Below are 57,671 nucleotides of genomic sequence, written 5' to 3' on the forward strand. Positions count from 1 at the left end.
CGGCAGTGAGACTGTGGGGGATAAGCTCCATGGTCGAGAGGGAAACAGCCCAGAGCATCGACTAAGGCCCCTAAGCGTACGCTAAGTGGGAAAGGATGTGGAGTCGCAGAGACAACCAGGAGGTTGGCTTAGAAGCAGCCACCCTTGAAAGAGTGCGTAATAGCTCACTGGTCAAGTGATTCCGCGCCGACAATGTAGCGGGGCTCAAGCGTACCGCCGAAGTCGTGTCATTCCAGCATGAGGGCCAACGCCCGCTGGGATGGGTAGGGGAGCGTCGTGTGCCGGGTGAAGCAGCCGCGGAAGCGAGTTGTGGACGGTTCACGAGTGAGAATGCAGGCATGAGTAGCGATACACACGTGAGAAACGTGTGCGCCGATTGACTAAGGGTTCCTGGGTCAAGCTGATCTGCCCAGGGTAAGTCGGGACCTAAGGCGAGGCCGACAGGCGTAGTCGATGGACAACCGGTTGATATTCCGGTACCCGCTTTGAAACGCCCAATACTGAATCAGGCGATGCTAAGTCCGTGAAGCCGGCCCGATCTCTTCGGAGTTGAGGGTAGTGGTGGAGCCGACGAACCAGACTTGTAGTAGGTAAGCGATGGGGTGACGCAGGAAGGTAGTCCAGCCCGGGCGGTGGTTGTCCCGGGGTAAGGGTGTAGGACGCACGGTAGGCAAATCCGTCGTGCATATAAGTCTGAGACCTGATGCCGAGCCGATTGTGGTGAAGTGGATGATCCTATGCTGTCGAGAAAAGCCTCTAGCGAGTTTCATGGCGGCCCGTACCCTAAACCGACTCAGGTAGTCAGGTAGAGAATACCGAGGCGTTCGGGTGAACTATGGTTAAGGAACTCGGCAAAATGCCCCCGTAACTTCGGGAGAAGGGGGGCCATTCCTGGTGATCCGATTTACTCGGTGAGCTGGGGGTGGCCGCAGAGACCAGCGAGAAGCGACTGTTTACTAAAAACACAGGTCCGTGCGAAGCCGTAAGGCGATGTATACGGACTGACGCCTGCCCGGTGCTGGAACGTTAAGGGGACCGGTTAGCTGACTTTCGGGTCGGCGAAGCTGAGAACTTAAGCGCCAGTAAACGGCGGTGGTAACTATAACCATCCTAAGGTAGCGAAATTCCTTGTCGGGTAAGTTCCGACCTGCACGAATGGCGTAACGACTTCTCGACTGTCTCAACCATAGGCCCGGTGAAATTGCACTACGAGTAAAGATGCTCGTTTCGCGCAGCAGGACGGAAAGACCCCGGGACCTTTACTACAGTTTGATATTGGTGTTCGGTTCGGCTTGTGTAGGATAGGTGGGAGACTTTGAAGCGGCCACGCCAGTGGTTGTGGAGTCGTCGTTGAAATACCACTCTGGTCGTGCTGGATGTCTAACCTGGGTCCGTGATCCGGATCAGGGACAGTGTCTGATGGGTAGTTTAACTGGGGCGGTTGCCTCCTAAAGAGTAACGGAGGCGCCCAAAGGTTCCCTCAGCCTGGTTGGCAATCAGGTGTTGAGTGTAAGTGCACAAGGGAGCTTGACTGTGAGACCGACGGGTCGAGCAGGGACGAAAGTCGGGACTAGTGATCCGGCAGTGGCTTGTGGAAGCGCTGTCGCTCAACGGATAAAAGGTACCCCGGGGATAACAGGCTGATCTTCCCCAAGAGTCCATATCGACGGGATGGTTTGGCACCTCGATGTCGGCTCGTCGCATCCTGGGGCTGGAGTCGGTCCCAAGGGTTGGGCTGTTCGCCCATTAAAGCGGTACGCGAGCTGGGTTTAGAACGTCGTGAGACAGTTCGGTCCCTATCCGCTGTGCGCGTAGGAATATTGAGAAGGGCTGTCCCTAGTACGAGAGGACCGGGACGGACGAACCTCTGGTGTGCCAGTTGTCCTGCCAAGGGCATGGCTGGTTGGCTACGTTCGGAAAGGATAACCGCTGAAAGCATCTAAGCGGGAAGCCTGCTTCAAGATGAGTATTCCCACCACCTTGAGTGGTTAAGGCTCCCAGTAGACGACTGGGTTGATAGGCCAGATGTGGAAGCCCGGTAACGGGTGGAGCTGACTGGTACTAATAGGCCGAGGGCTTGTCCTCAGTTGCTCGCGTCCACTGTGTTGTTCCCAGGCCACGAACAGTCGTGCTGGTTGAACAGTTTCACTAATCAATTGAAAAGTGTGCTTGTTCGCTAAGTGCCGATCTCCATCTTGATGGAGTGGCCGATAGTGTTTCGGTGGTCATTGCGTTAGGGAAACGCCCGGTTACATTCCGAACCCGGAAGCTAAGCCTTTCAGCGCCGATGGTACTGCAGGGGGGACCCTGTGGGAGAGTAGGACGCCGCCGAACAATCTTTCAGGGCCCTTGGCCCCAGCGTTCATGCTGGGGCCAAGGGCCCTTTTGTTTTTCCGAAGCGCGCCGGATCGTCGGCTGCGCGAGAATGTCTGTGGTACCCGATGACAGGAGTCACCCCCATGTCCACCAACTCTTCCGACGACCGTCCGGAGCGCGATCCGCGTCGCCGGGACGGGGGTGACAGGGGCGGCTACCGAGGTGGTCGCGACGACCGGGGCGGTGCGCCTCGACGTGACAGCGACCGCGGTGCATTCCGTAGGGACGACCGCGATCGAGGCCCGCGTCGTGACGACAACCGGGGTGGTGCCGGCGGCGGGTTCCGCCGTGACGACCGTGGTGGGCGTCCGGCTGGTGGGTTCGACCGTCGTGACGACCGGCCGCGTGGCCCCCGCCGCGACGACGACCGCCCCGGCGGCTTCCGCCGCGACGACAGCCGTGGTGGCGGAACCGGTGGCGGGTTCCGGCGTGATGAGCGTGAGCGCGGCCCCCGTCGTGACGACGACCGGTCGGGTTCCTTCCGGCGTGACGATCGTGCGCCGCGTCGTGAGGACGACCGTGGTGGGTACCGCGGTGGACAGCGTGATGACCGTGGCGGACGTCCGGGCGACGACAACCGCCGCGACGACAACCGGGGCGGTGCCGGCGGCGGGTTCCGCCGTGACGACCGTGGTGGGCGTCCGGCTGGTGGGTTCGACCGTCGTGACGACCGGCCGCGTGGCCCCCGCCGCGACGACGACCGCCCCGGCGGCTTCCGCCGCGACGACAGCCGTGGTCGCGGAACCGGTGGCGGCTTCCGCCGCGACGACAGCCGTGGTGGCGGCTTCCGGCGTGACGATCGTGCGCCGCGTCGTGAGGACGACCGTGGTGGGTACCGCGGTGGACAGCGTGATGACCGTGGCGGACGTCCGGGCGGCTACGACCGTCGCGACGACAACCGCCGCGACGACAGCCGGGGCGGTGCCGGCGGCGGGTTCCGCCGTGACGACCGTGGCGGGCGCCCGGCTGGTGGGTTCGACCGTCGTGACGACCGGCCGCGTGGCCCCCGCCGCGACGACGACCGCCCCGGCGGCTTCCGCCGCGACGACAGCCGTGGTGGCGGTGCCGGTGGCGGCTTCCGCCGCGACGACAGCCGTGGTGGCGGAACCGGTGGCGGCTTCCGCCGCGACGAGCGTGAGCGCGGCCCCCGTCGAGACGACGACCGGTCGGGTTCCTTCCGCCGGGACGATCGTGCCCCCCGTCGTGAGGACGACCGTGGTGGGTACCGCGGTGGACAGCGTGATGACCGCGGCGGACGCCCGGGCGGCTACGACAACCGGGGCGGTGCCGGCGGCGGGTTCCGCCGTGACGACCGTGGCGGCCGTCCGGCCGGTGGGTTCGACCGTCGTGACGACCGGCCGCGTGGCCCCCGCCGCGACGACGACCGCCCCGGCGGCTTCCGCCGCGACGACCGCGACCGTGGCCCTCGGCGTGACAACGACCGTGGTGGCTACCGAGGCCGCGACGACCGGGGTGGCTACCAGGGACGGGACGACCGCGATCGTGAGCCCGTCAAGCGCCTTCCCATCCCCGACGACGTCACCGGCGACGAGATCGACAAGGACGTCCGGCAGGAGCTTCTGAGCCTGCCGAAGACCCTTGCCGAGGACGTCGCACGGAACCTCGTCATGGTCGCCCGTCTCATCGACGAGGACCCCGAGCAGGCTTACGCCTACTCGCGGATCGCCCTGCGGCTCGCATCGCGTGTCGCCGCGGTCCGTGAGGCCGCGGGCTTCGCCGCGTACGCCAGCCAGAGGTACGCCGAAGCGCTGGCGGAGTTCCGTGCGTCGCGCCGGATGACCGGTTCGGCGGAACTGTGGCCCGTGATGGCCGACTGCGAGCGGGGACTCGGCCGGCCCGAGCGGGCGATGGCCATGGCGGGCGAACCCGAGGTACAGAAGCTGGACAAGGCCGGGCAGGTCGAGATGCGCCTGGTCGCCGCCGGCGCCCGCAGGGACATGGGGCAGATCGACGCCGCCATCGTCACCCTGCAGAGCCCCGAGCTGGCGTCCAACGCCGTCCACCCGTGGACGCCCCGGCTTCGGTACGCCTACGCCGATGTCCTGCTGGAAGCGGGCCGTGAGGACGAGGCCCGCGAATGGTTCGGCAAGGCGCTGGAGGCCGACAAGGACGGTTCGACGGACGCCTCCGACCGGCTCGCGGAGCTCGACGGGGTCGAGTTCGTCGACGCGCTCGACGAGGACGACGACCACGTCGACGCACCGGCCGCCACCGACGGTGAGCACGTCGACCGCGAGGGCACCGGCCCCGAGGACGTCGAGGGCGAGGAGACCGGCCCCGAGGACGTCGACCGCGAGGACACCGACGCAGGTCGCGACGCGGTCGAGCAGGACGGCGACGCCGACGGGTCCACGAAGGCCTGAGGCCTGAGCCGAGGCAGTGGTGAAGGGCGGCACCCCCAGGGGGTGCCGCCCTTCCCGCGTTCAGGGCCCACACCGGCAGCGACCGGTCTGCGGGCGGATCCTCAGCCGATGTCGAGGCTGCGCAGTACCAGTCCCGTGGCGGGCTTGGGACCGAACGACGTCGATTTGCGAGGCATGGTGACGCCCTGTCTGGCCAGATCCCGGACGACGTCCTCACGGACCGGATGCATCAGCACCGCCGTGGCCCCGTGGCGCTCGGCCTGTTCGACCGCGGCCGCGCTGTCGTGGATGTACGAGATGTGGTCCGGGGAGTCGGGGATGCCCCAGACATCGTCGAGCAGGGCGGAGTGCAGCACGGTGGCGTCGAGGGCGCGCCACGCGGCCGGCCGGTCCCCGCGGACGGTGCGCGCCAGCAGCCGTGCCTCGGGCCGGTCGACCAGATGGAAACGGCCGTCGCCCGCGAGGAGGAAGGCGTTGCCCTCGGCGGCGGCCTCCGCAAGCGCCTCCAGAGCCAGGGACAACGGCCCTTCCACGGTGCTGACGCGGAAGAGGCCGTCGAGGGCGTCGAGCGCGTCGGCGACCGGCAGGCGGTGGAGCAACCGGTGGATGGCGCGCACCCGCAAAGGGTGGCGGGCCGTGTCGACGAGCAGGACCAGCCCGAAGTCCCAGGGCCCGGGGCCTTGCTGTTCGCGCTGGAGCCGGAGGTAGGTGGCCCAGCGGTGGTGGCCGTCGGCGATGAGTGCCTGGCGGCGGGCCAGATCGGCATCCATCTCGGCGTGCTCGGCGGGATCGGTGACAGCCCAGAGCCGGTGCCGGACCCCGTCCTCCGTCGTCGTGGTGAACAACGCCGGACGCTCCACGACGCGCTCGATCACGGCCGTCGCCCCGCTCGGCCCGCCGTCACCCTCATAACTGAACAGCAGCGGTTCGAGGTGGGCCGCCGCCGTGCGCATCAGATCGGCACGGTCCTCCACCACATCGGCCATCACGTCCTCGTGCGGCAGCACCACGCCCTCCGAGGCGGGGGAGAGCGCCAGCGCCCCGATCACGCCACGCTGCAGGACGTCACCGGCCCGCTGTTCGTAGACGTACAGCGTGGGGAGCGGGTCCGCGGCGAGCACCCCCTCCGCGATCCACTGCCGAAGGGTGTGGGCGGCCTGCCGGTGCCGTTCGGCGGCGGAGCCCCCCTGCGGGAGGATGAGGCGCACGATGTTGTGCGGATCCGAGGACTCCAGGTGATGGAGCCCGTCGGGCCGCACGACGACGTCGTACGGGGGCGAGGTGACCGAGGCCAGGCTGCCGACCTGTTCCGGGACGTACCGCAGTCCGCGGAAGGGGGTCAGCCGCAGTCCCTGGCCGCCGACGGGGGCTCCGGATGTGTTCATCCGGGCATCGTATGTGCGCTCGGTGGATGCGCGATGATCGGGGGAGAGGCACGGAACGAGGAGCAGAGGCATATGAGTCAGCAGTACAGGTCCCGGCCGCTCGGGAGCGACGAGGCGCTGAGCGGGCGCTACGACACGGCCCTGCTCGACCTCGACGGTGTGGTGTACGCGGGCGGGCACGCGATCGGGCACGCGGTCGAGTCGCTGCGCTCCGCGCGTGAGGGAGGGATGCACCTGGCCTACGTCACGAACAACGCGCTGCGCACCCCGGATGCGGTGGCCGGGCACCTGACGGAGCTCGGCGTGCCGGCCGAGGCCTCCGACGTGATCACCTCGGCGCAGGCCGTCGCACGGCTGATGGCGGATCAGCTGCCCGCCGGGGCGAAGGTGCTCGTCGTCGGCGGGGAAGGGCTGCGGGTGGCGCTGCGTGAACGCGGGCTGGTGCCCGTGGAGTCGGCGGACGACGATCCGGCGGCCGTGGCACAGGGCTTCGGCGGCCCCGATCTGCCCTGGGGCCGATTCGCGGAAGCCGCGTACGCGATCACTCGCGGAGCGGTCTGGTTCGCCTCGAACACCGATCTGACGATCCCGGGTGCCCGGGGCATCGCCCCGGGCAACGGCGCCGCCGTGGAGGTCGTGCGGATCGCGACCGGTGCGGAGCCCCAGGTCGCCGGCAAGCCGCTGCCCCCGATGCACCGCGAGACGGTGCTGCGGACCGGGGCCGAGCGTCCCCTGGTCGTGGGTGATCGGCTGGACACGGACATCGAGGGTGCCTTCAACGGTGGTGTGGACTCGCTGCTCGTGCTGACCGGGGTCACCGACGCGGCGCAGCTGATCGCCGCCGGACCCCGGCACCGTCCCACCTACGTGGACCGGGACCTGCGCGGGCTGCTGACCACCCAGCCCGAGGTGTCCGGACAGGACGGTGCCTTCCGCTGCGGCGGCTGGACCGCCGTCGTGCGCGGTGAGGCGCTCACCCTGGAGGGCGGCGGCGAACCGCTGGACGGGCTGCGCGCGCTGTGCGGTGCGGCGTGGACGCACGCCGGTGAGGGAGCCTGCGAGCTGGACGCGGAGAAGGCCGTCGCCGCGCTCGGCCTCTGAGGGCCGCTCCGGAGGCCGTAGGCTGTGCCGCACCGGGGAGTTGAGCCCATTGCAGGATAGGCTAGCCTAACCACGTGTTGGTCGACAGTCCCCCCGAATCGAGTTCCGGTCCCGCGTCCGAGCCGAAGGCACCCGCACGCGCGGGACGGCACACGGTACGTGCCGCAGGTCTTCTGGCCGCCGTGGGCGTCCTCGCGCTGGTCTGCCTCGCGAGTGTCGCGGTCGGCGCCAAGGCGCTCCCGCTCTCCGACGTCTGGCACGGTCTGTTCCACTACTCGGGGACGAGCGGCGACGTTCTCGTACGGGACGTGCGGGTCCCGCGCACCGTGCTGGGCATGCTCGCCGGCTCCGCGCTGGGCATGTCCGGGGCGGTGATGCAGGCACTGACCCGCAACCCGCTGGCCGAGCCAGGTCTGCTGGGCGTCAACGCGGGCGCGTCCGCGGCCGTCGTCTCCGCGATCAGCTTCTTCGACGTGACCTCGCTGACCGGTTACGTCTGGTTCGCGTTCGCGGGCGCCGCGGTTGTCTCGGTGGCGGTGTACCTGCTCGGCGGGAGCCGCTCCGCGAACCCCGTACGGCTGGCGCTGGCCGGTACGGCGGTCACCGCCGCGCTCTTCGGTTACGTCAACGCCGTGCAGCTGCTGGACTCGGCGGCCCTGGACCGCCTCCGGTTCTGGACTGTCGGGTCCCTCGCCTCGGCGAATTCCGGGACCGTCGGCAAGGTGTGGCCGTTCATCGCGCTGGGTGTGCTGCTGGCCATGCTCATCGCCAGGCCCCTCAACGCGCTGGAGATGGGCGACGACACGGCCAAGGCGCTCGGCGCCCGCCTGACCCGCACCCGTGCGCTGGCCATGGTGGCCGTCACCCTGCTGTGCGGGGCGGCGACGGCGGCCTGCGGTCCGATCGTCTTCATCGGGCTGATGATCCCGCACCTGGTCCGCACCATCACCGGCCCCGACATGCGCTGGATCCTGCCGTACTCGGCCGTCCTCGCGCCCGTGCTGCTGCTCGGCGCCGACATCGTGGGCAGGATCGCCGCCCGTCCCTCCGAACTCCAGGTCGGCATCGTCACCGCCCTGATCGGCGGACCCGTCTTCATCCATCTCGTACGACGCAAGAGGATGGCCCAGCTGTGAAGGCTGCACAGGACACCACCAGGACCGTCCGTGCGGTGCGGACCGCGGGCGGGCTCTCCTTCCGGGTGGACGCGCGGGCGTTCGCCGTGGTCACGCTGCTCGTCGCGGTGGCGGTCCTCGCCGCCGTGATCCTGATCGGCAGTGGCGACTACACCATGTCGCCCGGCCAGGTCGTCTCCACCCTGATGGGTGACGGAACGTTCCAGCAGGAGTTCATCGTCACGGAACTGCGGCTGCCCAGGGTCCTGGTCGGACTGCTCGTCGGCGCCGCCCTCGGAGTCGGCGGAGCCGTCTTCCAGAGCGTCTCGCGCAACCCGCTCGGCAGCCCCGACGTCCTCGGCTTCGGACAGGGATCCGCGGTCGGCGCCCTCACCGTGATCGTGCTCTTCCACGGCGGTCCCGACGAGGTCGCCGCCGGAGCCGTCGCCGGCGGTCTGCTGACCGGCGCCGCCGTTCACCTGCTGGCCTGGAAGCGCGGAGTGCACGGCTACCGGCTCGTCCTCGTCGGGATCGGCGCGGCTGCGATGCTCACCGCCGCCATCCACTACCTGATCACCAAGGCCGACCTCGTCGACGCGACGCGCGCCGTCGTCTGGATGACCGGCACCCTCGACGGCAGGGACTGGGCACAGGTCTGGCCGCTGCTCGCGGTCTGCTGCGTACTGTTCCCGCTGGTCCTGGGACACGGCAGGGCGCTGCGCATGATCGAGATGGGCGACGACGCCGCCCACGCCCTCGGCGTCCGGGTGGAGCGCACCCGGCTCGTCCTGCTCGGATGCGCCGTGCTGCTCGTCGCCGTGGCCACCGCGGCCGCCGGTCCCATCGTCTTCGTCTCGCTCAGCGCCCCGCAGGTCGCCCGCAGGCTCACCCGGGCATCCGGCCCCAACCTGGCGGCCGCGGCCGCCACCGGGGCGGCCCTGCTGCTGGTCGCCGACTGGACCGCCATGAACGCCTTCGGGGACCGCCAGCTCCCCGTCGGTGTGATCACCGGCGTACTGGGCGGCTGCTACCTGCTGTGGCTCCTCGTGTCCGAGCGCCGGGCGGGGCGCATATGAGGACGGCACGCCCGGGTGCGGAACCCGGCACCCCGCAGACCACCCCTCAAGAATCCGGGAGTACGACCATGCAGCGCCTCACCGCGGACTCGGTGACCCTCGGCTACGACCAGCGGATCATCGCCGAGAACCTCTCGGTCGAGATACCCGACAACTCCTTCACGGTCGTCGTCGGCCCCAACGCCTGCGGCAAGTCGACCCTGCTGCGCGCACTGTCGCGGATGCTGAAGCCCACCGGGGGAAGCGTCCTGCTGGACGGGCAGTCCATCCACCGCACGCCCGCGAAGAAGGTGGCCAGGACGCTCGGACTCCTGCCCCAGTCCTCCATCGCCCCGGACGGCATCACCGTCGCCGACCTCGTCTCCCGCGGCCGGTACCCGCACCAGGGGCTGCTCCGCCAGTGGTCCCCCGAGGACGAACGGATCGTGAAGGAGTCCATGGACTCCACGGGCGTTGGGGCACTCGCCGACCGCTACGTCGACGAACTGTCCGGAGGCCAGCGCCAGCGCGTCTGGATCGCCATGGCGCTCGCCCAGCAGACCCCCCTGCTGCTCCTGGACGAGCCGACGACGTACCTCGACATCCAGCACCAGATCGATGTCCTCGACCTCTGCGCGGAACTGCACGAGACGCAGGGGCGCACCCTGGTCGCCGTGCTCCACGACCTCAATCACGCGGCGCGCTACGCCACGCACCTCATCGCCATGCGCGACGGAGCGGTCATCGCCGAGGGCGCGCCCGGTGACGTCGTCACCGCGCGACTCGTCGAGGAGGTGTTCGGGATGCGCTGCCAGGTCATCGACGACCCCGAGACGGGTACCCCGCTCGTCGTCCCGGCCGCCCGTCGGCGGCGCACCGCCGCCCCGCTCCAGGGCCTGGCGGCCACGGACGTCACAGCAGGGACCTGAGCTTCAGCAGATCGCGGAACCCCGCCTCCAGGCGCACCCGGCCCGAGGCCCAGGCCTTGGCGAAGTTCAGCTCGCCGCCGACCATGGCGACCAGGTCGTCGCCGGTCATCGCGAGCCGGATCTCCGCCTTGTCGCGGGGCGGGCCGTCCAGCGTGTCCAGTACATGGATCCGGCCGTTCGCGAGACGCCCCGTGAACGTCACGTCCAGATCCCTGATGTGGCAGCTCAGCGAGCGGTCGAGGGCGGCGGCGTCGCGTACGTCGCCGTCGGCCCCCGCCAGATTGTCGGAAAGTGTGTCGAGTGCGCTGCGGCACTCCGCCATGGTCGCCATCGTCACCGACGGTACACCGGCCGTTCGGGGGGTGGGCGGCCACTCGATCAAGGAACGTGCGCGAGGACGCTCCGGCCACATCGGGCGAGGGACGGCCCCGGACCGGCGGGCGAGGAGGCGGGCCTCCCGGCCGCCCGCGTCCGTGACCGACCGCCCGGGCCGTGCGGGCAGCCGGCCTCCGGGACCGGACCACGCCTCCGGACGCCTTCGGCCGCCCCAGGGGGGCGTGCGCCGGGCACCGGTGTGCCCTCGCCCGGTCCGGGTGTGCGCCCCGCGCGATCATTCCTGCTCAGCCCTCGGGAACGGTAGCGTTCCCGCATGAGCGACAGGATGCCGGAACCAGGCAACGAGCAGCAGGACGAGGCGGCCGCCGGGGCCGTGGCGCCGCCCGCGCCCTCCTTCGACCCCGCCCCTCCCGCCCCCCTGGGAGTGGCGCGAGCCCTCACCGGGCACACCACCGTGGACGAGCTGCTGGAACGCCTGGCCGACGCGGACCACCTCGCGGCGGACGGTCACACCGCGGTGTACGAGGATGTACACCGGGGCCTGCGCGAAGAGCTGACCGCGCTGGACGCACGCCCCGCACCCGCACCGACGCGTACGCACGACAACAGGAGCTGAACCGAACGTGGCAGGAGTGGCACGTCGCCGCCTCGACGCCGAGCTGGTACGCCGCAAGCTCGCCCGCTCACGCGAACACGCGAGCCAGCTGATCGCGGCCGGGCGGGTGACGGTCGCGGGGAACACCGCGACCAAACCCGCCACCCAGGTCGAGACCAGTGCCGCCGTCGTGGTGGTCAAGGACGACAGCGACCCCGAGTACGTCTCGCGCGGCGGGCACAAGCTCGCCGGGGCCCTCGCGGCCTTCACCCCCCTCGGGCTGAAGGTCGAGGGGCGGCGGGCGCTGGACGCCGGGGCCTCGACCGGCGGCTTCACCGACGTGCTGCTGAGGGCTGGCGCCGGCCATGTGGTGGCCGTGGACGTCGGCTACGGGCAGCTCGCCTGGTCCCTCCAGTCCGACGAGCGCGTCACCGTCAAGGACCGCACCAACGTGCGTGAGCTGACGGTGGAGCAGATCGACGGGCAGGAGGTGGACCTGGTGGTGGGGGACCTGTCGTTCATCCCGCTCGGCCTGGTGCTCCCCGCCCTGGCGCGCTGCGCCGGACCCGGGGCCGACCTCGTCCTCATGGTCAAGCCGCAGTTCGAGGTGGGCAAGGAGCGCCTCGGCAGCGGCGGTGTGGTCCGCAGCCCCGAGCTGCGGGCCGAGGCGGTACGGGAGGTGGCGCGCCGCGCCTGGCTCCTGGGCCTCGGCGTCCGGGGCGTGACGGCGAGCCCGCTGCCCGGACCGTCGGGGAATGTCGAGTACTTTCTGTGGCTGCGGGCCGGCGCACCAGAGCTGGATCCCGCTGACGTCGACCGTGCAGTGGCGGAGGGGCCCCGTTGACGACGCATGCGGCACAACCCGGTAACGCGGAACGCACCGTCTTCCTGCTCGCGCACACCGGCCGCCCGGCCGCCGTCCGCAGCGCCGAGCTCGTCGTCCAGGGCCTGCTGCGCAACGGCCTCGGCGTCCGGGTGCTGGCCGCGGAGGCGGAGGACCTGCCGCTGCCGCCGTCCGTCGAGACGGTCACGGACGCCACCCCGGCGGCCGTGGACGGCTGCGAGCTGCTGATCGTCCTCGGCGGGGACGGGACGCTGCTGCGCGGCGCCGAGATCTCCCGTGCCTCGGGTGTCCCGATGCTGGGCGTCAATCTCGGGCGGGTGGGGTTCCTCGCCGAGGCCGAGCGCGACGACCTCGACAAGGTCGTGGACCGGGTCGTGACGCGGGCCTACCAGGTCGAGGAGCGGATGACGCTCGACGTCCTGGTGCACAGCAACGGCGACGTCGTGCACAGCGACTGGGCGCTCAACGAGGCCGCCGTGCAGAAGGTCTCGCCCGAGCGGATGCTCGAGGTCGTGCTGGAGATCGACGGCCGCCCGGTGACCGGCTTCGGCTGCGACGGGATCGTCTGCGCCACGCCCACCGGGTCGACCGCGTACGCCTTCTCCGCGGGAGGGCCCGTCGTCTGGCCGGAGGTCGAGGCGCTGCTGATGGTCCCGATCAGCGCCCACGCCCTGTTCGCGAAGCCCCTGATCACCTCGCCCGAGTCGGTGCTGGCCGTCGAGGTCCAGCCGCACACCCCGCACGGGGTGCTGTGGTGCGACGGGCGCCGGACCGTGGAGCTGCCGGCGGGAGCCAGGGTCGAGGTGCGCCGGGGCGCCGTGCCCGTGCGGCTCGCGCGGCTGCACCAGGCTTCCTTCACCGACCGTCTGGTCGCCAAGTTCGCGCTGCCCGTACAGGGCTGGCGCGGCGCCCCGCACTGATCACCGGGGTCCGGACCACACCCGCGTGAGTGAATCCGTCACCGGGGTCCGTCGCACGCCGGGCCCCGGACCTCGTAAGGTCATGTCCGTGTTGGAGGAGATGCGGATACGGTCGCTCGGAGTCATCGACGACGCGGTGGTGGAGCTGTCACCCGGTTTCACCGCCGTGACGGGTGAGACCGGCGCGGGCAAGACCATGGTCGTGACCAGTCTCGGACTGCTGCTCGGAGGCCGCGCCGACCCCGCCCTGGTGCGGGTCGGCGCCAAGGCCGCCGTCGTCGAGGGGCGGATCACGGTCGCCCCGGGCGACGCGGCGGCGGTGCGCGCCGAGGAGGCCGGAGGCGAGATCGAGGACGGTGCGCTGATCGTCAGCCGTACCGTTTCGGCGGAAGGGCGCTCCCGCGCCCACCTCGGGGGCAGATCCGTGCCCGTGGGCGTGCTCACCGAACTCGCCGACGAACTCGTCGCCGTGCACGGCCAGACCGACCAGCAGGGACTCCTCAAGCCCGCCCGGCAGCGGCAGGCCCTCGACCGGTACGCGGGCGACGCCGTGGAGACGCCGCACGCCGCCTACGCGGCCGCCTTCCGGCGGCTGCGGGCCGTCGTCACGGAGCTCGACGAGCTGACCACGCGGGCGCGGGAGCGGGCCCAGGAGGCGGATCTGCTGCGCTTCGGCCTCGAAGAGGTCGCCGCCGTGGACCCCCTGCCCGGAGAGGACACCGAGCTCGCGGCGGAGGCGGAGCGGCTCGGCCACGCCGAGGCGCTGGCGTCCGCGGCGGCGCTGGCCCACGCCGCGCTCGCCGGTGACCCGGAGGACCAGGAGGGCGTCGACGCCACGACCGTCGTCGCCGCGGCGGGGCGGTCCCTGGACGGCGTGCGGGCGCACGACCCCGCGCTGGCCGGGCTCGCGGACCGGATCGGCGAGATCTCCATCCTGCTCGCCGACGTGGCGGGCGAACTCGCCGGGTACTCCGACCAGCTCGACGCCGACCCGCTGCGGCTCGCCGCCGTGGAGGAGCGGCGCGCGGCCCTCACCGCGCTCACCCGCAAGTACGGCGAGGACGTCTCAGCCGTGCTCGCCTGGGCCGAGGAGGGTGCCGCCCGGCTCACCGAGCTGGAGGGCGACGACGACCGTATCGGTGAGCTGACCGCGGAGCGTGACGTGCTGCGCGGTGAGCTCTCGGCGCTCGGACAGGCGCTGACCGACGCACGCACCGAGGCGGCGGCGCGTTTCGCCGCGGCCGTCACGGAGGAGCTGGCGTCCCTCGCGATGCCCCACGCCCGGGTCTCGTTCGCCATCCGGCAGACCGAGGCGCCGGACGAGGCATCCGGGATCGACGTCGGCGGCCGGAGTGTCCTCTACGGGCCGTCCGGTGCCGACGAGGTGGAGCTGCTGCTGGCACCGCACCCCGGTGCCCAGCCACGGCCCATCGCCAAGGGCGCGTCCGGCGGTGAGCTGTCCCGTGTGATGCTCGCCGTCGAGGTGGTCTTCGCGGGTTCCGACCCCGTGCCGACGTACCTCTTCGACGAGGTGGACGCCGGTGTCGGCGGCAAGGCCGCCGTCGAGGTCGGCCGGCGGCTGGCGAAGCTCGCGAGGTCCGCCCAGGTCGTGGTGGTCACGCACCTGCCCCAGGTGGCCGCGTTCGCCGACCGGCAGCTGCTGGTCGAGAAGACGGTGGACGGATCGGTGACCAGGAGCGGTGTCACGGTCCTGGAGGGTGAGGACCGGGTGCGTGAGCTGTCGCGGATGCTCGCCGGCCAGGAGGACTCCGAGACGGCCCGCGCACACGCCGAGGAACTCCTCGAGACCGCGAGGATCGACGGGTAGACAGATCAGCGCCGGACAAAGTCAATTGCGCGCGGCCCATCTCACTCGAAAGTGTGGGGTGGGCCGTCGGGCTGGTGATGCGGTGCCCGGAGCAACGTTTCGTCGGTCCCGGAACGTGCGTACGGGCTGGCATCCTTGGTGCTGTACACATCACCGACTCGGGAGCCCCGGGAGCCGATCAACGTGACACAGCTGCGTACGGTCCAAGTCCTGGGCGGCGGTGCCGTAAGCAGCGCTCACGTCAGGTCGCTCGCCGCGGGGCTGATCGCCCGGGGCGTGCAGGTCACCGTCTGCGCGCCGGCCGGGACGGGCCGCGCCCGCGGCCTCCCCGCCACAGGCGCCCGATTCGTCGCGGTGCCCCGGCGCAGCGATCCGGCGGCCGTCGCCGCCCTCCGGACGGCCTGCACGGGCGCGGACATCGTCCACGCGCACGGGCTGCACGCGGCCGTACGCGCCGGGATCGCGCTCAGCGGCCGGGGAATTCCGCTCGTCATGACCTGGCATGCCCGGGTCCAGGCCGAGGGGGCCCGTGGCCGGATGCTGCGGCTGCTGGAGCGGAGGGCCGTCCGGAGGGCGGCCGTCGTGCTGGGGACCTCCTGGGAACTGGTCGACCGGGCCCGGAGCCGGGGGGCCAGGGACGCCAGGATCGCGCCCGTTCCCGTGGAACCGAGCGGTCCGCGAGGGCCTGGTGACACCGGCAAGACGCGCGCCGAACTGGGCGCCGTAGGACGCCCGCTGCTGGTGTCGGTCGCCCAGCCCGGTCAGGACACGCTGGTGGAGGCGGCACGCGAGTGGCGCGGCCTGGACCCCGCGCCGCTGCTGGCCGTGGTGGGGGAGGACAGTTCGGCCGGTGCCCTGCGCCGCAGGATCGCGGCCCAGGGGCTGCCGGTCGTGCTCGCCGGAGGCATGGACGGGCTCGTGGACGTCCTCGCCGCCGCCGACATCGCCGTACTGACCGGCGGGGGCGAACACGGGCCCGCGCTCGCCCGCGAAGCCCTGAGGGGCGGCACCCCGCTCGTCGCGGCTCGCACCGAGGGGCTGGGCGAACTCGTCGGTGACGCCGCCGAGCTGACCCCGCACGGAGACGCCGGTGCCCTCTCCGGCACCGTCACCCGCCTTCTGGGGGACCCGGAGCAGCGGCAGGCGCTGGCCGACTCGGGGCGTCTGCGGGCCGCCGGATGGCCGACCGAGGACGAAATGATCAGCCATGTGCTGTCCGTCTACGACGAGTTGGCGGCTCCGGGGGCGGCCGGCCGGGGCTGACGGGCGTGCGTGCGCCCGATGTCACCAGGCGCACCGGTCCGGACCGAACGCCCCGTCCGCGCCCTCGACCCGGACCGGCAGCGCCCTCCAGGCGGCCGCGGCTCCCGAGACTGTGCAGACGAGCTGCTGCCGTGCGACACCGGACAGCCCGGACACGGGCAGCCGCAGCGTCACGAGAAGCCCTCCGCTCCCGGTCCGGCTGATGTCCACGGCGCCGTCGGACGTCGGGAGTTCGGTCGTCAGGCCTGCCGCACGCTCCCTGTCCGAGGGGCCCGCGAAGAGCATGGCGACCACCTTGAGGGGGTTCGGAGGCTCGGACCCGCTCTCTGCCTCCTGCGGCACCGCGAAACCGCGCGAGACGGGGTGCGGCTCACCCGAGTGCACGAAGTAGAGGAGCGCCGAACCGGAGGACTGCCCATCCACCTCCACCACGGCCGCGTCGCCCACCTCGACGACATCCGTGGCCCGGATGCCGCACCCGGCGGCCGGCACGAGCGAGAGCACGAGCAGCGCGATCCACCGTCGCGGCCGGATCACCCGCCACCGTCCAGGGGGATCGCCACGGTGAAGACCGCGCCGCCCGACGAGGCGTTGGCGGCCCGGACCTTCCCCCCGTGGAGTTCCACGTTCTCCCGCGTGATGGCGAGGCCCAGACCACTGCCCGCCGAGCGGGTCCGTGCCGCGTCGGCCTTGTAGAAGCGGTCGAAGATGTGGGGGAGCGCGACAGGCGCGATGCCCGGCCCGCTGTCGGAGACCTCGGTCACCAGCCAGGAACCCTCCGCGTCCCGCTCGGTTCGCAGGCACACGGAGACGGGCTGCTCCCCGTGGCGCAGAGCGTTGCCGACCAGGTTGGCCACCACCACGTCGAACCGGCGGGGGTCCAGCCTCACCCGTACTCCCTCGGCGAGTTCGGTGTACACGGACGTCTCCCAGCGCCGGTTCTGCAGGGTCTTGCGTACCGTCTCCGCGGCGTCGACCTCGTCGAGATGGAGGCGGGCGGCCCTGGCGTCGAAACGTGAGATCTCCATCAGGTCCTCGACGAGTACGGACAGCTTCTCGGTCTCCGCGCTGACGAGCCGGACCGCCGCCGCCGTATCGGGGTCGAGATGCTCGGCGTCCTCGTCGAGGACCTCCGTGACGGCGAGCATGCCCGCCAGCGGGGTGCGCAGTTCGTGCGAGACGTCCGAGGCGAATCGTCTGGCCCTGGCCTCCGCACGCTGTAGCTCCCGTACCGAGTGCGCCAGGTTCTCCGACGCCTCGTTGAAGGTCCGCGCCAGCTCGGAGAGTTCGTCCGAGCCCTTCACCGGGATACGGGTGCCGAGTTCGCCCCGGCCGATCCCCGCGGCAGCCCGCCGCAGATCGCGGACCGGCCTGAGCACACTGCGCGACGCGAGCAGCGCGGGTACCAGGGCGATCAGCAGAGCCGGCACGGCACCGTCCCTGGCCGCCGTGACCATGGCGTCGACATTGGCCTCCTCGACGTCGAGCGGCATCACCGCGTAGAGGACGAGCCCGGTCGGACCGCGCCGGCCGTCGCGCTGGTAGAGGGCGGGCATGCCCACCGTGAGCCAGGTCCTCCCGTTCCCCGTCACCCGCTGGAACGACCCGTGCCGTTCACCGCGGGCGGCGGCGCGGAGCTTGTCCGTGACGACGTCGGAGGTCGGGTGATCCGACGACGACGCCCTCAGCCGGCCGTACTCCGCGAAGACGATCCAGCTGTGCGGCTTCCCCTCGCGCGCCAGGGTCGTGCACAGCCGCCGCATGGCGGCTTCGCCGAGGGGCAGGGCCACCGTCTGTTCGGACGCCCGGTCCCTGAACTGCCCGACCGCCGTGTCCTGCGTCTGCTGGAGGATGGCGGAGCGGGCCGCCCGGTAGGTGAGCGCGGCGGTGGTGGCCGCGCTGACCGCCGCGACGAGCAGGAAGGCCACGACGAGGCGGGTCCGCAGACCGGGGCCGGACGTCCGCAGCCTCACTCCAGCGGTCCGAAGCGATAGCCGAAGCCCCGTACGGTCTGGATGTAACGGGGGCTGCCCTCGGGTTCCTCGATCTTCTTCCGCAGCCGTCGCACACAGGCGTCCACCAGCCGGGCATCGCCGTGGTAGCTGTGCTCCCAGACGAATTCGAGGAGCTGCTGCCGGCTGAAGACCTGTTCCGGCGACGCCGACAGGTGGAGCAGCAGCCTCAGTTCGGAGGGTGCCAGGGCCAGCCGCTGTCCCGCCCGGGTCACGGCGAGGCCCGACCGGTCCACGACGAGCTCCCCGTGGACCTCGGTGCCGCTCCTTCCGGCGGGGTCGGTGAGTCTGCGCAGGACGGCCCTGATCCTGGCCTCGATCACCTCGGTCCTGGCGGGCTTGACGATGTAGTCGTCCGCTCCCGCCTCCAGCCCCACGACGACGTCGAAGTCGTCGCCCCGCGCGGTGAGCATGATGATGGGCAGCAGGCTGGTCTCCCGTACCCGGTGGCAGAGTTGCACGCCGTTCATGCCCCGCAGCATCAGGTCGAGGAGCAGGAGGTCGGGCCGGAAGTCGTCCAGCGCCTCGAGACCGGCCTCCCCGGTGCCGACCGCCCGTATCTCGTGGCCCCTGCGCCGCAGCCCGAGTTCGACTCCCTGCCGTACGGAGGGGTCGTCCTCCACGAGAAGAATGCGCGGCATCGCAACCGGGTCCCCAGGCTCGTCGTCACAGCGGTCGTCACCGCTTCCGCAGTCTCCTGAGGGCTGCGGCCAGCGGGGAGTTTATCCCCTCGACGCCGAACGGCCGTGCGAGGAGGGCGAGTACGGCCACCAGGGTCACGGTGCCGGCCGCCGCGGCGAGGATGTCCCCGGCGCCACCGGCGGCCCTCGCGGCGCCGTGCGCGAGCAGCCCGGCCGGCAGACAGGCGGCGGCCAGCCGCAGATGCGTGCCCACGGCGGAGGACCGCCACGGCCGGGCCCCGGAGGCGCCCGGACCCGCCGACAGCCGCCGGCGGAGCACGTACGCGGTGACCGCGAACCCCGTCAGGTACGCCACCGAGCTCGCTCCGGCCATCCCGGTCACCGCCCATCGGGCGGGCAGCAGCACGTACGCGACCACGCAGAGTCCGGCGTTCACCCCCGCGATCAGCAGGCTGAGCAGGAAGGGCGTACGGGTGTCGCCCGTCGCGTAGAACCCCCGGGAGAGCACGTACTGCCCGGAGAACGCGACCAGCCCGGGTGCGAACGCCGCCAGGATGCCCGCCATCACCGTGCTGTCGGCCTCGCCCGCCCGGCCGTAACCGAAGACCGCACCCGTCACCCAGGGGGCGAGAGCAAGCAGGACGGTGGCGGCCGGCACCACGGCGGTCGCGCTGGTGCGCAGTGCGTACGAGACGTCACGCCGCACCGCGGCCGTGTCGCCGCCCGCCGCCGACCTGCTCATACGCGGCATCAGGGCGGTCACCAGGGAGACCGTCACGATGCCCTGGGGCACCACCCACAACTGGTAGGCGTAGCTGTAGGCGGTGTAACCGGCGCCACCGGCCACCCCCTGCTCGGCCGCGCTCTGCCCGGAGGCCGTCGCGAGCCGGGTCACCACCCAGTAGGCGGCCTGGTTGGCGAGGACGAGCATCACCAGCCAGCCCGCCGAACGCAGCGGCCGGGTCAGCCCGCTGCCCCGCCAGTCGAAGCGGGGCCGCCAGCGGAACCCGGCGGCGCGCAGGGCCGGGACCAGCGCCACGGTCTGCACGGCGATGCCTGCTGTGGTGCCCCAGCCGAGGAGCTGGATCCGGGAGGCGGTGAGTTCGCCGTCCGTCCCGGAGACCAGAGCGAGGTAGAGGCCGAACACCCCTGTGACCACGAGGTTGTTGAGGACGGGCGCCCACATCATGGCGCCGAAGCGGTCCCGGGCGTTGAGGATCTGTCCCAGCAGGGTGAACAGCCCGTAGAAGAGGATCTGCGGCAGGCAGCAGCGGGCGAGAGCGACGGTTGCCGCCGCCTGGCCGCCCGAGTAGTCCGTGTACACCGAGACGATGGACGGAGCCCCCGCGACCGCGAGCAGGGTCAGCCCGACGAGTGCCGTAGAGCAGAGGGTGAGCAGCCGGTCGGTGTAGGCCCGGCCTCCGTCGGCGTGCTCCTTCGCCGCCCTGACCAGCTCCGGCACCAGGACCGCGTTGAGGGCGCCCCCGATCAGCAGCGTGTACAGGATGGTGGGGACCGTGTTGGCCACCGCGTAGCCGTCGGCCCGCAGACCGGTGCCCAGCGCGGCGACGACGACCGCGGAGCGTACGAATCCCGTGGCGCGGGAGACCACGGAGCCCGCCGCCATGACCGCACCGCCGCGCAGTACGGACCGCGGCTCGTCCGCCCGCCCCGTCCCGTCCCGGGAGGGGACGACGGTGCCGGTCACCGGCGGGCCAGATACGCGTGGAACGCCCTGTACAAGGCGTTGTTGGCGGCGCCGCCCAACGGGATCTCCCATTCTCCGAGCGTCTCCACGAGCCGGCCTCCGGTGCCGAGCTTCCAGCGCAGCAGTCCGTGGGAACGGTCGTCGGGGTCGAGGGTGGAGGGTACACCGCGCATGTCGTACACCTGTGCGCCCAGCGCCTGGGAATCGAGCAGCATCTGCCACTGGAGCGCGTTGCTGGGCCGGACCTCGCGCCGGTGGTCGGCGGACGCGCCGGTCTGATACCACACCCGCCCCGGTGTCACGATCATCGTGTGGGCGGCCAGCACCTCGCCCTCGTGCACCGCCAGGCGCAGCCGCATCCGCCCGGGCTGCTCGGCGTTGAGCACGGTGAACTGGCGCTGGTAGTAGGCGAGGGAGCGGCCGAGCCGGAAGCCGTCGCGCTCCTCGGTGATCCTCAGGAGCCGGTGGAACTCCGGCAGGTCGGACGCGCCTCCCGTGACGACCTCGACGCCGGCCCGGCGCGCCCTGCGGACGTTGCGCCGCCACTCCTGGTTGAGGCCCGACCACAGGTCGCCGGGCGTCCGGCCGGTCAGCGGCACCTGGAAGACGTAGCGTGGCTGGGCGTCCCCGTCCCCGTCCTCGCCGCAACGACGCCAGCCGCGGGCCCGCAGCCTCTCGGAGACGGCGGTGCCGAGCGGATCCACCGCGGTCGCCAGCACGTCACCTATCCTCCGCCCCGGCCCGGTGGCCGCCTTCAGCCGGGCGGCGTCCCACACGCGGTACGCGGGCGACGGGCCGATCCGCACGGCGAACGCCCCCGAAGCCCGCAGGTGCGCCATCAGAGGCCGCATCCACCGGTCGATGTCGTGCGACGCCCAGTCGGCCACCGGCCCCTCCGGGATGTAGGCGAAGTACTTCCGGGTTCCTGGGAACTGCCGGTAGAGGACCAGCGCCGCGCCTTCCGGAACCCCCGACGCGCCGTGCCACCCGACCGATTCGGAGGCCCAGCCCTCCTTCACCCCTGCCCAGGACGGGAACTGCAGGAAGCTGGCGTCCGGCCGCGAGGCGAGAAGAGCGCGGTGCTCGGCGGCGTCGAGCGCGCGGATGCACAACTCCCCGGCACGGCTGCGGCCATCCGGTGCGAGCAGCGTCAGCATGAGGCCCCGTCCTCTCCGATCCCCCGGGGACCCGTCCGGTCCTCCTGGGCTGCACCGGATGCTCACAGCCCTCTGTGACCGGTCCGCGCGGCGCGTGTGACCGGACGATGACCGTTGTGCCGCACCTCCTGTCACAGAGCGGATCCGAGGACATCGCGTACCTCGGGGAATCTACGCTCGGCCGCCTGCCTCCCGTTCAGGAAGGCGTTTCCCCAGGAGGATTCCCTTGAGTTCTGCACCCGGATCCGTACGTCCCACCGGGCCCGAGGGCCGGACGGCCCGTCATGTCCTGGCCGCCCTGGCCGTCGTGCTCGCCCCCGCACTCACGGCGTGCGGGGGCGGACAGGCGGGGGACCATCCCTCACCGGTGCGGGCGGCCGCCGCACACGGAGCCCCCGCGACGGCCATCACGGTGAACCTCCGGGGGACGAAGGCGACCCCCGGAGTGCCCGTCGAAGTCACGGCGGAATCGGGCAGGTTGAGAACCGTCTCCGTCAGGGGCACCGGAGACGAGGCGCTTACCGGCCGGATATCCGCCGACGGCAGGACCTGGACCTCCGACCGGGTCGCGGCCCCCTCCACCGCGTACACGGTGGAGGTGCAGGGCACGGACGGCCGCAGCGACCGTGCGGGCTTCACCACCGCGCCGGTGGACAAGGTCAACAAACTGTCCCTCGCCCCGGGGAAGAACACCACGGTCGGGATCGCCCAGCCCCTGTCCATCGTCTTCGACCACCCGGTGGCGAACAAGGCAGCGGTCGAGAAGGCCCTGCGGGTCACCACCTCCGACGGTACGACCGGCGCCTGGGGATGGCTGCGGGACCACTCCGGCAGGGACCGCGCCGACTGGCGGCCCGAGCACTACTGGAAGCCGGGCACACGCGTCACCCTCGCCGCCGGCCTCGACGGAATCGACTCGGGCCCGGACGGCGGCTGGTTCGTCCGGGACTACGCGACCACGTTCACCATCGGCAGCGCCCAGGTCGCGAAGGTCGACCTGGACCGCCACCGCCTCGTCCTGCTCCGGGAAGGCAGGAAGGTCCTCGACCTGCCGGTCTCCGGGGGCACCCCGGGAGGGGACAAGGCGTCCTGGCGGGGGACGGCGGTCCTGATGTCCAAGGAGGGCACGATCAACATGCGCTCCGAAACGGTGGGCCTCGGTGACGCCTACGACAAGATGGTCGACTGGTCCATGCGGCTCACCTGGTCGGGGATGTACGTCCACGCCGCGCCCTGGAACGCCGCCTACTTCGGCGTGGCGAACCGGAGTTCCGGATGCATAGGGCTCAGCGACGCGAACGCCGAGACCCTGTACGGGCAGGTGCGGGTGGGCGACCCCTTCGAGATCACCGGCGCCGACACCAAGGGAACCGTCGCTGACGGCAACGGGTACGGGGACTGGAACCTGTCCTGGGCCGAGTGGAAGGAGAGGAGCGCGTTCGGCTGACCCGGCAGCCCGCCCGAGCGCTCCGGCACGAGGCACCGGACACCGTGCACGTCCGGCCGAGCCGAAGGACCGGCCGCCGGAGCCCGGACTCCCGCTGACGTGCCCTCAGCCCGTGTGGCGCCGGGCCCTCAGCGCCAGACTGAGCGCCAGCACCGACTCGGGGTCGTCGAGGTCCGTGCCCAGCAGTTCGCCGATGCGGGCCAGCCGGTTGTAGAGCGTCTGCCGGTTCAGGTGCAGATCGCGCGCGGCCTCCGCCTTGCGCCCCGCGTGCGCGAGGTACGCCTCCAGGGTGGGCAGCAGCGCCGGGCGCCCCGTGCGGTCGTGCTCGCGCAGCGGCCCGATCGCACGGTCGACGAAGGACTCCAGGTCCGGATGGTCCCTCAGCCGCCAGAGCAGCAGATCGATGTCCAGCCGGCGCGCGTCGTACCAGGGCCGCTCCTGGAGTCCGTGAGCGGCCCTCGCCGCCTCCGCCGCGTGCCGCAGGCCCGCGCTGGCCGCGGCCCAGACGCCTGCCGCCGCGACCACCACGACGACGGGGGTCCGGTCACCGGCCCGCTCCAGGCCCGCCCGGGCCGCCCCGGCACGGAGCGCCTGGGCCACCCGGTCGGCGAGCGCCGTACGCGTCACGCCGGGCCGCAGTGCCAGCAGCAGCGGAACCCTTCCCTCCACCGGGCGCACACCCACCAGGGCCGGAGCCCCCACCGCGGCGAGCTCCTCCGTCACCGCCCGCGCCAGCAGCGCCCAGCTGCCCGCGGGGGCCGACTCCGGGGAGAGCCGCATCACCACCGGCAGAAGCGGGTCCCCTCCAGGACGGAACCCGAGCACCCCCGCCTGGGCCGGCGCGTCCTCGGGGCTGATCCGGCCCTCGGCGAGATCCGTGAGGAAGTCACCACGTCCGCGCGCGGCGACCTCGTCCTCCTGACGGGCCTGCATCAGCACGACCGCCAGGATGCCCGCCGCACGCTCGGCCGCCATCCGGTGCACCTCCGCGAGCGGGCCCGACACGGCCGGCAGCACCAGGCGCGCGCGTACGGAACCGGTCCCCGGCCCGCTGCCCGGCACCTCCACCAGGACCGTCCCCGCCGGTGGCGACTCCCGTGCCGCGCGGGCCCCGCGCAGCCCCTCCCAGACCTGCAGCGGCTCCGCACCCACCACCGCCGTCCCGGTGCCGGCGGCGTAGAGCAGCCGGCCGTCAGGGGTCTCCAGGAAGACCGGATTGGCGGCGAAGTCCGCCAGGATACCGAGTACCTGCGGGACCCCACCGCCGTCGAGCACCGCCCGGGTGCACCTGCGATGGACTTCCTCGGCGCGCTGGAGCAGGGCGTAGTGACCGTTGACGATCTCGGTGTGGATCTCCTCGGTCACCGCGACGAAGGGGACCTCGCGATGCAGCTGGACGAGCGGCAGCCCCGCGGAACCAGCCGCCTCGACGATGGCCGGAGGGAGCCGGCCGAAGCGCGGGCCGAGCTCGACGACCAGTGCGGCGATCCCGCGGTCGGCGAGCCTGCGGACGAAGGCGCGCTGGTCGGCGGGGAGCGACCCCAGGCCGAGCCCCGTGGTGAGGAGCAGTTCACCGCCCTTGAGCAGGGCGGGGATGTTCGGGGCCTCACCGGCGTGCACCCAGCGCACCTCCCGGTCCAGCCCGGCCTCCCCGGTCAGCACCTCGGGAAGTCCGCCCCGCAGCCCGGGCAGCTCCAGCGCCCGCCGTACGGTGATCCCGCCCTCTGTCTTCACCGGATCCGGCCTCGTGCTTCCCGTCGTGTGCCAGCGCGCCATGCGATCGGGCCAGGAACGCCCTGGTGAGGAAGGTACCGGCCCTCGCCCGGCGCGTCACACCCTGGCCACGGCCGGCTTCACGTTGTGGTTCAGGTGGAAGACGTTGCCGGGGTCGTAGTCGGCCTTGACCCGGGTCAGCCGCTCGTAGGCCCGCTCCCCGAATCCGGCCACCACCCGCTCCGCGCCCTCGCGGCCGATGAAGTTGAGGTAGACCGCGCCGCTCGCCCACGGCACGAACGCGCCGCGGACCCGGCGCACCCACTGCCTGACCCGTTCGTCGTCCGCGGGGTCCTCCCAGACCCCGAACGGGTGCACCGCCCACGGGGAGGAGCGCCAGGGCAGCGGATAGCCGGACGGCCCCCTCGCCACCGCGCCCCCCATCGGGAACAGCACGTGCTGGGAGCCGGTGGGCACGGGCAGCGTGGAGGCGCAGGCGCAGAACTCCGCGGCGGCCTCGTCGGGAAAGGCGTCCAGGTACTCCGCCGACCAGTAGTTCCGCATCCCCGGCGGGTCGTCCAGCATGCACTGGAGGTCGGCGTACGGGATCGCGTCGATCACACCGGCCTCGCGCTCGAGCGCCAGCACGGGCGCGGCCACCTCACGCAGCTCCGCCTCGGGACCGGCGTAGGTGAACAGGACCGCGCAGACGAGCCGGCCCACCATGGCCTCGGGCACCCACTCCTCGGGCGGCCCCGTGATGTACAGGCACGCCCCGCCCGCCGCGTCCGGGGCGGAGTCCATGACGTCGCGGTAGGCGCGGACGGCCTCCGGGCCGTTCTCCGGGCGGAACAGCAGCAGCGCCATGCTCATCGCCGGCAGATCGTGCAGCCGCAGGGTCAGCGACGTGACCACACCGAAGTTGCCGCCACCGCCGTGCAGGGCCCAGAAGAGCTCCGGATGCTCGTCCTCGCTCGCGTGCACGGTGGCACCATCGGCCGTGACCACGTCAGCGGCCACCAAGTTGTCGCAGGCCAGGCCGAAAGCACGCTCCAGCCAGCCCGATCCGCCGCCCAGGGTGAAGCCGCCGACACCGGTGCTGGACACCCGGCCGCCCGTCGTCGCCAGGCCGTACGGCTGGGTGGCACGGTCGAGGTCGCTCATCGTCGCGCCGCCGCCGACACGGGCCGTACGGGCGCCGGGGTCGACCTCCACCGCGCGCATGAGCCGCATGTCGATCACCAGGCCGCCCTCGCTCAGGGCCATCCCGGCGACACTGTGCCCACCGCCGCGTACGGCGACCTCCAGGCCCTCCTCACGCGCGAAGCGCAGCGCCCGTACGACGTCGTCCTCGCCGGAACACCGGGCCACCACCGCGGGTCTGCGGTCGATCATGCTGTTGAAGACGGTGCGGGCCTCGTCGTAGCCGGGGTCGCCGGGAACATGGATCTCACCGGCGAACTCAGCCCGGAAACCGGTCGGGGAGGCGTCCGTCGCAGGGGTGCGGGGCGTCATCTGGAGCCCCCTTCGCAGGGCGTTGCGGGACCCCTCCAGTCTAGGTCCGGCGGTCCGGATCGGCCGGTTCTGGAGGGGTCCTCAGCGCTGCCCGGCTCAGCCCGCGTACGCTCCGCTGGCGGTCAGCCGCAGAGCCGTGTCGATCAGCGGGACGTGGCTGAACGCCTGGGGGAAGTTGCCCACCTGGCGCTGGAGGCCGGAGTCCCACTCCTCGGCCAGCAGACCTAGGTCGTTGCGCAGCGACAGCAGCTTCTCGAAGAGGCGGCGGGCCTCGTCGACGCGGCCGATCATCGCCAGGTCGTCCGCCAGCCAGAACGAGCAGGCCAGGAACGCGCCCTCGTCGCCCTCCAGGCCGTCCACGCCCGCGTCGTCACCCTCGGTGGGGTACCGCAGGACGAAGCCGTCCTCCGTGGACAGCTCCCGCTGGATCGCCTCGATCGTGCCGATGACCCGCTTGTCGTCGGGCGGCAGGAAACCCATCTGCGGGATCAGGAGCAGGGAGGCGTCCAGCTCCTGGGACCCGTAGGACTGGGTGAAGGTGTTGCGCTCCTTGTCGTAGCCCCGCTCGCAGACATCGCGGTGGATGTCGTCGCGCAGCTGGTACCACCGCTCCAGCGGCCCCTCCGCGTCGCCGGACTCGATCAGCTTGATCGTGCGGTCCACCGCGACCCAGGCCATCACCTTGGAGTGCACGAAGTGACGGCGCGGCCCGCGCACCTCCCAGATGCCCTCGTCGGGCTCCTCCCAGTGCTTCTCCAGATAGCTGATCAGCTTCAGCTGGAGGCCCATCGCGTAGTCGTTGCGGGTCAGCCCCGTCATGTGCGCGAGGTGCAGCGCCTCGGTGACCTCGCCGTACACGTCGAGCTGGAGCTGGTTCGCCGCGCCGTTGCCGACCCGGACCGGGGCGGAGTTCTCGTACCCGGGCAGCCAGTCCAGCTCCGCCTCCCCGAGCTCCCGCTCTCCGGCGATGCCGTACATGATCTGAAGGTTCTCCGGGTCACCGGCGACGGCCCGCAGGAGCCACTCACGCCAGGCACGCGCCTCCTCGCGGTAGCCCGTGCGCAGCAGCGAGGAGAGCGTGATCGCGGCGTCGCGCAGCCAGGTGTAGCGGTAGTCCCAGTTCCGTGAGCCGCCGATGTCCTCCGGCAGGGAGGTGGTCGGGGCGGCGACGATGCCGCCGGTCGGGGCGTAGGTGAGTGCCTTCAGCGTGATCAGCGAGCGGACGACGGCCTCCCGGTAGGGGCCGTGGTACGTGCACTGCTCGACCCATTCGCGCCAGAAGTCCTCCGTCGCCGTCAGCGAGGACTCGGGCTCCGGTACACCCGGGGGTTCGTGGTGCGAGGGCTGCCAGCTGATGGTGAACGCGATCCGGTCACCCGGGGCCACGGTGAAGTCGGAGTACGTCGTCAGGTTCTGGCCGTAGGTCTCCGCCTCGGTGTCCAGCCACACCGAGTCGGGGCCCGCGACGGCGACCGTACGGCCGTCCACCTTGTGGACCCACGGGGTGACCCGGCCGTAACTGAACCGCATCCGCAGCTCGGAGCGCATGGGGACCCGGCCGCTCACGCCCTCCACGATGCGGATCAGCTGCGGGGCACCGTCACGCGGCGGCATGAAGTCGGTCACCCGGACCGTGCCTCTGGGGGTGTCCCACTCCGATTCGAGGACGAGCGAGTCACCGCGATAGCGGCGCCGGTCCGCGGCCGGGGGCTGAGCCCCTTCGGCACGGGCGGGTCCCAGCCGCCAGAAACCGTTCTCCTCGGTGCCGAGAAGCCCGGCGAAAATCGCATGGGAGTCGAAACGTGGCAGGCACAGCCAGTCCGCCGTTCCGTCCCGGCAGACCAGGGCTGCGGTCTGCATGTCTCCGATGAGTGCGTAATCCTCGATGCGCCCGGCCACGTGCGTCTCCAGTCGAACGGCCATGTCGCCCCGCAGGGCGCTTACTGCTGGTCAAGGGGTCGTTGTAATAGAACCGACGAGCTCTTGCGCGGGTGAGCGGGCTGGGGTGGAGCCGCTGGGCCGGCCAACTCGGCAGCGAGTGTCCGAGCAGGATACGACGCACCCGGGAGATCCGCGCGACTGTCCGCAACTTGTCCGCCGTCTGTCACCGGCGAATGGGTGGGACCTGAAACGAAGGTGATGATCTTGTGTTCGGTGGGGCCGGGGCATGGCTGGAAGCGACCTCCCCTCGTCGCTGATACCCTGGTAGCCCGTGGACCGGTGGTCGTCCCCACAGTGGACGAGGCCCCCGAACCGCAGCGACGGCACCCCCGGAATCCTCCGTGCGGCACGCCGGAACGCACCTCACGATCGCGACCACGGGAGCCCCCTTTGGCTATGCAGCCCACATCCACGACGACCAAGCACATCTTCGTCACCGGGGGTGTCGCCTCCTCCCTCGGCAAGGGTCTGACTGCCTCCAGCCTGGGTGCCCTGCTCAAGGCGCGTGGCCTCAGGGTCACCATGCAGAAGCTCGACCCCTACCTCAACGTCGACCCCGGCACGATGAACCCGTTCCAGCACGGTGAGGTCTTCGTCACGAACGACGGCGCCGAGACGGACCTGGACATCGGCCACTACGAGCGCTTCCTCGACGTCGACCTCGACGGCTCGGCCAACGTCACCACCGGCCAGGTCTACTCGCAGGTCATCGCCAAGGAGCGGCGTGGCGAGTACCTCGGCGACACCGTCCAGGTGATCCCGCACATCACCAACGAGATCAAGCACCGCATCCGCCGCATGGCCACCGACGACGTGGACGTCGTCATCACCGAGGTCGGCGGCACGGTCGGCGACATCGAGTCGCTGCCCTTCCTGGAGACGGTCCGCCAGGTGCGCCACGAGGTCGGCCGCGACAACGTCTTCGTCGTGCACATCTCGCTGCTGCCCTACATCGGCCCCTCCGGCGAGCTGAAGACCAAGCCCACCCAGCACTCCGTCGCCGCCCTGCGCAACATCGGCATCCAGCCCGACGCCATCGTCCTGCGTGCCGACCGCGACGTCCCGACCGCCATCAAGCGCAAGATCTCGCTGATGTGCGACGTCGACGACTCCGCCGTGGTCGCCTGCGTCGACGCCAAGTCGATCTACGACATCCCCAAGGTGCTGCACACCGAGGGCCTGGACGCCTACGTCGTCCGCAAGCTGGACCTGCCCTTCCGCGACGTCGACTGGACCACCTGGGACGACCTGCTCGACCGGGTCCACAACCCCGACCACGAGGTCACCGTCGCGCTGGTCGGCAAGTACATCGACCTGCCCGACGCCTACCTCTCGGTCACCGAGGCCATCCGCGCCGGCGGCTTCGCGAACAAGGCCCGCGTCAAGGTCAAGTGGGTCGCGTCCGACGACTGCAAGACCCCGGCCGGTGCGCAGAAGCAGCTCGGCGACGTCGACGCGATCTGCATCCCCGGCGGCTTCGGCGAGCGCGGTGTGGTCGGCAAGGTCGGCGCCATCCAGTTCGCCCGTGAGAACAAGGTGCCGCTGCTCGGCCTCTGCCTCGGCCTGCAGTGCATCGTGATCGAGGCCGCGCGCAACCTCGCCGGCATCCCCGACGCCAACTCCACCGAGTTCGACGCCGCCACCGGGCACCCCGTCATCTCCACGATGGAGGAGCAGCTGGCGTACGTCGAGGGCGCGGGCGACCTGGGCGGCACCATGCGCCTCGGCCTGTACCCGGCGAAGCTCGCCGAGGGATCGCTGGTGCGCGAGGCGTACGCCGGTGAGCCCTACGTCGAGGAGCGCCACCGCCACCGCTACGAGGTGAACAACGGCTACCGCGCGGAGCTGGAGAAGAAGGCCGGACTGGTCTTCTCCGGCACCTCCCCGGACAACAAGCTCGTCGAGTACGTCGAGTACCCGCGCGAGGTCCACCCCTACCTGGTCGCCACCCAGGCGCACCCGGAGCTGCGGTCCCGCCCGACCCGCCCCCACCCGCTCTTCGCCGGCCTGGTGAAGGCCGCCGTGGAGCGCCAGGTCGCGGCGCGGGGGACCGGCGCCGACGCGTAGTCCGAAGCGATACGGTTGACCGGGGTACACGTCCCGCAGGGGACGGGGTACCCCGGTTTCCGTTTGTTCGTGGGAGGACGTACATGGGTTTCCAGGACACGCCCGAGGAGTGGCAGGTCACCGCGTCGGTGACCCCCTTCACCGGCAACAAGACCAGCGTCCGCACCGACGACGTCGTGATGCCCGACGGCAGCGTCCACAGCCGCGACTACCAGGTCCACCCCGGCTCCGTCGCGGTGCTCGCACTCGACGACGAGGGCCGGGTCCTCGTCCTGCGGCAGTACCGGCACCCGGTGCGTCACAAGCTGTGGGAGATCCCGGCGGGGCTCCTCGACATCCCCGGTGAGAACCCGCTGCACGCCGCGCAGCGCGAGCTCTACGAGGAGGCGCACGTCAAGGCCGAGGACTGGCGGGTGCTCACCGACGTCTACACCACGCCGGGCGGCTGCGACGAGGCCGTGCGCATCTTCCTCGCCCGCGACCTCTCCGAGGCGGAGGGCGAGCGTTTCGCGGTCTCCGAGGAGGAGGCCGACATGGAGGAGGGGCGGGTGCCCCTGCAGGACCTCGTCCGGGGCGTGCTCGCGGGCGACCTGCACAACAACTGCCTGGTCGTCGGCGTCCTCTCGCTGACCGCGGTGCTCGCGGGTGACGGGATCGACTCGCTCCGCCCGGCTGACGCGCCCTGGCCCGCGCGGCCCTTCGAGGCCTGACGGCGCGTCACGGTTGCCCGCCGTCCGGTGCTCCGGCCCGTCGCCACGGCGACCGGGGCCGGGCAGGTGAACGGCTGATCGTGCGAAATGCTCATCCGGTCGACGGTGAGTCCGCCTCGCTCGGCCATGATCGTCCGCACCACCGGGCGAAGGGCTGCCGCGCGATTCCAGGCGGGCGCGAGACGACGGCTGCCGCATCTCGCCGCCTTGCCGGGACGCCCGCGTACATACCGGTACGCGGACGTCCCCCCGCCGTGCGATGCGCCGCATCCGACGCCGCGCGCTGATCCACCGGGAACCGCGGGACAGCCCTTACGCTCGAAAGGCCCCGCACGGAGTTCCGGCGGGCAACCGCGTGCAGCGAAGTGGAGCGTGGCCCGTGACCGATCAGGCGGTGGACACCAGCGGCCCGGCCGAAACGGCGGGCGCGTCCGGAGCCGATGAACTGCCGGACGTCACTCCTCCTCGATTCTTCGGCCGCGAAAGAGAACTGAAAGCCCTTCAGGAGGATGTGGGGCGAGCCGGCCTGGACACGCTCGCGGGCCGCAAAGCGGCCCGCGCCCGGGTCCTGCTGATCGCCGGGGGGCCCGGATCCGGACGCTCGGCCCTCGCCGCCGAACTCGCCCGCAGGCTCACCGAACCCGGCGACTACCCCGACGGGGTGTTCCGCGTCCAGCTCACCGATCCGGACGGTGAACGGGTACCCGGTGAGCGCACGGCGCGCGGACTGCTGGACCTGCTCTCCGTCCCCGTCCCGCCCGGAGCCGACGAGGACGAGCTCTCCGGCATGGTCCGGGAGGCTTTCGCCTCGCGCCGCGCCCTGATCGTGCTCGACGGCGCGGTGGACGCGGAACAGGTCGATCCACTGCTCCCGGACAACCCGGACTGCCTGGTCGTGGCGACCGCGTCCGGCCCCCTCACCGGGATCCCGGGAGTCCGCCCGTGCACCATCGGCGGGCTGGACACGGGATCCGCGGTACGGATGCTCGCCCGGTCCATCGGGGAGGTCCGCGTCACCGTCGATCCCCGCACCGCCGAGGCGCTGGCGGAGGAGTGCGGAGGCCGGCCCGCCGCGCTCACCCTGGTCGCCGGCTGGCTCGCCGCGCGGCCGGGCGCGTCGGTCGCCGATGCCGTCAGGCAGCTGCAGGAGCAGCGGAACGTGCCCGAGCAGCCGACCGGCTCACGGCAGTTGGCCCGCACCTTCGGGCTGGTCCACGAGACGCTCCCTCCCACGGCGGCCCGGACCCTGCGCCTGCTCGCCCTCGCGCCCGCCGGACTGGCCGACGCCCACACCGCGTCCGCGCTCGCAGGCTGTTCGGTGCCGGCCGCGCAGACCGCCCTCGACGACTTCGTGCGCCTCGGGCTGCTCAGGACGAACGGCGCGCGACACGCGCAGTACGAACTCCCGGGCTGCCTCGCCCCGCTGGTGCGTGCCGCGCTGGAGGAGGGGGAGCGGCCGGCCGAGATCCAGCTGGCGCGGGCCAGGATGCTGGAGCGGACCGTACGCCGGCTCCAGGCGTGCCGGGCGGTCACCGACCCCGAGGACTCCCCGGCGCGCCGCAGGCTGGCCGGACTGCCCCGGTCCCTGCGCTTCCCCGACCCGGAGTCCGCCGCCGAGTGGCTGAAGGCCCGCGAGCCGGCGCTGCTGGCCGCCGCCCGCTCCGCCGTGCGGGAGGGCGATCTGGACACCCTCGCCCGCCGGCTGGTGGCCGCGCTCGTCAGGGCTCTCGCGGCGCACCGGGGCACCGAAGGCGCCGCTCCCGTGCTCTACGGGCTGCACAGCCTGGTCCTCGATGTGGCGGAGCGCCGTGACCTGCCCCGGGAGAAGGCCGCCGCCCTGCTGAACCTCGCCGATCTGGACGCCAGGACCGGCCGCACGCGGGAGGCGCTGACGCGCTACCGGGCGGCCCTCGACGCCGGGCGCGAGGCCGGTGACCTCTACGCGACCGGCCGGGCGATGGAATCCGCAGCAGGCGCCTACGCCGAACTGGGCGACTTCAACCGGGCCTCCGACTGGTACGGCAGGGCCCTCGCGCAGCGGCTCGGCCAGGGGGAGCCGGCCGACGCGGCACGGCTGTACGGACGGCTCGGCGCCGTCCACACCTACGCCGGGCGCTACGGCGACGCCCTGCGCGACTGGCGGGCGGCCGCGGCCGGGCACCGCAGGGCCGGGGACGTCCCCGCCCAGGCGCGGGCGCTCAGCGAGGCGGCCCGGGTTCAGGAGTACGCAGGGCGGCCGCAGGAATCGCTCCGCACCTGCCGGGAGGCGGTCGAGCTGGCACACCGGGCGGGCGACCTGCGCCTGCAGGCCGCGCTGGAGCTGAGGCTGGCCGACACCCTGGACAGGCTCGGGGACCCGGCGGCGGCACGGCTGCACCGCGCCGCCGCCGATCGACTGCTCGGAGAAGAGGGTGGGGCCTGCGAAATCCGTAGTGCATCCGTCGAAAATTAATGCTTTGTAAGGCTAGACAGCGCGAAGCCCTTCATTAATGATGGCTCTGCCGCGCATCGCTGCGGTGTTTCCGCCTATGCTTGTTTCATGCGGGTATGTCCCGCCATGTCCGAGCACATCACCGAGCCAAGGACCGTGATCGACGTGAAGGTCGGCATCCCCCGCGAAGTCAAGAACAACGAGTTCCGGGTGGCGATCACCCCTGCCGGAGTGCATGAGCTCGTCCGCCACGGCCACCAGGTCCTCGTCGAGCAGCACGCCGGCGAGGGTTCCTCCATCCCGGACGCGGAGTACGTGGCCGCCGGCGCGCGGATCCTCCCCACCGCCGACGAGGTCTGGGCCGCCGCCGACCTGCTGCTCAAGGTCAAGGAGCCGGTCGCCGAGGAGTACCACCGCCTCCGCAAGGGCCAGACCCTCTTCACCTACCTGCACCTCGCCGCCTCCCGCGAGTGCACGGACGCGCTGCTCGCCTCGGGCACCACCGCCATCGCGTACGAGACGGTGGAGACCGCCACCCGCGCCCTGCCTCTGCTCGCCCCGATGTCCGAGGTGGCCGGGCGTCTTGCCCCGCAGGTCGGCGCCTACCACCTGATGCGCTCGGTCGGCGGCCGCGGTGTGCTCCCCGGCGGTGTCCCCGGCACCGGTTCGGCCCGGGCCGTCGTCATCGGCGGCGGGGTGTCCGGCTGGAACGCCACGCAGATCGCGGTCGGCCTCGGCTTCCACGTGACCCTGCTCGACAAGGACATCAACAAGCTGCGCGAGGCCGACAAGGTCTTCGGCACGAAGGTGCGGACCGTCGTGTCGAACGCCCTCGAGCTCGAGAAGGCGGTCGTCGAGGCCGACCTCGTCGTGGGCGCCGTGCTCATCCCCGGAGCCAAGGCCCCCAAGCTGGTCACCAACGAGCTCGTCGCCAAGATGAAGCCCGGAAGTGTTCTTGTCGACATCGCGATCGACCAGGGCGGCTGCTTCGAGGACTCCCGGCCGACTACGCACGCCGCCCCGACCTTCGACGTCCACGGCTCGGTCTTCTACTGCGTCGCGAACATGCCCGGCGCGGTGCCCAACACCTCCACGTACGCCCTGACCAACGCCACGCTCCCCTACATCCTGGAGCTCGCGAACCGCGGCTGGGTGGACGCGCTGCGCCGTGACGCCGCGCTCGCCAAGGGTCTCAACACCCATGACGGACAGGTGGTTTACCGCGAGGTCGCCGAGGCGCACGGCCTCGACCACGTCGCGCTGGAGACGCTTCTCGGCTGAGCGGTCAACGCTCCCCGTCAACCTCACGCGTCCGGCCGGACCTCGCCCCGCGAGGTCCGGCCGGACGCGTCCGCGTACCGGGCGCAACTCGTCGGAGACGTAACCCTCTACCCGTTTTGCACCCTCGTCAAAGGCGCTCCCCGGACCCTTCCCGCTCTTGACAGCGGGGTGTTCGATTGCCGACACATCGGGCCGGGTCCGGCGGATTGTGTTGCTGCGAACCGGTGACACGCCATAGAGTCGCCAATCGTCGGCATGGTGCCACGCTGACCTATCGATAAGTTTCCTGGTCACATCCAAGGAGGTAAGACGACTTGTGAATGAGTCGACAATTACTCCCGGGGGTGGTCAACCAGGGATGCCCGCACGGGGTCTGAGCCCGATCGGGCTCGAAGCTGTCGGCTCCGTCGCTGTCCGCACCTTCGCCACCCACCAGCAGATGACGACAGCCCCCCAGATGATGGACGGCCTACACGTGAACGCCATGGCCGGCAACGAGAGTGGCCGGGAGACCGCCCACTTCGCCGACTTCGCCGAGGTGCCCGAGGGGCACTTCTACGACCCCGATGCCGAATACGAGCCCGACCCGGAGTACGCGGCCACGCTCGCGCCCGACGCCGCCCGTCAGCGCCGTGAGCGGATCGGCCCGACCGGCCGCCCGCTGCCGTACTTCCCGATCCCCGGTCCGCTGACCGACCACGGTCCCGCGAAGATCATCGCGATGTGCAACCAGAAGGGCGGCGTGGGCAAGACCACGTCGACCATCAACCTGGGCGCCGCACTCGCCGAGTACGGCCGGCGCGTGCTGCTCGTCGACTTCGACCCGCAGGGAGCCCTGTCCGTCGGCCTCGGGGTCAACCCGATGGAGCTCGACCTCACCGTCTACAACCTGCTCATGGAGCGGGGCATGGCCGCAGACGAGGTGCTGCTGAAGACGGCCGTGCCCAACATGGACCTGCTCCCCAGCAACATCGACCTCTCGGCCGCCGAGGTGCAGCTGGTGAGCGAGGTGGCCCGGGAGTCGACGCTCCAGCGCGCCCTGAAGCCGCTGATGGCCGACTACGACTACATCGTGATCGACTGTCAGCCCTCACTCGGCCTGCTCACCGTGAACGCCCTGACGGCCGCTCACAAGGTGATAGTCCCGCTGGAGTGCGAGTTCTTCGCGCTGAGAGGCGTGGCCCTGCTCACCGAGACCATCGAGAAGGTCCAGGAGCGTCTCAACCCCGAGCTGGAGCTGGACGGCATCCTCGCCACGATGTACGACTCCCGCACGGTGCACAGCCGTGAGGTGCTCGCACGTGTCGTGGAGGCCTTCGACGACCACGTCTACCACACCGTCATCGGACGGACCGTGCGTTTCCCCGAGACCACGGTCGCCGGTGAGCCCATCACCACGTACGCCTCGAACTCGGTCGGTGCGGCCGCCTATCGCCAGCTCGCCAGGGAGGTGCTCGCCCGGTGTCACGCCGAGTGAGTCTGCCGGGCGCCGACGAGCTGTTCCGTACCACCGGGGGCATGGGCCTGCAGGCCTCGTCCCCGGCCGAGCGGCGACGCAAGGCGAACGGCGAGGCGCGGGTCCCCGCGCCTTCCGGCGGGAGCGAGCCGCCGGCGGACACCGGCCAGGGCGGGGCGCAGACGAGCGGTGACGCACCGGGCGCGCCCCGGGAGGAGCACGCGGCGGCCGACGACGGGGGCGGAGGCTCCCGGGGCCGGGCGGAGGCCGAGGACAGGAGCGCGCCCGCCCCGCCCCCGGCCCGTACGCCGCCCCAGGACGCCGCTCCCTCCGTCCAGCCGCAGCGCGGGCGGGGCGCCGGGCGGGGTGCGAACCGCCGGCCGAGCGGCCGCGAGCGCCACGACGAGAAGATCACCGTCTACGTGTCGGCCGAGGAACTGATGGACCTCGAGCACGCACGTCTCGTGCTGCGCGGTGAGCACGGCCTGGCGGTGGACCGCGGGCGCATCGTCCGGGAGGCCGTCGCCGTGGTGCTGGCCGACCTCGAGTCGCGGGGCGACGCGAGCATCCTCGTACGGAGACTGCGGGGCCGCTGAGCGGCGAGGCGGCGGTAGCCTGCCGGGGGAGGGCCGCCGTACGCGCGGCCCGGCCCCGGGGCGCACCGCCCACCTCCCGCCGCACCCCTGGACCCGAGTACATGCCGACTGCCGACGACACGCCCCGCCCCACCCGCCGTGCCCTCGGCCGTGGCCCGGGGATACGGTCGGCGGCCCCGGCTGAGCTGCCTCAGGGCGCCGAGGCGCTCGTGACGCCGCCCGCGTCCTCGCCCGCGGCCTCCGGAGCGCCGGAGGCCCTCCCGGCGCCTCCAGCGCCTTCCCGAGGGCTGCCCGAGCCGTCCTCGCCCCCAGCCCCCGCCCGGGAGCCGGAGGCTCCCTCCCTGTCCGGCACGGAGCCCGCCGCGGGCGGCACGCAGCCCGTCGTACCCGAGCCGGAGCCGGCGGGACGGGTTCCGCGGGCCGGCACCGGATCCGCCGAGGGCGCGGCCGGACGGCCGGACCCGGACGCCGAGGCCGGTGGCGAGCGGCGGTTCACCGTGCGGCTGGTCAACTTCGAGGGCCCCTTCGACCTGCTCCTCCAGCTGATCTCGAAGCACAAGCTCGATGTGACCGAGGTCGCCCTGTCCAAGGTCACGGACGAGTTCATGGCCCACATCCGGTCCATGGGGCCGGACTGGGACCTCGACCAGACCACCGAGTTCCTGGTCGTCGCCGCGACCCTGCTGGACCTGAAGGCCGCCCGGCTGCTTCCCACGGCCGAGGTCGAGGACGAGGCGGACCTCGCCCTGCTGGAGGCACGGGACCTGCTCTTCGCCCGTCTGCTGCAGTACCGCGCGTACAAGCGGATCGCCGGGATCTTCAGCGAACGGCTGGACTCCGAGTCGCGCCGCCACCCGCGTACGGTCGGACTGGAGCCCCAGCACGCGGCGCTGCTGCCCGAGGTGGTGATCAGCATCGGCCCGGAGGGTTTCGCCCGGCTCGCCGTCAAGGCGATGCAGCCGAGGCCGAAGCCCCAGGTCTACGTCGACCACATCCACGCGCCCCTGGTCAGCGTCCGCGAGCAGGCGGAGATCGTGGTGGCGCGGCTGCGTGCGGAGGGCGAGATCAGCTTCCGGGCACTGACCGAGGACGCGGCGGACACCCTCACGGTCGTCGCCCGCTTCCTGGCCCTGCTGGAGCTCTACCGGGAGAAGGCGGTCGCGCTGGAGCAGGAGGAGGCGCTCGGCGACCTGCTGGTGCGCTGGGCCGGGGCCGAGGGGGCGGAGCCGGTGGTCACGGACGAGTTCGACCAAGAGGCGCGCGAGCCGCAGGAGGACGCACGGTCATGAGTACGGAAGACGACGGACACGGCACCACGGTCGCCGGGCTCGACCTCAAGCCCGCCCTGGAGGCGGTCCTCATGGTCGTCGACGAGCCCGCCACCGAGGAGCACCTCGCCAGGATCCTCCAACGGCCCCGCCGGGCCGTGTCGGACGCCCTGCGCGAGCTGTCCGACGAGTACACCGTCCAGCGCCGCGGCTTCGACCTGCGGCTCGTCGCCGGTGGCTGGCGCTTCTACACCCGTCCCGAGTACGCGCAGGCCGTCGAGGGCTTCGTCCTGGACGGCCAGCACGCCCGGCTCACGCAGGCCGCGCTGGAGACCCTCGCGGTCGTCGCGTACCGTCAGCCGGTCAGCCGGTCGAGGGTGTCCGCGGTGCGCGGAGTCAACTGCGACGGCGTCATGCGGACCCTGCTCCAGAGGGGTCTCGTCGGGGAGGCGGGCACGGAACCCGAAACAGGTGCGATCCTGTACAGGACGACGAACTACTTTCTGGAGCGCATGGGCCTGCGCGGCCTGGACGAGCTCCCGGAGCTCGCGCCCTTCCTCCCGGAGGCGGACGCGATCGAGGCTGAGACGCTAGAGGGTGTGCCGTCGTTCGATCCGGACGCACCGGACACCCCGGATACTCACGCAGACGACAAGACGGATTTTTGATGCGAAGCAGTGGCAGGAACAGCGGAAGCGGCGGCAGCAGCGGCGGCCGGAGCGGTGGCCGGAGCGGTGGCGGCGGCCGTGGCAGGAACAACGCCGGCACCGGCAGGAACAGCAACCCGAACCCCCGGGTTCCCCGCTCCGAGCGCGACGACAAGCGCGACGACAAGCAGGAGCAGCGCCCTCGCCGGCCCCGTCCCGAGGAGCGCCGCTACGACGTCGGCTCCGACAAGCCGGGCGGCGACGGCGGCCCCCGCAAGGGCCGTGGTTCCGCCGCGCGCGGTGGGGCCAAGGGCGGCCCGAAGTCCGCGCAGAACGTGAGCAAGGGCGGCCGCCGCCAGGGCGCGCCCGCCCGCCCCCGGGAGCTCGACGCGAAGATCGAGCAGCGCAACCGGGACAGGTACGCCGGGAAGCCCGAGATCAAACTGCCCAAGACCCACCCGGGCGCCGAGCAGGAGGGCGAGCGTCTGCAGAAGATCCTCGCCCGCGCCGGCATGGGCTCCCGCCGGGCCTGCGAGGAGCTGATCGAGCAGGCCAGGGTCGAGGTCAACGGCGAGATCGTCCTCGAACAGGGCATGCGCGTCGACCCGCAGAAGGACGAGATCAAGGTCGACGGCCTGACGGTCGCCACCCAGTCGTACCTCTTCTTCGCGCTGAACAAGCCCGCAGGTGTCGTCTCCACCATGGGGGACCCCGACGGTCGGCAGAACCTCGGTGACTACGTCACCAACCGTGAGACGCGGCTGTTCCACGTGGGCCGTCTCGACACCGAGACCGAGGGCATCATCCTGCTCACCAACCACGGTGAGCTGGCACACCGGCTGACCCACCCCAAGTACGGGGTGAAGAAGACCTACCTGGCCGCCATCCAGGGGCCGCTCCCGCGCGACCTCGGCAAGAAGCTGAAGGACGGCATCCAGCTGGAGGACGGGTACGCCCGCGCCGACCACTTCCGCGTCGTCGAGAACACCGGCAAGAACTACCTGGTCGAGGTCACCCTCCACGAGGGCCGCAAGCACATCGTCCGCCGGATGCTGGCCGAGGCCGGCTTCCCGGTCGACCGGCTGGTGCGGACGTCGTTCGGGCCGATCCCGCTGGGCGACCAGAAGTCGGGCTGGCTGCGCCGCCTGACCAACACCGAGGTGGGCATGCTGATGAACGAGGTCGGCCTGTAAGGCAACCTCACCCGCGGTCGAGGCCCGTGGCCGGTCCCTTTCGAAAATCGAACGGGACCGGCCACGGGCCTTTCGCCGTCCCCCGTTCTTCTTTATAGTCAGAGTGACCATAAAGAAGAAGGAGGCGGCGCGGTGACGCTCGCGGACATACTCGACCCCCTGCAGCAGCCCCTGGTGACGGTTCTCGGCACACCGGTCAGCTGGACCGAGGTGCTGGGATTTGGCAGCGGCGCGCTGTGCGTGTGGCTCGTGGCCCGTCAGCACCTCGCCAACTGGCCCATCGGCATCGCCAACAACCTCTTCTTCATCCTGCTCTTCACCCAGTCCGGTCTGTACGCCGACGCCGGCCTGCAGATCGTCTTCATCTCCCTCGCCGCGTACGGCTGGTGGACCTGGACCCACGGGGGTGGACCGGGTTCGTCCGTCCTGCCGGTGCGGAGCACCACCCGCACCGAATGGGCCTGGCTGCTCGCGGCGGGGGCGGTGGGGACGCTCGGTCTCACCCTGCTGCTCTCCCGGGCCACCGACTCCACCGTGCCCTTCTGGGACGCACTGACCACCTCGCTGTCGCTGATGGCGACGTACGGGCAGTGCCGCAAGAGGGTGGAGTCCTGGTGGCTGTGGATCGCCGCCGACCTCGTCTACATCCCGCTCTACGCCTACAAGGGGCTCTACCTGACATCCCTGCTCTACGCCGGTTTCCTCGCCCTCTGCCTGATCGGGCTCCGTGACTGGCGACGGGACCTCGCCCCGCACCCGCGCGAGATCGGGGCGGTGGCGGCGTGAAGCACGGACACGGCCTCGTCCTCGGCAAGTTCTATCCGCCCCACGCCGGCCACCACCACCTGGTCCGCACCGCGCGGGACCGCTGCGAGCGGCTCACCGTGCTGGTCTGCGCCGCCTCCGTCGAATCGGTGCCCCTCGCGGACCGGGTCGCCTGGATGCGCGAGGTCCATCCCGACGTACGGGTCGTGGGGGCGGTGGACGACATCCCCGTGGACCTCACCGACGCCGCCGTCTGGGACGCGCACATGGAGGTGTTCACCACCGCCGTGCCCGAACCGGTCGACGTCGTCTTCACCTCGGAGCCGTACGGCGAGGAGCTCGCCCGCCGCCTCGGCGCCCGGTCCGTCCTCGTCGACCCGGAGCGCACGCTCTTCCCGGTCTCCGGCACCGCGGTCCGCGCCGACCCCGTCCGCTGCTGGGACCACCTGGAGCCACCCGTACGCGCCGCGCTCGCCCGCCGGGTCGTGGTCCTCGGCGCCGAGTCCACCGGCACGACGACGCTGGCCCGCGCCCTGGCGGCCCACTACCGCCGGCGCGGCGGTGTGTGGGCGCGCACCGGGTACGTCTCCGAGTACGGGCGGGAGTTCAGCGAGGAGAAGCTCGCGGCCCTGCGCGCGCGGTGGCCCGGCGCGCAGTGGGAGGACGTGGCCTTCACCACCGACGAGTTCCCCCGCATCGCCGAGACCCAGAACGCCAGGGAGGAGGCCGCGGCGCGGGCCGGTTCCCCGGTGCTCTTCTGCGACACCGACTCGTTCGCCACCACCGTCTGGCACGAGCGCTACATCGGCGGGCGCAACCCCCTCGTCGAGCTGACCGCTGACCGGGTCAGCCACCACCTCTGGCTGCTCACCGACCACGAGGGAGTCCCCTTCGAGGACGACGGACTGCGCGACGGCGAGGAGCTGCGACCCTGGATGACCGACCGCTTCCGTGCCGAACTCACCCGTACCGGCAGGCGGTTCATCGAGATCACGGGCACCCGCGAGGAGCGGCTGCGCACCGCGGTCGCAGCCGTCGACGAACTGCTCTCCGCCGGATGGCACTTCACCGCACCCCTGCCGGAGAAGCGATGAGCACCGCCCCCGACGGTTACGACCCCCGGGCCTTCGAGCCCTTCGCCGTCACCGTGGACCTCGCCGTCTTCACCGTCCGCGAGGCGCGGCTCCACGTGCTGCTCGTCGAACGCGGACAGGCCCCCTACCGGGGGCGGTGGGCACTGCCCGGCGGTTTCGTCCTGCCGAGGGAGTCGGCGGAGGAGGCGGCCCGCCGCGAGCTCGCGGAGGAGACGGGCCTCACCCAGAAGTCGGTCCGCGCCTTCCACCTCGAACAACTGCGCACCTACAGCGACCCGGACCGCGACCCGAGGATGCGGGTCGTCTCCGTCTCCTATGCCGCTCTCGTGCCCGACCTCCCCGAACCCCACGGCGGCGGGGACGCGGCCAGCGCCCGGTGGTGGGACGTGAGCGGCACCGGGCCGCTGGCCTTCGACCACGATGGCATCCTGGCCGACGCGCACGACCGCATCGGCGCCAGGCTCGAGTACTCCTGCCTCGCCACCGCCTTCTGTCCCGCCGAGTTCACCCTCGGCGAGCTCCAACAGGTCTACGAGACCGTCTGGGGCGTCGAGCTCGACCGGCCCAACTTCCGGCGCAAGGTCCTGGCCACACCCGGCTTCGTCCAGGCCGTGGACGGACCGCCGCGCCGCACCGGAGGGCGGGGGAAACCCGCCGCCCTCTACCGGGCGGGTGCCGCCACCGCCCTGCACCCCCCGCTGCTGCGCCCTGACGGGCGCCCCGAAGGACGGACACAAGGACGGAGACCATGATCCCGACAAGGATTCTCACCAAGCAGGCCGCCACCGGCGCGCTGACCGGGCTCGCGCTCGGCGACGCGCTGGGCTTCCCCACCGAGTTCGACGACGTCCCCTCCATCCTCGCCAAGTGCGGGCCCTGGCGGCAGATGGCCCTGCCGACGCCGGCGTTCGTCACCGACGACACCCAGATGACCATCGCGCTGGGACGCGGGATACGCACCGCGATGGACCAGGGCCTGCTCACCCCGGAGCGGATGGCGGGCCCCGTGCGGGAGGAGTTCGTGCGCTGGAACCGCTCACCCGACAACAACCGCGCTCCCGGCCGCACCTGCATCGAGGCGTGCGAACTCCTCGAGGGCGACCGGGTCTGGCAGGAGGCCAGCCGGACCGGATCCAAGGGGTGCGGCGCCGACATGCGCGTCGCGCCCATCGGCCTGGTACCGGGGCTGAGCGACGAACAGCGCGCCGGAGCCGCCCAGCTCCAGGCCGCGCTGACCCACGGCCACCCCACCGCGCTGGCCGCCTCCGACCTGATGGCCCGTGCGGTGTACCTGCTCGCCCAGGGGACCGAGCCGCTCGGCCTGGTGGGCCAGCTGCGCTCGTACGCCTACGAGAACCGCGGCCGCTACCTGAGGCGGTGGCTCGGTGACCTGTGGCGCTACACCCACGACGCCTCGCCCGAGGCCTTCATCAGCCGCGGCTGGGACGAATGCCTCACCGCCCTCGCACGGGTCCAGGACGCCCTGCGCTCCCCGTCTCCCGAGACCGACCCCTGCGAGGCCACCGGTGACGGCTGGATCGCCGAGGAGGCCCTCGCCACCGCCCTGCACTGCTTCCTCCTCTTCCCGGAGGAGCCAGTCACCGCGCTGCGCAGAGCGGCGTGCACCCGCGGCGACTCCGACTCCCTGGCCTGCATGACCGGTGCTCTCTCCGGTGCGCACCTCGGAGCCGGGGCCTGGCCCAAGGAGTGGTCGGAGCGCATCGAGTACCGCAGTGACCTGCTCTCCCTGGCGGCGCTCTGGGACGCTTGAGCGATGAACACAGACCCCGGCCTCCTGGCCCGCGCGGGGCTCCCCGCCATCGACCTCGCGTCCGTGATCGGCGGGGAACCGTGCCCGCTCGCCTTCGCGACGGTCTCGGGAGCCCACCTGTACGGCTTCCCCTCGCAGGATTCGGACGTGGACCTGCGGGGGGTCCACGTCCTGCCCGCGAAGGACCTGGTCGGGCTCCGGGAACCGGAGGAGACGCGGTCGCGGATGTGGGACCACGACGGCGTCGAGATGGATCTGGTCACCCACGACCTGCGCAAGTTCGTCCGTCTCATGCTGAAACCGAACGGCTACGTCCTGGAGCAGTTGCTCTCCCCGCTGGTGGTGCACAGCACGCAGTTGCACGCCGAACTGACCTCGCTGGCACCGGCGGTGGTGACCAGCAACCACGCCCACCACTACCGCGGCTTCGCGGGCACGCAGTGGCGGCTGTTCGGGAGGACCGGTGAACTCAAGCCGCTGCTCTACACGTTCCGGGCCCTGCTCACCGGCATCCACCTGATGCGCACCGGCACGCTGGTGGCGCATCTGCCGACCCTGCTGGACGAGGTCGCCGCCCCGGCCTACCTTCCCGAACTGATCCAGGCCAAGGCGGGGGCCGAGCACGGACCGGCGCACCTGGTGGACGCGGGACGGGCGGCGCGCGACATCGAGGCGCTGCACGCCGTGCTCGACGAAGCCCAGGCGGGCTCGCACCTCGCCGAGGCCCCGTCGGGCTTCGGCGCTCTGCACGATCTCGTCGTCCGGGTCCGGCTGACGGAGCCGGCCTCCTGATTCCGGGACCCCAGAAATTTGCGGGAACGGCAAGCTTGGTTGCCTTCGACGCAAACAACTTCCATAGTGGCGACATGACTCGTTCCGCATCCCGGCCGCCCGCCCACGACCACGGCGCCACGTCCCCTGCTCACGACCACCAGGCACAGGACCGCCCCGCCCACGGTCACCACACCCACGGGCACGAACACCACGGACACGACCACCACACGGACGACGCGGTCCGGGACGACGAGCTCGCCGAGATGCTCGACCTCGACGCCGCGCTCTTCGCGCCGTACATCGAATCCGTGACCGCCCGGATCGCGCATCTGGCCGGGGGCGCAGAGGGCGTCGGACACGTCGTCGACCTCGGCTCGGGCACCGGTACGGGGACGTTCGCCCTGCTGGAGCGCTTCCCCCGCGCCACGGTGACCGCCGTCGACAGCTCCCCCACGATGCTCGCCCGGCTCGTCGAGGCGGCCCGCGCCAAGGGACTCGGCGACCGGGTACGCCCGCTGGAGGCCGACGCGGGCGACGGGCTCGCCGGGGTCGAGGACGCCGACCTCGTCTGGGCCTCCGCCTCGCTCCACCACGTCGACGACCCCGCCGCGGCCCTTGCCGGGGCCCGGGCCGCGCTGCGCCCCGGCGGGCTGCTCGCCGTCGCCGAGCTGGACGGGCTCCCGCGCTTCCTGCCGGACGCCGGCGAGGAGGGCGGCCCCGGCCTGGAGGCACGCTGCCGCGAGGCCATGGACGCACTCCACGGGGAGCAGGTCCCGCACCTGGGCGCGGACTGGGGTCAGCGGCTCACCGAGGCCGGCTTCACCGTCGAGCACGAGCACACGGAGCGGCTGGAGCTGCGCGCCCCGCTGCCCGAGGGCGTCGGCCGCTACGCGCGGATCGTGTTCTCCCGCATCCGCGGCGCCCTGGACGGCAGGATCGCCCCCGCCGACCTCGCGGCGCTCGGCGCCCTGTTGGACGGGGGACCGCAGGACGTCCGCCACCGGGACGACCTGGTCGTCCGCTCCGTCCGGGAGCTGTGGTTGGCCCGCCGCCCCTCCTGACCGTCCCCGGTCACCCGCCGGCCGAAGCCCGCCGGGCCCGGACCAGGAACGCCTCCACGCGTTCCCGGTCCGGCTCCGGCGGCAGCGGGGAGCGTTCGACGGCCTCGTCGTTCTCCTCGGCGAGCCGGTTCATACGGCGCTCCACCTCGGCCCACGGGACCTCGCCCCGCTTCACGGACAGCAGGTCCTCGCGCGCGTCCCCGACCTCGATCCGCAGTTCGCCCGTCCGCAGCAGGTCACGGCCGGACGCCAGCAGCCGAAGCAGGTGCATGGCGTGCTTCCAGCGCGGGACGCCGTGCATCCGCACATCGGCCTCCAGCTTCCGCCGCTGCCCCAGGGCGTAACGCACGAACGTCCCGTGGGCGCGGCGGGACAGGAAGGCCCCGCGCAGGTCCAGCAGCTCGCGGCCGGTGGCGTCGATCCGGTCCACGAGCGGGGAGTGCAGGCACTCCAGCACATTGGGGTTCGCCCGCAGGGCCAGCTCGCAGAAGCGCTCCAGCTCCCAGGAGAACTGCTCGTCGGCCGGACCCTCCACATGGGTCGGGGGCTTCGTGAAGCCCCAGAACAGCGGTGTGGGCGCGAGAAAGACCCCGCGCCGGTCCGTGTCGCTGCCGTCGGTGGCCAGCCCGAAGGCACGGGAACCCATCACACAGGCGTAGACGGTGTGCTCCCGCACCAGCCGTGCGCCGTCAGGGGCGATCATGCGGGTGAGGCTACGCCCCCTGCGCGATCCGGATGCCGCCGCCCTCCACGGTGATCCGCTCGGCCGGGAGGGCGCGGGTGGCGGGGCCCTGCTCCACCGCCCCGTCCTCGATGCTGAAGCGGCTGCCGTGACAGGCGCAGTCGATCGTGCCCCCGGCGACCGAGGACACGATGCAGCCCGCATGGGTGCACACCGCGGAGAACGCCTTGAACCGCCCGGCTGCGGGCTGGGTCACCACGATCTTCCGGTCCTCGAAGATCCTTCCGCCGCCCTCCGGGATGTCCGAGGTCTTCGCCAGCTCCGTGCCCGCGGACGCGGGGGACGAGCTCTCCCCGCCCCCGCCGTCGCCCGACGACCCGCAGCCGGCCGCCAGTGCCGCGGCTCCCGCCGCTCCCGCGGTCAGGACCGTCCTCCGCCGTGCGTTCATGGTTCTCCTCGCGAGGTGACCTGTGCCGGGGCGAGACGCGGCCGACGAGAGGCATCGTCGCTCCGTCCGGCGCCCCCGCCCCGCAACCGGGCGGCCGGTGCGTCCGACCGGGGCACGGAACGCCACCCCGTCCGCCCCGTCTCACGGACAGAGCACGGTGACCGGCGCGCCCACCGCACCTCTAGGCTGAAAGGGCACGCAGCACGAGGCGACGAGGGGTACGACGTGGCGGTACGAGCAGTCCGTGGAGCCGTCCAGCTGGACCGGGACGACGCCGGGCACATGGACGAGCGGGTGAGTGAACTCCTCACAGCGGTGCTGGAACGCAACCAGCTCATCGCCGACGACCTGATCAGTGTCTGGTTCACGGCCACCCCCGACCTGCACAGCGACTTCCCGGCGGCCGCGGCCCGGGGCCTCGGTATCGTCGACGTACCGCTGATCTGTGCCCAGGAGCTCGACATCACCGGGGCGATGCCCCGCGTGGTCCGTATCCTCGCCCACGTCGAGACATATCTCTCCAAGGCCGAGATCAGCCACGTCTACCTCGGCGCCACCGGCGCCCTCCGCAAGGACATCGCCCAGTGAGAACAGCGCTCGTCATCGGAACCGGCCTGGTCGGCACCTCCGCCGCCCTCGCCCTCGCGAGCCGGGGCATCCAGGTCCACCTCGCCGACCACGACCCGTCCTCCGCACGGACGGCGGCGGCCCTCGGCGCCGGGACGGACGAGGCGCCCGAAGGCCCCGTCGACCTGGCGATCGTCGCCGTGCCGCCGGCCCACACCGCCTCCGTGCTCGCCACCGCCATGCGTGACGGGCTCGCCCGCGCCTACCTCGACGTGGCCAGCGTCAAGGGGGGCCCGCGCCGTGAGCTCGAGGCGCTGGGCGCCGACCTCACCCCGTACATCGGGACGCATCCGATGGCCGGGAAGGAACGCTCGGGGCCCCTGGCCGCCACGGCGGACCTCTTCGAGGGCCGTCCCTGGGTGCTCACCCCGACGCGGGAGACCGACACCGAGGTACTGAACCTCGCACTGGAGCTCGTCGCGCTGTGCAGGGCGGTGCCGGTCGTCATGGACGCCGACGCCCACGACCGCGCCGTCGCCCTCGTCTCCCACACCCCGCAGTTGATCTCGTCGATGGTCGCGGCCCGGCTCGAGGAGGCCGACGAGACCGCCGTACGCCTGTGCGGCCAGGGCATCAGGGACGTCACCCGCATCGCAGCGTCGGACCCCCGGATGTGGGTGGAGATCCTCTCCGCCAACCCCGGCCCGGTCGCCGACGTGCTGGCCGGGGTCGCCGCCGACCTGGAAGGGACGGTCAGGGCGCTCCGGGGCCTCCAGTCCGCCGACGAGGACGAGCGCCGCACCGGCACCGAGTCCATCGAGAACGTCCTGCGCCGGGGCAACGCCGGCCGGGTCAGGGTCCCCGGGAAGCACGGCGCGGCCCCGGCCTCGTACGAGGTCGTCGCCGTGCTGATCAGCGACCGGCCGGGCGAGCTGGCGGCGATCTTCGCGGACGCGGGAAAGGCCGGCGTCAACATCGAGGACGTCCGCATCGAGCACGCCACCGGTCAGCAGGCGGGCCTGGTCCAGCTGATGGTCGAGCCCAGCGCCGCGCCCGTGCTGAGCGCCGCCCTCGGCGAGCGCGGCTGGTCGATCCGCCCCTGACGTGTGGTCCGGCCCCCCGGGGAGCCGGGGCGCGACAGGCGTGCAAACGCGCTTCGCGCACTCGGTAACCTTGTGGGAGGCCGTCCCGTGGCCCCGCTCGCCCGTCACCGTGTACCAGGAAGGTGTCCACCACCGTGGAAACCGTAAGCACCGCCGCCCGGACCGCCCCGGCCGCAGTGATCGTCGCCATCGACGGCCCCTCCGGCACCGGCAAGTCGAGCACCTCCAAGGCCGTCGCCGCGCAGCTCGGCCTGAGCTACCTGGACACCGGGGCGCAGTACCGCGCGATCACCTGGTGGATGCTGAACAACGGCATCGACGTCAGCGACCCCGCCGAGATCGCCACGGCCGCGTCGAAGCCGGTCATCGTCTCCGGCACGGACCCGGCCGCACCGACGATCACGGTCGACGGCGAGGACGCCTCGGGCCCCATCCGCACCCAGGAGGTCACCTCCCGGGTCAGCGCGGTGAGCGCCGTGCCCGAGGTACGCGCCCTCATCACCGAGCTGCAGCGTTCGATCGCCCGGGAGGCGGAGCGCGGCATCGTCGTCGAGGGCCGTGACATCGGCACCACCGTGCTGCCGGACGCCGACATCAAGATCTTCCTGACGGCCTCGCCCGAAGCGCGTGCCGCGCGCCGCAGCGGCGAGCTGAAGGGCTCAGACCTCGCTGCCACCCAGGAGGCGCTGGTCAAGCGGGACGCCGCCGACTCGGGCCGCAAGACCTCGCCGCTGGCCAAGGCCGGCGACGCCGTCGAGGTGGACACCACGGAGCTGACGCTGGCCCAGGTCATCGAGTGCGTCGTCACCCTCGTCGGGGAGAAGCAGGCCGCGAAGTGACCGAAGCCATCACCGCGCCGGCACCGCGCGGAGCGGCCGTCGGGCGCGGGATCGGCATCGGGCTCATGTACGGGCTGTTCAAGCCCAGGGTGCTGGGCGCGTGGCGGGTCCCCACCACGGGACCCGTCATACTCGCGGTGAACCACGCGCACAATCTCGACGGACCTATGCTGATGGGCACCGCGCCCCGGCCGGTGCACTTCCTGATCAAGAAAGAGGCGTTCGTCGGCCCGCTCGACCCGTTCCTGCGCGGAATCGGTCAGCTGAAGGTGGACCGTACGACCGTCGACCGGGGTGCCGTCACCCAGGCACTCGGAGTGCTGGACGGCGGCGGGGTCCTCGGGATCTTTCCCGAGGGGACCAGGGGCGAGGGCGACTTCGCCTCCCTGCGCGCGGGGCTCGCGTACTTCGCCGTACGGGGCGGTGCGCCGATCGTCCCCGTGGCGGTCCTGGGAAGCACCGACCGCCGCGGACGGTTGATACGTGCGCTGCCTCCGCTGCGCAGCAGGGTCGACGTCGTCTTCGGCGACGCCTTCCAGGCCGGTGACGGCAGCGGGCGGCGCACCAGGAAGGCGCTGGACGAGGCGACCCTCCGGATCCAGGCCGAGCTGACCGCACACCTGGAGAACGCCAGGCGCCTCACCGGGCGCCAGGCCAGGACCTGAGTAGTGGGCCGCGCGATCGCGGCCCATCGATGATGATGCAAAGAGGAACGGACTTCATGAACGACCAGATTCACTCCGGCGGCTCGGACCACGAGCACGGAGCACTTGGCGATGCCGAGTACGCGGAGTTCATGGAGCTCGCCGCGCAGGAGGGGTTCGACCTCGAAGAGGTCGAGGGCGCGATCGGTGAGGCCGGTCACGGACCGCTCCCGGTGCTCGCCGTCGTCGGCCGCCCGAATGTCGGCAAGTCGACCCTGGTGAACCGGATCATCGGCCGTCGCGAGGCCGTCGTCCAGGACAAGCCCGGTGTCACCCGTGACCGCGTCAGCTACGAGGCCGAATGGGCCGGCCGCCGTTTCAAGGTCGTCGACACCGGCGGCTGGGAGCAGGACGTCCTCGGCCTCGACGCGTCCGTCGCCGCACAGGCCGAGTACGCCATCGAGACCGCTGACGCCGTCGTCTTCGTCGTCGACGCCACCGTCGGGGCCACCGACACCGACGAGGCCGTCGTCAAGCTGCTGCGCCGCGCGGGCAAGCCCGTGGTCCTGTGCGCCAACAAGGTCGACGGCCAGAGCGGAGAGGCGGACGCCACCGCCCTCTGGTCGCTCGGCCTCGGAGAGCCGCACCCGGTCTCCTCCCTCCACGGGCGCGGCACCGGCGACATGCTGGACGCCGTCCTGGAGGCCCTGCCGGAGGCACCGGCGCAGACCTTCGGCACCGCCCTGGGCGGCCCGCGCCGTATCGCGCTCATCGGGCGCCCCAACGTCGGCAAGTCCTCCCTGCTCAACAAGGTCGCGGGGGAGGACCGCGTCGTCGTCAACCCCCTCGCCGGCACCACCCGTGACCCGGTCGACGAGCTGATCCAGCTCGGCGGGACCACGTGGAAGTTCATCGACACCGCGGGTATCCGCCGCAAGGTGCACCTCCAGGAGGGCGCGGACTACTACGCCTCGCTGCGTACGGCGGCGGCGGTGGAGAAGGCCGAGGTCGCGGTCATCCTGATCGACGCCAGCGAGTCCATCAGCGTCCAGGACCAGCGCATCGTCACCATGGCGGTGGAGGCCGGCCGCGCCGTCGTGGTGGCCTTCAACAAGTGGGACACCCTCGACGAGGAGCGCCGCTACTACCTCGAGCGCGAGATCGAGACGGAGCTCGGGCAGATCGCCTGGGCCCCGCGCGTCAACGTCTCGGCGGTCACCGGGCGGCACATGGAGAAGCTGGTCCCCGCGATCGAGACCGCGATCGAGGGCTGGGAGACCCGCGTCCCCACCGGCAGGCTCAACGCGTTCCTCGGCGAGATCGTCGCCTCGCACCCCCACCCGGTGCGTGGAGGCAAGCAGCCCCGGATCCTCTTCGGCACGCAGGCGGGCACCAAGCCGCCGCGGTTCGTGCTCTTCTCGTCGGGCTTCCTGGAGCACGGCTACCGCCGCTTCGTCGAACGGCGGCTGCGCGAGGAGTTCGGCTTCGAGGGGACGCCCCTGCACATCTCGGTGCGGGTGCGCGAGAAGCGCGGCCGCAAGAAGTGAGCTGACGGTACGGCGAAGCCCCGGATCCCCGCTGCTGCGGGGTCCGGGGCTTCGCCGTACCGTCAGGCGTCCGTGGACCCGGGCGGCAGCGCCGCCGGCTTGGCGCGTCCGCCGGCGTGCCGCCCCACACGCTGCCAGGACCCCGGGTTGGCGCCACCCGTGCTGCTGCTTCCCTGGCCGTTCGCCGCCGACCGGCTCCCCAGCGGCGTGCGGCTGCCGAACATCCCGATGCCGAACGTTCTGAAGCCGAGGTTCTCCTCACCCGTGCGATCCCCGGGAAGCGCCCGGAACGACCGCCTGTACTCGGAGTACAGCGCGTCGTAGATCGGGGTGGGGGACTTCCCGCCCGACGGGTCCTGCGAGGGACGCATGGCGGGAATCGGGGTCTGCTGCTGGCGAGGAGGGTCGTATGAGTGCACGTAGGTGCCAACGACCTCACCGCCCGTCGGATGCGGGCGAGACGGAGAAATCGCTGCGGGACGGGCGGCGGAGGGCATGACGGACATGCTCAGGTCCCGGCCAGCGGCATCGTCGCGGCGACCAGGAGGCCGTTGACGGCCGCCTTGTCCAGCGCGTCGCGGAGGAGGTCCTCACGCGGCTGCTGGCCGATGGAGCCCGCGGGAGCGGCGAAGACCAGCACGCTCTGCGCCTTGTTCGCCGCCGTGCGCCACCCCTCGGTGACCTGGAGCGGCTGGTGGGCCTGCCACCAGGCGACGGGGTTGCCGCCGCCCGCACCGGGCTGCAGCACGGCGTGCAGCTGACCCATGGCGAGGAGGACGGACCAGCCGGGAAGGACACCGGGCAGCCGGTTCAGGTGGGGGGTGGGCAGGAAGCCCTGCTCCAGCAGCAGCTGGAGGAACTGGTCGCCGCCGCTGCCGTCCGTGCCGGGCCGTGCGATCGGGCCGGTGGGTTCGACCACCAGGGCGGGGCGGAGGTCGTCCTCGATCAGGACGAGACCGCTGGTGATGCCGAGGACGGCCTGTTCGGGCATGAGACCCTCCGGATTCTGTGGCTCGCTGCCGGTGATGGACCGCACGGCCCCCTGGAGCTGGTCCTCCGCGACCTGGACGACCTGAGAGGGGATGCAGGTCGCGTGGGCGAAGGCGAGTACGGCGGTTTCCTCGCCCACGAAGAGCACCGTGCTGGTGCGCTCCTGGTCGGAGTCGCCGGGAGTGCGGCAGGAGGTGCAGTCGTAACTGCCTGGTGCACTGTCGCCGACGAGCAGCCGGTCGGCTTCGGCATCGCCGATCTCGGCGCGTACGTCCTCGCTGACGTCGAGCATGCGCGGCACGGGTGGCTCCTCGGACTCGGTGCGTCGGCCGGGCGATTCCCGGCTCATGAAGAGACAACGGAAGACCGGGGCCCCGGGTCACGCGCGAATCGGGAGATTGAGTACCGGACTCGGCGTGCCGATGCGTCGGCCGAGCGCCGCAGCGATCCGGAGTCAGATATTCCGCGCACCGCCCTCCAGGACGCGGGCGTTCGTTCGAATTGTCACAGCCCTGTACGACTGTCGTGCGAAGCCTGTGGCCCCTTCTGACGGCACGTAAGGTCCGACGCGGACCAGTCGAACAGGGGAAACGGCCACGCAATGCACATTTCCTTTCTTCTCCACAACGCGTACGGCATCGGGGGAACGATCCGCAGCACCTTCACCCTCGCCCGGACCCTGGCCGAGCAGCACGACGTCGAGATCGTGTCCGTCTTCCGCCACCGCGACGTGCCGAGGCTCGGGGAGCCCGAGGGCGTGCGGATGAGCCACCTCGTCGACCTGCGCAAGGGGAGCGCGGGATACGAGGGATCGGCGGCCGGACGCGCCGTCCCGGCATCGGTGTTCCCGAGGGGCGACACCAGGTACCGGCAGTACAGCGAACTCACCGACCGGCGCATCGCACGGCACCTGAGGGCGTCGGAAGCCGATGTCGTCGTCGGCACGCGGCCCGGCCTCAACGTCCACATCAGCCGGCAGGCGCCGCGCGGCCCGGTGCGCGTCGGGCAGGAGCACCTCGCCCTGGAGAGCCACGGCTACCGCCTCCGCAGGGAGATCGCCCACCGGTACGGCCTGCTCGACGCCGTCACCACCGTCACGGAGGCCGACGCCCGCGACTACCGGAACAGGCTCGGGCTTCCGGGTGTGCGGATCGAGGCCATCCCCAACGGCGTGCCGGAGCCCGACGGCCCGCCCGCCGACGGAGAGGCGCGGTGGATCGTGGCCGCGGGCAGGCTCCACCGGGTCAAACGCTACGACCTGCTGATCCGTGCCTTTGCCGAAGTGGCGGCGGTGCGCCCCGGGTGGCGGCTGCGCATCTACGGCGCGGGGGACGCGTCCGGTGACGAGGGCGCGGCCCTCCGGACGCTCGCCGACGGGCTCGGCCTCAGGGAACGGGTCGTGTTCATGGGAGCGGTCGATCCCATGGAGGCCGAGTGGCCCAGGAGCTCGATCGCCGCCGTCACGTCCGACCGGGAGTCGTTCGGCATGACCATCGTGGAGGCGATGCGCTGCGGGGTGCCGGTCGTGGCCACGGACTGCCCGCACGGCCCCGCCGAGATCATCCACGACGGCACGGACGGCAGGCTCGTGCCGCCGGGCGACACCAAGGCCTTCGCCGAGGCCCTGCTCGGTCTCGTGGACGACGACGCGCTGCGGCGCCGGATGGGCCACGCCGCGCTGGAGTCCGCCGCGCGCTTCGACCCGGCACCCATCGCGGAACGCCACGAGAGGCTCTTCGGCGAGCTGGCCGCGCGGGGCGGGGGAGGCCCGGGGCGCGGGCTGCGAGGGGCGTTCCACCGTTCCAGGAGCGGCGTCCTGGACGCGGCGTACGCGCTGCGTGACAAGGCGTCCGGGGTGATCCGCAGGCAGCCGGCCTGAGCCCCGGCGGCGGGATCAGCCGGGCCGCGCGCCGCGGACCATGTCATTCCGCATGGTGCTGCGGCTCGCGGCGCCCGCCCGGACCCGCGTGCGGCCGCCCGGCGGCCGAAAACATAAGAGGCGCATAAGGCGGGGTTAATTCGCGATGACGGGCCCGCGTATTCTCCTTTTACGGTCGCCGGAAAATGGGCCGGCCGCGCTGTCCGCCATCGTCGTCAATTCCCTGAACGGGATCCCGGGGGTCTATTCGCGGCCGGTGGAGCAATGGTGAATACGCGGTGACCGACTGCCTGTTCGGGTGAGGCGTCCGGCCGGGAACAGGTGTGGGGATCCTGTGACACAAGCGTGACCCTCCGGATACGGAGGGGCACGCCGGGCCCCGGGCGTCACGGCTACCGCTCCGGCGCCGGGCGGCCTACGGTGAGAGGTATGGCATCCGTACCCACCCCTCCCGCCCAGCCCGACGACAGCCCCGAGTCGTACGTCGGCCTCGACGCCGAGACCGCGGACCGGCAGGCCAGAGCGCGTGGCTGGAGCACCGTCCGTGCCCTTCCGCCGGGCACCGTCATCACCATGGAGTACCGCGGCGGGCGCATCAACTTCGAGGTCGAGGCATCGACGGTCACCCGCTGCTGGGTCGGCTGACAGCCCCTTCCGGAATGCGAGGAGACCCCCACGAACATTCGTGGGGGTCTCCTCGCATTCCGGAAGGGAGCCGTTCCGGGCGGGGGCCGGTCAGCCGGTGACCGACCCGCCCGCCACCGGTCTCGTCTGTGCCGTCGCACTCCTCGGCGTACGGTCCGCGTGCGGCGGCCGTCGTGATCCCGCGGGCGCCTGCGAGGTCCGCTCCGGGCGCGCGGGGTGCACCTGGTGCGCCCGGGCCCGTCCGGCTCCGGGATGGCCCGGCGCGGCGGCCGGATCCGGCACCGGTGCACGGCCGGCCGGCTCCTCCGCCCCCTCGGCGGCCGCTCCGCCGCTCAGCGCCTGCGGGAGGAGGACCGGTTCCGGGGCCGCCGGAGCGGCCGGTGCCGAGGTCCGTGCGTCCCGGCGGGCCCTCCACTGCTCGCGGAACGCGAGGATCAGGGTCTCCGCCCGTGTGACCAGCGGCTCGAACCAGGGGAGGGCCAGCAGGATCAGCAGACCGGCGGCCCAGCCCAGCAGCACGTCGCTCAGCCAGTGGGTGCCGATGTACACGGTGGTGAGCCCCACGCCCAGGGAGACGAAGGCCGAGACTGCCGACAGGTAGCGCCTGGCGCGTGGCGTGGTGGCCAGATAGGCGAGGATGCCCCAGGTCACCACCGCGTTCGCGGTGTGGCCGGAGGGAAATATATCGCCGCCGGCGAAGAGCTCGGCCGAACCGATCTGGGTGGCGTAATGAGGCCCCAGCCGCCCGAGCCCGTACTTGACCGCGCCGACCGACACGTTGAGCAGCAGCAGCGCGGTGCCCAGGGTGAGCAGGGGCCGCAGGGTGTGCTGGCGCCAGGAGCGCCAGCCCAGCCAGGAGGCGACCATCACGGCCGTGGGGCCGCGCTGGCCGAGCACGACGTAGTAGTCGAGGAAGGCGTGGAGTCCGGGCCACTGCTGATACGGCCGGAACAGCATGACCTTCCAGTCGAGGGCCACCAGCCAGGACGAGACCAGCACGGCGACGACGATGGCGAGATAGAACGCCAAGGTCCCGCCGAAGAGAGCGATGCGGTGACGGCTCATCCGCGGGGTCTCTATCTTCGGCGGTTCCGGCTCCCGGTCCAGACGGGCAAAGATGTCGGTACGCACACAATGGACGTTACAGCGAGTGAGTGTGTGATCCGGCCGATCCCGCGTCTTTGTGATGACGATGTGATGTGGACTTTGTCTCAGACCGGTATCCATTCGTGGCGCCCGGGGGAATGTCCGGCGCCCTCCCTCTATTCGCTCGTGTTGTTATTCGCAGAAATGTTTGAGCGTCGACGGAATGGCTGTCGAGTGACCGTGTCCCGGCCGCCCGGGTGCGGGCGGGAGGCCATTCGGCGGTGCGGGGGCGTACGGCGTACCGCGCGGCGGTCCCGGTGTCTCCGTGTACACGGAGGGTGAAGTGGTGTACGACACACCTGGTGGCTGGTGAACGTATGAGCTGCACCACGCGTGACCACAGGGGACTCGCGTACGCTGACGGCTCACTCGCCCGTCGATGCCGGGCCCGGGGGCACCGTCAGCCGGCCCCCCGCTGGCCTGCCGAGCGCGAGGGACACATCAGTGGGAGGTACGCGTATGACCGGGACGACCACGGCCGTGGGCAGGCTGCGCGCGGCGGCCGGCGGTGCCAACCGGTGGGTCGTCCTGGTCGTCCTCTGTCTCAGCCTGCTGCTCGTCGCGCTCGACGCGACCGTGCTGCACGTCGCCGTACCAGCCGTCACCGAGGACCTGCGGCCGAGCGCCGTCGGGCTTCTCTGGATCGTGGACGCCTATCCGCTGGTCTGCGCCTCGCTGCTGATCCTCTTCGGCACGCTGGGTGACCGGGTCGGCAGACGGAGGGTGCTCCTGATCGGATACGCGCTCTTCGGTCTCGCCTCCGCGCTCGCCGCGACGGCGGGCTCGCCCGGGGTGCTCATCGCGGCACGGGCGCTGCTGGGCGTCGGCGGGGCGATGATCATGCCCGCCACACTGTCGATACTCCGCCAGGTCTTCCCCGACCGCCGCGAGCGGGCCATGGCCGTCGGAGTCTGGACGGCGGTGGCCGCGGTGGGTGCGGCGACCGGGCCGGTCATCGGCGGCTTCCTCGTCGAGCACTACTGGTGGGGCTCGGTCTTCCTGATCAACATCCCCCTCATGGCGCTGATCCTCCCGGTCGGACGCCTGCTGCTGCCCGAGTCGCGCGGGGAGCGCGAAGGTCCCTGGGACGTGCTCGGCGCCCTGATGGCGGCGGCCGGTGTGCTCGGCACCGTCCTCGGCGTCAAGCGGATCGGCGGTGGAGAGGGGGTGCTGACCCCTGCCACCCTCGTGCCGCTGCTCGTGGGCGCCGCCCTCGTCGTGCTGTTCGTGCGCCGGCAGAAGCGCCGCACGCATCCACTGATCGACATCGCGATGTTCTCCAGGCCTGCCTTCAGCACCGCCGTCGGCTGCATCGTCCTCGCCATGCTGGCGCTGGTCGGCCTCGAACTGATCGCGGTGCAGTACCTCCAGCTCGTCCTCGGCCTGAGCCCGCTGGAGACGGGCCTGCGCCTGCTCCCGCTCACCTTCGCCGCGATGGCGGCAGGGGCGACCGGCTCCCGCACCCTCGGCCGCGTCGGTCCGCGCCGGATGGTCGGGTGGGGCTTCGTGCTCACCGCGGCCTCGGTGCTCCTGCTGACTTCGATGGGTCAGCACGACCGGCCGGTCCTGCTGACCGCGGGCTTCGTACTGCTGGGCTTCGGTCTGCAGTCCACCCTGTTCGGCGCGTACGAGTCGATGCTGAGCGAGGTCCCCGCCGAGCGGGCCGGCGGCGCCGCGGCGATCGGCGAGACGTCGTACCAGCTGGGTGCCGGAATGGGCATCGCGCTGCTCGGCAGCGTCATGAACGCCGCCTACGCCCCGGGGCTCTCCCGGCTCCGCGACGAGGGGGTGCCCGCCGGGGC

49 protein-coding genes, 2 rRNA genes and 1 pseudogene (1 of these 52 running past the window's edge) are annotated in these 57,671 nt (G+C 71.8%); 37 read left to right on the forward strand and 15 right to left on the reverse strand.

What is annotated here, in order from left to right; translation table 11 throughout:
* The 4 genes and pseudogenes from ACFXOA_RS02755 to ACFXOA_RS02770 all read left to right on the forward strand — a co-directional run.
* Window positions 1-2,085 (forward strand): 23S ribosomal RNA (locus tag ACFXOA_RS02755); the annotation flags it as partial.
* 132 nt (window positions 2,086-2,217) lie between these two features.
* Window positions 2,218-2,334, forward strand: a 5S ribosomal RNA gene (gene rrf, locus ACFXOA_RS02760).
* Between the two features lie 107 nt (window positions 2,335-2,441).
* Window positions 2,442-3,749: pseudogene (locus ACFXOA_RS02765) on the forward strand (hypothetical protein); the annotation flags it as partial.
* Window positions 3,750-3,956: 207 nt separating this feature from the next.
* A complete protein-coding gene (locus ACFXOA_RS02770; protein WP_385022074.1) occupies window positions 3,957-4,760 on the forward strand; it encodes a tetratricopeptide repeat protein in 804 nt (267 codons plus the stop codon).
* Window positions 4,761-4,861: 101 nt separating this feature from the next.
* Here ACFXOA_RS02770 and ACFXOA_RS02775 read toward each other — a convergent pair whose 3' ends face one another.
* The gene (locus tag ACFXOA_RS02775; RefSeq protein WP_385021429.1) at window positions 4,862-6,145 is read right to left on the reverse strand and encodes a DUF1015 family protein; all 1,284 of its coding nucleotides are present in this window, start codon (window positions 6,143-6,145) and stop codon (window positions 4,862-4,864) included.
* Between the two features lie 72 nt (window positions 6,146-6,217).
* On the opposite strand from ACFXOA_RS02775, the gene ACFXOA_RS02780 reads away from it, so the two are divergent.
* The 4 genes from ACFXOA_RS02780 to ACFXOA_RS02795 all read left to right on the forward strand — a co-directional run bounded on the left by ACFXOA_RS02780 (window position 6,218) and on the right by ACFXOA_RS02795 (window position 10,345).
* Window positions 6,218-7,246, forward strand: a complete 1,029-nt coding sequence (locus tag ACFXOA_RS02780) for an HAD hydrolase-like protein (RefSeq protein WP_385021432.1) — start codon at window positions 6,218-6,220, stop codon at window positions 7,244-7,246.
* 74 nt (window positions 7,247-7,320) lie between these two features.
* Entirely contained in the window at window positions 7,321-8,382 is a 1,062-nt protein-coding gene (locus ACFXOA_RS02785) for a FecCD family ABC transporter permease (protein ID WP_385021435.1), read from the forward strand.
* Window positions 8,379-9,437: a FecCD family ABC transporter permease gene (locus tag ACFXOA_RS02790; RefSeq protein ID WP_385021438.1), complete on the forward strand. Its 1,059-nt coding sequence runs from the start codon at window positions 8,379-8,381 to the stop codon at window positions 9,435-9,437. Before ACFXOA_RS02785 ends, ACFXOA_RS02790 begins: the two co-directional genes overlap by 4 nt.
* Before the next feature lie 68 nt (window positions 9,438-9,505).
* Window positions 9,506-10,345 carry an ABC transporter ATP-binding protein gene (locus ACFXOA_RS02795; protein ID WP_385021441.1) on the forward strand — a complete coding sequence of 280 codons (840 nt, stop codon included), beginning with the start codon at window positions 9,506-9,508 and terminating at the stop codon, window positions 10,343-10,345.
* Here ACFXOA_RS02795 and ACFXOA_RS02800 read toward each other — a convergent pair.
* Complete coding sequence (locus ACFXOA_RS02800) at window positions 10,329-10,676, reverse strand: SCP2 sterol-binding domain-containing protein (RefSeq protein WP_385021444.1); 348 nt, start codon at window positions 10,674-10,676, stop codon at window positions 10,329-10,331. The two genes, ACFXOA_RS02795 and ACFXOA_RS02800, sit on opposite strands and share 17 nt — an antisense overlap.
* Window positions 10,677-10,994: 318 nt before the next feature.
* Between ACFXOA_RS02800 and ACFXOA_RS02805 the strand changes: the two genes are divergently transcribed.
* From ACFXOA_RS02805 to ACFXOA_RS02825, 5 genes are all read left to right on the forward strand, one after another.
* Complete coding sequence (locus tag ACFXOA_RS02805) at window positions 10,995-11,297, forward strand: hypothetical protein (RefSeq protein WP_385021446.1); 303 nt, start codon at window positions 10,995-10,997, stop codon at window positions 11,295-11,297.
* 7 nt (window positions 11,298-11,304) lie between these two features.
* Window positions 11,305-12,120: a TlyA family RNA methyltransferase gene (locus ACFXOA_RS02810; RefSeq protein WP_362674391.1), complete on the forward strand. Its 816-nt coding sequence runs from the start codon at window positions 11,305-11,307 to the stop codon at window positions 12,118-12,120.
* Entirely contained in the window at window positions 12,117-13,040 is a 924-nt protein-coding gene (locus ACFXOA_RS02815) for an NAD kinase (RefSeq protein ID WP_385021448.1), read from the forward strand. Before ACFXOA_RS02810 ends, ACFXOA_RS02815 begins: the two co-directional genes overlap by 4 nt.
* Window positions 13,041-13,122: 82 nt before the next feature.
* Complete coding sequence (gene recN, locus ACFXOA_RS02820) at window positions 13,123-14,868, forward strand: DNA repair protein RecN (protein ID WP_385021450.1); 1,746 nt, start codon at window positions 13,123-13,125, stop codon at window positions 14,866-14,868.
* 183 nt (window positions 14,869-15,051) lie between these two features.
* Window positions 15,052-16,131 (forward strand): glycosyltransferase family 4 protein, encoded by a 1,080-nt coding sequence (locus ACFXOA_RS02825; RefSeq protein WP_385021453.1) that lies wholly within the window; start codon window positions 15,052-15,054, stop codon window positions 16,129-16,131.
* A 21-nt stretch (window positions 16,132-16,152) separates the two neighbouring features.
* On the opposite strand, the gene ACFXOA_RS02830 is transcribed toward ACFXOA_RS02825, so the two are convergent.
* From ACFXOA_RS02830 to ACFXOA_RS02850, 5 genes are read right to left on the reverse strand one after another with little or no spacing between them, the layout of a single operon-like run.
* Window positions 16,153-16,668 (reverse strand): hypothetical protein, encoded by a 516-nt coding sequence (locus ACFXOA_RS02830; RefSeq protein WP_385021456.1) that lies wholly within the window; start codon window positions 16,666-16,668, stop codon window positions 16,153-16,155.
* Window positions 16,665-18,104 carry an ATP-binding protein gene (locus tag ACFXOA_RS02835; RefSeq protein ID WP_385021459.1) on the reverse strand — a complete coding sequence of 480 codons (1,440 nt, stop codon included), beginning with the start codon at window positions 18,102-18,104 and terminating at the stop codon, window positions 16,665-16,667. Before ACFXOA_RS02835 ends, ACFXOA_RS02830 begins: the two co-directional genes overlap by 4 nt.
* Window positions 18,101-18,784, reverse strand: a complete 684-nt coding sequence (locus ACFXOA_RS02840; RefSeq protein ID WP_385021462.1) for a response regulator — start codon at window positions 18,782-18,784, stop codon at window positions 18,101-18,103. The genes ACFXOA_RS02835 and ACFXOA_RS02840 overlap by 4 nt, the downstream gene beginning before the upstream one ends.
* Before the next feature lie 37 nt (window positions 18,785-18,821).
* Complete coding sequence (gene murJ / locus ACFXOA_RS02845) at window positions 18,822-20,564, reverse strand: murein biosynthesis integral membrane protein MurJ (protein WP_385021465.1); 1,743 nt, start codon at window positions 20,562-20,564, stop codon at window positions 18,822-18,824.
* Entirely contained in the window at window positions 20,489-21,649 is a 1,161-nt protein-coding gene (locus ACFXOA_RS02850; protein ID WP_385021468.1) for a lipid II:glycine glycyltransferase FemX, read from the reverse strand. Before ACFXOA_RS02850 ends, murJ begins: the two co-directional genes overlap by 76 nt.
* Window positions 21,650-21,875: 226 nt before the next feature.
* Between ACFXOA_RS02850 and ACFXOA_RS02855 the strand changes: the two genes are divergently transcribed.
* Window positions 21,876-23,096 (forward strand): Ig-like domain-containing protein, encoded by a 1,221-nt coding sequence (locus ACFXOA_RS02855; RefSeq protein WP_385021471.1) that lies wholly within the window; start codon window positions 21,876-21,878, stop codon window positions 23,094-23,096.
* A gap of 105 nt (window positions 23,097-23,201) precedes the next feature.
* On the opposite strand, the gene ACFXOA_RS02860 is transcribed toward ACFXOA_RS02855, so the two are convergent.
* From ACFXOA_RS02860 to ACFXOA_RS02870, 3 genes are all read right to left on the reverse strand, one after another.
* Complete coding sequence (locus ACFXOA_RS02860) at window positions 23,202-24,830, reverse strand: PucR family transcriptional regulator (RefSeq protein WP_385021474.1); 1,629 nt, start codon at window positions 24,828-24,830, stop codon at window positions 23,202-23,204.
* A gap of 96 nt (window positions 24,831-24,926) precedes the next feature.
* The gene (locus ACFXOA_RS02865) at window positions 24,927-26,324 is read right to left on the reverse strand and encodes an FAD-binding oxidoreductase (protein ID WP_385021477.1); all 1,398 of its coding nucleotides are present in this window, start codon (window positions 26,322-26,324) and stop codon (window positions 24,927-24,929) included.
* A gap of 96 nt (window positions 26,325-26,420) precedes the next feature.
* On the reverse strand, window positions 26,421-28,223 hold the full coding sequence (locus tag ACFXOA_RS02870) for a glycoside hydrolase family 15 protein (protein WP_385022077.1): 1,803 nt from the start codon (window positions 28,221-28,223) through the stop codon (window positions 26,421-26,423).
* Window positions 28,224-28,661: 438 nt separating this feature from the next.
* On the opposite strand from ACFXOA_RS02870, the gene ACFXOA_RS02875 reads away from it, so the two are divergent.
* The 15 genes from ACFXOA_RS02875 to ACFXOA_RS02945 all read left to right on the forward strand — a co-directional run bounded on the left by ACFXOA_RS02875 (window position 28,662) and on the right by ACFXOA_RS02945 (window position 45,379).
* Entirely contained in the window at window positions 28,662-30,332 is a 1,671-nt protein-coding gene (locus tag ACFXOA_RS02875) for a CTP synthase (protein WP_362548818.1), read from the forward strand.
* An 83-nt stretch (window positions 30,333-30,415) separates the two neighbouring features.
* Window positions 30,416-31,042, forward strand: coding sequence for an NUDIX domain-containing protein (locus tag ACFXOA_RS02880; protein WP_385021481.1), 627 nt, complete (start codon window positions 30,416-30,418; stop codon window positions 31,040-31,042).
* Between the two features lie 379 nt (window positions 31,043-31,421).
* Window positions 31,422-33,494, forward strand: a complete 2,073-nt coding sequence (locus ACFXOA_RS02885) for a tetratricopeptide repeat protein (RefSeq protein ID WP_385021484.1) — start codon at window positions 31,422-31,424, stop codon at window positions 33,492-33,494.
* Window positions 33,495-33,638: 144 nt separating this feature from the next.
* Window positions 33,639-34,754, forward strand: coding sequence for an alanine dehydrogenase (ald, locus tag ACFXOA_RS02890; RefSeq protein ID WP_385022080.1), 1,116 nt, complete (start codon window positions 33,639-33,641; stop codon window positions 34,752-34,754).
* Between the two features lie 358 nt (window positions 34,755-35,112).
* A complete protein-coding gene (locus ACFXOA_RS02895) occupies window positions 35,113-36,231 on the forward strand; it encodes a ParA family protein (RefSeq protein ID WP_103513592.1) in 1,119 nt (372 codons plus the stop codon).
* Window positions 36,216-36,806 (forward strand): hypothetical protein, encoded by a 591-nt coding sequence (locus ACFXOA_RS02900; protein ID WP_385021488.1) that lies wholly within the window; start codon window positions 36,216-36,218, stop codon window positions 36,804-36,806. The genes ACFXOA_RS02895 and ACFXOA_RS02900 overlap by 16 nt, the downstream gene beginning before the upstream one ends.
* Window positions 36,807-36,907: 101 nt before the next feature.
* Entirely contained in the window at window positions 36,908-38,095 is a 1,188-nt protein-coding gene (locus ACFXOA_RS02905) for a segregation and condensation protein A (protein WP_385021491.1), read from the forward strand.
* Entirely contained in the window at window positions 38,092-38,742 is a 651-nt protein-coding gene (gene scpB, locus ACFXOA_RS02910; protein WP_385021494.1) for an SMC-Scp complex subunit ScpB, read from the forward strand. Before ACFXOA_RS02905 ends, scpB begins: the two co-directional genes overlap by 4 nt.
* Window positions 38,742-39,914 carry a pseudouridine synthase gene (locus ACFXOA_RS02915; protein WP_385021497.1) on the forward strand — a complete coding sequence of 391 codons (1,173 nt, stop codon included), beginning with the start codon at window positions 38,742-38,744 and terminating at the stop codon, window positions 39,912-39,914. Before scpB ends, ACFXOA_RS02915 begins: the two co-directional genes overlap by 1 nt.
* Window positions 39,915-40,046: 132 nt before the next feature.
* Window positions 40,047-40,700, forward strand: coding sequence for a nicotinamide riboside transporter PnuC (pnuC, locus tag ACFXOA_RS02920; RefSeq protein WP_385021500.1), 654 nt, complete (start codon window positions 40,047-40,049; stop codon window positions 40,698-40,700).
* Window positions 40,697-41,773, forward strand: a complete 1,077-nt coding sequence (locus ACFXOA_RS02925) for an AAA family ATPase (RefSeq protein ID WP_385021503.1) — start codon at window positions 40,697-40,699, stop codon at window positions 41,771-41,773. Before pnuC ends, ACFXOA_RS02925 begins: the two co-directional genes overlap by 4 nt.
* Window positions 41,770-42,525, forward strand: coding sequence for an NUDIX domain-containing protein (locus tag ACFXOA_RS02930; RefSeq protein WP_385021505.1), 756 nt, complete (start codon window positions 41,770-41,772; stop codon window positions 42,523-42,525). Before ACFXOA_RS02925 ends, ACFXOA_RS02930 begins: the two co-directional genes overlap by 4 nt.
* Complete coding sequence (locus ACFXOA_RS02935; RefSeq protein WP_385021508.1) at window positions 42,522-43,544, forward strand: ADP-ribosylglycohydrolase family protein; 1,023 nt, start codon at window positions 42,522-42,524, stop codon at window positions 43,542-43,544. Before ACFXOA_RS02930 ends, ACFXOA_RS02935 begins: the two co-directional genes overlap by 4 nt.
* Window positions 43,545-43,547: 3 nt before the next feature.
* A complete protein-coding gene (locus ACFXOA_RS02940) occupies window positions 43,548-44,336 on the forward strand; it encodes a DNA polymerase beta superfamily protein (RefSeq protein ID WP_385021511.1) in 789 nt (262 codons plus the stop codon).
* 74 nt (window positions 44,337-44,410) lie between these two features.
* Window positions 44,411-45,379 (forward strand): class I SAM-dependent methyltransferase, encoded by a 969-nt coding sequence (locus ACFXOA_RS02945; RefSeq protein ID WP_385021514.1) that lies wholly within the window; start codon window positions 44,411-44,413, stop codon window positions 45,377-45,379.
* 10 nt (window positions 45,380-45,389) lie between these two features.
* Here the strand turns inward: ACFXOA_RS02945 and ACFXOA_RS02950 are convergent, their stop codons facing one another.
* Complete coding sequence (locus ACFXOA_RS02950; RefSeq protein WP_385021517.1) at window positions 45,390-46,082, reverse strand: DNA polymerase beta superfamily protein; 693 nt, start codon at window positions 46,080-46,082, stop codon at window positions 45,390-45,392.
* Between the two features lie 10 nt (window positions 46,083-46,092).
* Entirely contained in the window at window positions 46,093-46,509 is a 417-nt protein-coding gene (locus ACFXOA_RS02955) for a Rieske (2Fe-2S) protein (RefSeq protein ID WP_385021520.1), read from the reverse strand.
* 225 nt (window positions 46,510-46,734) lie between these two features.
* Between ACFXOA_RS02955 and aroH the strand changes: the two genes are divergently transcribed.
* From aroH to der, 5 genes are all read left to right on the forward strand, one after another.
* Window positions 46,735-47,097, forward strand: a complete 363-nt coding sequence (gene aroH, locus ACFXOA_RS02960; protein ID WP_385021523.1) for a chorismate mutase — start codon at window positions 46,735-46,737, stop codon at window positions 47,095-47,097.
* Entirely contained in the window at window positions 47,094-48,179 is a 1,086-nt protein-coding gene (locus ACFXOA_RS02965; RefSeq protein ID WP_385021526.1) for a prephenate dehydrogenase, read from the forward strand. The genes aroH and ACFXOA_RS02965 overlap by 4 nt, the downstream gene beginning before the upstream one ends.
* 122 nt (window positions 48,180-48,301) lie before the next feature.
* Window positions 48,302-49,018 (forward strand): (d)CMP kinase, encoded by a 717-nt coding sequence (cmk, locus tag ACFXOA_RS02970; RefSeq protein WP_385021529.1) that lies wholly within the window; start codon window positions 48,302-48,304, stop codon window positions 49,016-49,018.
* A 65-nt stretch (window positions 49,019-49,083) separates the two neighbouring features.
* Window positions 49,084-49,683 carry a lysophospholipid acyltransferase family protein gene (locus ACFXOA_RS02975; protein WP_385022083.1) on the forward strand — a complete coding sequence of 200 codons (600 nt, stop codon included), beginning with the start codon at window positions 49,084-49,086 and terminating at the stop codon, window positions 49,681-49,683.
* Window positions 49,684-49,739: 56 nt separating this feature from the next.
* Window positions 49,740-51,209 (forward strand): ribosome biogenesis GTPase Der, encoded by a 1,470-nt coding sequence (der, locus tag ACFXOA_RS02980; protein ID WP_385021532.1) that lies wholly within the window; start codon window positions 49,740-49,742, stop codon window positions 51,207-51,209.
* Between the two features lie 62 nt (window positions 51,210-51,271).
* Here the strand turns inward: der and ACFXOA_RS02985 are convergent, their stop codons facing one another.
* Entirely contained in the window at window positions 51,272-51,580 is a 309-nt protein-coding gene (locus ACFXOA_RS02985; RefSeq protein ID WP_385021535.1) for a hypothetical protein, read from the reverse strand.
* Window positions 51,581-51,717: 137 nt separating this feature from the next.
* Entirely contained in the window at window positions 51,718-52,500 is a 783-nt protein-coding gene (locus ACFXOA_RS02990) for a hypothetical protein (RefSeq protein WP_362548759.1), read from the reverse strand.
* Between the two features lie 300 nt (window positions 52,501-52,800).
* Between ACFXOA_RS02990 and ACFXOA_RS02995 the strand changes: the two genes are divergently transcribed.
* Together ACFXOA_RS02995 and ACFXOA_RS03000 are read left to right on the forward strand one after the other, a co-directional pair.
* Complete coding sequence (locus ACFXOA_RS02995; protein ID WP_385021538.1) at window positions 52,801-54,078, forward strand: glycosyltransferase family 4 protein; 1,278 nt, start codon at window positions 52,801-52,803, stop codon at window positions 54,076-54,078.
* 429 nt (window positions 54,079-54,507) lie between these two features.
* On the forward strand, window positions 54,508-54,723 hold the full coding sequence (locus ACFXOA_RS03000) for an I78 family peptidase inhibitor (RefSeq protein WP_385021541.1): 216 nt from the start codon (window positions 54,508-54,510) through the stop codon (window positions 54,721-54,723).
* 90 nt (window positions 54,724-54,813) lie between these two features.
* Here ACFXOA_RS03000 and ACFXOA_RS03005 read toward each other — a convergent pair whose 3' ends face one another.
* A complete protein-coding gene (locus ACFXOA_RS03005; protein WP_385021544.1) occupies window positions 54,814-55,854 on the reverse strand; it encodes a phosphatase PAP2 family protein in 1,041 nt (346 codons plus the stop codon).
* A gap of 474 nt (window positions 55,855-56,328) precedes the next feature.
* On the opposite strand from ACFXOA_RS03005, the gene ACFXOA_RS03010 reads away from it, so the two are divergent.
* Window positions 56,329-57,671, forward strand: the 5' portion of a protein-coding gene (locus ACFXOA_RS03010) for an MFS transporter (protein ID WP_385021547.1). Its footprint extends 373 nt past the window's final position; the window shows 1,343 of its 1,716 coding nt (coding positions 1-1,343); the start codon lies at window positions 56,329-56,331; its stop codon lies off the right edge, out of view.

Source organism: Streptomyces sp. NPDC059166, assembly GCF_042755185.1.
Lineage (GTDB): Bacteria > Actinomycetota > Actinomycetes > Streptomycetales > Streptomycetaceae > Streptomyces.

Bases quoted from the DNA above. Each gene is read 5' to 3' on its own strand.
- ACFXOA_RS02775 (WP_385021429.1), bottom strand. From the start codon at position 6,145: ATGAACACATCCGGAGCCCCCGTCGGCGGCCAGGGACTGCGGCTGACC.
- ACFXOA_RS02780 (WP_385021432.1), top strand. From the start codon at position 6,218: ATGAGTCAGCAGTACAGGTCCCGGCCGCTCGGGAGCGACGAGGCGCTG.
- ACFXOA_RS02795 (WP_385021441.1), top strand. From the start codon at position 9,506: ATGCAGCGCCTCACCGCGGACTCGGTGACCCTCGGCTACGACCAGCGG.
- ACFXOA_RS02800 (WP_385021444.1), bottom strand. From the start codon at position 10,676: ATGGCGACCATGGCGGAGTGCCGCAGCGCACTCGACACACTTTCCGAC.
- ACFXOA_RS02805 (WP_385021446.1), top strand. From the start codon at position 10,995: ATGAGCGACAGGATGCCGGAACCAGGCAACGAGCAGCAGGACGAGGCG.
- recN (WP_385021450.1), top strand. From the start codon at position 13,123: ATGTCCGTGTTGGAGGAGATGCGGATACGGTCGCTCGGAGTCATCGAC.
- ACFXOA_RS02840 (WP_385021462.1), bottom strand. From the start codon at position 18,784: ATGCCGCGCATTCTTCTCGTGGAGGACGACCCCTCCGTACGGCAGGGA.
- murJ (WP_385021465.1), bottom strand. From the start codon at position 20,564: ATGGGAGATCCCGTTGGGCGGCGCCGCCAACAACGCCTTGTACAGGGC.
- ACFXOA_RS02850 (WP_385021468.1), bottom strand. From the start codon at position 21,649: ATGCTGACGCTGCTCGCACCGGATGGCCGCAGCCGTGCCGGGGAGTTG.
- ACFXOA_RS02865 (WP_385021477.1), bottom strand. From the start codon at position 26,324: ATGACGCCCCGCACCCCTGCGACGGACGCCTCCCCGACCGGTTTCCGG.
- ACFXOA_RS02875 (WP_362548818.1), top strand. From the start codon at position 28,662: ATGCAGCCCACATCCACGACGACCAAGCACATCTTCGTCACCGGGGGT.
- ACFXOA_RS02880 (WP_385021481.1), top strand. From the start codon at position 30,416: ATGGGTTTCCAGGACACGCCCGAGGAGTGGCAGGTCACCGCGTCGGTG.
- ACFXOA_RS02895 (WP_103513592.1), top strand. From the start codon at position 35,113: ATGCCCGCACGGGGTCTGAGCCCGATCGGGCTCGAAGCTGTCGGCTCC.
- ACFXOA_RS02905 (WP_385021491.1), top strand. From the start codon at position 36,908: ATGCCGACTGCCGACGACACGCCCCGCCCCACCCGCCGTGCCCTCGGC.
- scpB (WP_385021494.1), top strand. From the start codon at position 38,092: ATGAGTACGGAAGACGACGGACACGGCACCACGGTCGCCGGGCTCGAC.
- ACFXOA_RS02915 (WP_385021497.1), top strand. From the start codon at position 38,742: ATGCGAAGCAGTGGCAGGAACAGCGGAAGCGGCGGCAGCAGCGGCGGC.
- ACFXOA_RS02930 (WP_385021505.1), top strand. From the start codon at position 41,770: ATGAGCACCGCCCCCGACGGTTACGACCCCCGGGCCTTCGAGCCCTTC.
- ACFXOA_RS02935 (WP_385021508.1), top strand. From the start codon at position 42,522: ATGATCCCGACAAGGATTCTCACCAAGCAGGCCGCCACCGGCGCGCTG.
- ACFXOA_RS02940 (WP_385021511.1), top strand. From the start codon at position 43,548: ATGAACACAGACCCCGGCCTCCTGGCCCGCGCGGGGCTCCCCGCCATC.
- ACFXOA_RS02945 (WP_385021514.1), top strand. From the start codon at position 44,411: ATGACTCGTTCCGCATCCCGGCCGCCCGCCCACGACCACGGCGCCACG.
- ACFXOA_RS02950 (WP_385021517.1), bottom strand. From the start codon at position 46,082: ATGATCGCCCCTGACGGCGCACGGCTGGTGCGGGAGCACACCGTCTAC.
- ACFXOA_RS02955 (WP_385021520.1), bottom strand. From the start codon at position 46,509: ATGAACGCACGGCGGAGGACGGTCCTGACCGCGGGAGCGGCGGGAGCC.
- ACFXOA_RS02975 (WP_385022083.1), top strand. From the start codon at position 49,084: ATGTACGGGCTGTTCAAGCCCAGGGTGCTGGGCGCGTGGCGGGTCCCC.
- der (WP_385021532.1), top strand. From the start codon at position 49,740: ATGAACGACCAGATTCACTCCGGCGGCTCGGACCACGAGCACGGAGCA.
- ACFXOA_RS02985 (WP_385021535.1), bottom strand. From the start codon at position 51,580: ATGCGTCCCTCGCAGGACCCGTCGGGCGGGAAGTCCCCCACCCCGATC.
- ACFXOA_RS02995 (WP_385021538.1), top strand. From the start codon at position 52,801: ATGCACATTTCCTTTCTTCTCCACAACGCGTACGGCATCGGGGGAACG.
- ACFXOA_RS03000 (WP_385021541.1), top strand. From the start codon at position 54,508: ATGGCATCCGTACCCACCCCTCCCGCCCAGCCCGACGACAGCCCCGAG.